The following is a 56,273-nucleotide window of genomic DNA, read 5'->3' as shown; positions in this document are numbered from 1 at the left end:
CGAGGTGGAGCAAGGCACGCGCGGCCGTGGTCGGCGGCCCGGAGCGTAAGCAAACCAGGCTCAAAGCCGCAAGCTGCGCAAAGGAGATACCATGGCGAAGCTGCACACAGGCAATGAACGAGAAGACGTGGAAAGGAAGGCCGCTGGCCCCGGCAGAACCGTGGGCGTGTATGACGCCAAGGACAAGAAGGGTCGCTCCAAGGCCATGATGATCATCCTGGTTCTTGCGCTGATCATCATCGCCCTGATCGTCATCAGCAGGCTCGTTTAGAGCATTTTGCTTTTGAAAATGCTCTGCAAGCCATGCGTCGGCATGGCTTGCCGCCGCGTAGGCGTAGGCGCAATTCACTTGCGCCGTCAACACCGGAGCGGCGTCTTAAATGCGATCTGCTCTAGATCGCCTCGTTCCTCTCATGGGGAGAGCGTGCCGCCAGAGCGGCGCGCTCTCCCAAATTTCAGGCCAACTTTTGGCTCAACGTGTCAGGGCCTACTCGCTATCAAGATCCCCCGAGCCTGCTCCACCGGGACTAGCGCCGACGCCGGGCGCTCCACCATGACCGCCGCTCATCATGGGACAGCCGCCGCTCATTCCGCCGCCCATGCCCATGCCGCCTCCCATTCCACCGCCTCCCATGCCCATGCCCATGCCACCGCCCATGCCCCAAACCGGAACACCGAGCTTCATGAGCTGCTGACGCATTTCGACCTCCGCCATCACCTTACGCTCGGTAAGTCCGGCGATATCCCGCGCCAGGGTCTTGATCCTGTTCTGGTCCGGGCTGTCGGCCACACTCAGGGCTTTCAGCTCCATGTGCTTGGCCTTGATCTGCTGGCTCAGCATCCAGATGTTCTTGCCCTGGCTGGCGTAGATCTTCTGCGCGGCCTGAGTCTGCTCGGGCGTGAGCCCGAAGGGCTTTGCAGTTGCGCCCGTGCGGGTTCCGCCATGGGCCGAGTGGTCCTGGGCCGGCGCGGCCGCGTGCAGCGGGGCGGAAAGGATGAACACGCCGAGGATAGTCGAAAGGGCTAATCGGGTCAGACGCATTGGTTTCTCCTTGCTTGAGGTGTCGTGAATTCTGGCGCGGGGCCTGCCCGTCCAGACTCTCATAAGTCGTACACCATACCGCCCCTGGCGCGGGACGCAAGCTTCGAGCGCAATAGCCGTCCAGATCGCGACCGGTCGCCACCGGTATCAGGATCAGCAGTTATCGGATAAATAGCTTCCCGGCATAGACAAAGGCATTAATTACGCTTAAGTATCCGTAAGGGTGTCTCAGAATCTGTAGTGACGACGTTGGGCCTGCACCCGCGCAAGCTTAGTGGAAACCGGAATCTTCCATTCTTCGGATGGACCGCATCAGGATCGTCACTTTGAATCTCTATAAATGCATCGATGATCGCGTGTAGCTTGCTCTTCCGCAACACCTGTTCACGCCAACCACGGAGTTTCGCAATGAAGAGAGTCATCGTGCTGGTCGCGCTCATGCTGGCGACCTTGACTTCGGCGGCCCAGGCCGAAACGCTCAAGCTCCTGACCTGGAAGGGCTACGCCCCCGAGGAGCTGGTGGCCAAGTTCGAGAAGGAAACCGGCATCAAGGTCGAGGTGACCTACTCCAACAACGAAGAGATGATCGCCAAGCTGCGCGCCACCCGCGGCGCGGGCTTCGACCTGGCTCAGCCCAGTCAGGATCGCATCTCCTCGGTGCAGGAGGAGTTCAAGATCTACCAGCCCCTGGACTACTCCAAGATCGATGCAGGCCAAGTCATTCCCTCCATGCTGACGGCCGTGAAGAAGAACACCCAGGTGGCCGGCAAGTCCTACGCCGCGCCCTTCTGCTGGGGCACCTCGGGCCTGGTGGTCAACAAGGCCAAGGCCCCCGGCGCGGACAGCTACAAGGCCTTGCTCGATCCCAAGTACAAGGGGCGCGTGAGCTACCGCCTCAAGCGTCCCACGCTCATCGCCATGGGCTTCGCCCTGGGCTACGACCCCTTCTCGCTGTATGGCGACCCGGCCGCCTACAAGGCCATGCTGGACAAGATCGAAGCGACCCTCATCGCGGCCAAGCCCAATGTGCAGAACTACTGGGCCAACGGCGACGCTCTGCTGGAGTCCGTGCGCTCGGGCGAGGTTTTCGTTGCCGAAGCCTGGGACAATGGCGGCTGGAAACTGCATGAGGAGAACAAGGACATCGACTTCGTGGCTCCCATCGAGGGTGCGCTGGGCTGGATCGACACCTTCACCATTCCGGCCAAGGCCGAGAACGCCGCGGCCGCCTACAAATGGATCAACTTCATGCTGCGCCCAGAAAACGCCGGTTACTTTACCACGCAGGAGAAGACGCCCACGGCTTCCGCGGGTGCGGGCAAGTTCGTGGCTCCCGAGGTGCAGGCCTACTTCGATCGCTGCTTCCCGCAGGCGGCCATCGACAACATCAAGTGGTATCCGCCCGTGCCGGCCAAGCTCGAGGCCATGGAAGGCAAGGTTCTTGATAAGATCAAGGCCGCCAAGTAGCGCCTCGGCGCGTTCGTGAATTAATCCCTGCACGGGGCGGCGTCCGCGCCGCTCCGTGCCTGCAAGCAGAAATCCGACGGGAAGCCATGAGCAATGACCTCTCCGTGCTCAACCTGAGCAAACGGTTCGGCACGTTCACAGCCGTGGACAACATCAGCTTCGATGTGCCCACGGGATTTTTTTTCTCTATCCTCGGCCCCTCGGGCTGCGGCAAGACCACACTCCTGCGCATGCTGGCCGGCTTCGATGAGCCGAGCGAGGGAACCATCGCCATCCGCGGCCAGGACATGCGCGGGGTGCCGCCAAACCGGCGGCCCGTGAACCTCGTCTTCCAGCATCTGGCCCTATTCCCCATGATGGACGTGGCCGAGAACATCGCCTTCGGCCTCAAGCGCCGGGGCGTGAACGGCTCCGACATCAGGCGCCGCACCGAGGCCATGCTGGAGCGCGTAGGCCTGCCAGGCTTCGGGACCAAAAAGATCAACCAGCTTTCGGGCGGCCAGAAGCAGCGCGTGGCCATCGCCCGCTGCCTGGTGCTGGAACCCTTGGTGCTGCTGCTTGACGAGCCGTTGGGCGCACTGGACCTCAAGCTGCGCGAACAGATGAAGGTGGAGCTCAAGAAGCTGCAAGCCAAGGTGGGCACGACGTTCATCTACATCACCCACGACCAGTCAGAAGCTCTGGTCATGTCCGACCGCGTGGCGGTCATGAACCAGGGACACTTCGAGCAGGTGGGCACGCCCCAGGAACTGTACGGCGATCCTCGCACGCCCTTCGTGGCCCAGTTCGTGGGCGAGAACAACCTGTGGGCGGGCCAGGTGGTCGAAAGCCGGACCGACGGAGTCAGCGTGCGCACGGACGAAGGGCTTGTCTTCCGTGCCCGTTTGCTGGGCGATTGTCCGGCTGACACGCGCGTGCAGCTTTTTCTGCGGCCCGAGGCCATGCTCATCGAGCCGCGCGAAACGAGCGGCCTGAACCTGTTCAAGGTCACGGTCAAAGCCGTTCTCTTCGATGGGGCCAACAGCCGCCTGCTCACGGCCACGCCCAGGAATCACGAATTGCTGGTGTGCCTGCCGCAGAACCGCAGGTTCGATCACATAAGGCCGGGACAGGAGATCACCGTGGGCTGGCATCCCGAGTCCGGCGTGTGCTTCCCGGCCGGAAAGACCGCCGACGAAACGGCGGAAAGGACGCTTTGATGCGCTCCCGCCTGGGCCTGTGGCTGCTGCTGACGCCCGTGCTGCTGTGGCTCGTGCTGCTCATCGTGCTGCCGCATATCGACCTGCTGCTCATGAGCTTCCGGGGCGAGAACGACTTGGGCGAACCGGCCTGGACCTTGGCCAATTACGCCAACTTCTTCAGCGAGCCCGTCTACTGGCTGACCTTCGCGCGCACGGCGCTCTACGCCGTCATTACCACGGCCATCACCGCAATGCTGGCAATGCCCGTGGCCTTCTACATCACAAAGCTGGCCAGGCAGCGGGCCAGGGGCGCGCTGCTGGTCCTGCTGCTCCTGCCCTTCTGGGTCAGCGAGTTGGTGCGCGTGTACGGCTGGATGATACTGTTGCGCGAATCAGGCGTGCTCAACCATTTCATGCTCGCACTCGGCCTTGTGCACAAGCCCGTGGAAATGCTCTACAACGACGCCAGCATGATCATGGGCCTGGTTTACACGTCCATGCTGTTCATGGTCGTGCCGCTCGTGTCGGTCATGGACAGCCTTGACGACAGCCTGATCGAGGCGGCCCACGACCTGGGCGCGCACAAGCGGGCCATCTGGCGAACCATCATCATCCCACATTGCAAGCCGGGCCTGGTCTCGGGCTCCATCATTGTCTTCATGCTCACCTTGGGCAACTACCTGACGCCCAACCTCATGGGCGGCAAGAACTCCCTGTGGTTCACGGAGCAGATTTACAACCAATTCATCGCCAGCTTCAACTGGAACCAGGGCGCGGCCTTCGGCTTCCTGCTCCTGCTGCTCAGCTCGCTCATGATCTGGCTGGGGCTCAAGCTCACGCGCCAAAAGCTTGGGGAGGTGGCCTCGTGATCCGCTCGCTGCCCACTTCCAGAGGCTACGATTGGGCCTTCCAGGCCTTCATCATCCTCTATTTCATCTTCCTGTTCGCGCCGCTGGTGGTCACCTGCGTACTGGCTTTCAACGACTCGAACTTCCCGTCCCTGCCGTGGAACGGCTTCAGCCTGGACTGGTTTCTGTCCGCCGGACCCGCGCGCGTGGGAATTTTCCACGATTCTCAAACCCTGCGCGCCTTGTGGACCAGCTTCAAGACCGCCTTCTTCGTTTCCATCTTCAGCGTGGCCGTGGGCACCTGCGCCAGCCTGCTATTCGAAGAGGAACAGTTTCGCTTCAAGGAGCTGCTGTACTTCCTCATGCTCGCGCCACTGGTCATCCCCGGCGTCATCCTGGGCATATCCCTTCTGTTGACCGCCAACACCGCCGGTGTTTTTCTGGAGGAGTCCATGGAGTGGGATTTCGCCCTGTTCCGCCCCAGCTTTTGGCTGGTGGTCATGGGCCAATTCTCGTTCATCACCACCTTCGTGACCCTGGTGGTCTCCGCTCGGCTGCGCAAGTTCGACCGTTCCCTGGAAGAAGCGGCCCTGAACCTGGGAGCCAACCGCTTCCAGGTCATCCGGCACATCACCTTGCGCTACCTGCGCCCGTCCATCATCGGAGCGGCGGCAGTAGCCTTCCTTATGAGCTTCGAGAATTTCAACACGACAATTTTCCTGGTGGGCTCAGAGCCCACCCTGCCCGTGACCCTCTATCTCCAGGTGCGCGACGGCAGCACGCCCATGATCAATGCCGTCTCGCTCCTGCTTATCGTGGGCACGTCCTGCCTGGCCCTGGCCAATCTGTATTTCGGGAGGAAAGGGAAATAAACTAGGAAAGAAATTGCGGCTTCGAATCAGTACAACACGCGTTGAAACAACATCGAAGCCGTACTGGGCGGGTTGAAAGTTGCAACTTGCAGCCGGCACAATGACAGAACCCGGTACAAGTCACAGCGGTAATAATTCCTTCTCTCGCCCCTTCCTCTTGCGCACGGGCAGCGAAGATTTCAGAATATCGATCCACCGGGGCAAGCGATCCCAATATTCCGGCGAAGTGACGAACAGGCAGGCCCTACAGATGATCTGATTCGAGCAAGCGTCAATATTCGTGGAACTGCAGACAGGGCAAGGCTTGACAGAGTGCACGATGGCTCCTGCGGGTAATAATCCACGATACGATAGGCTTTATGCCAAGACAGGCATCTACTCGTTCAGTTCTATGCCCTAGCACATAACACAAAACACTCTGCTAGGGAAGTACCCGCTTATATTTTTTGCCAACTAGCACAGCCAAACGAGAGGATCTATCCAACATTAAATAGACAGTGGTGCTCATATCCTCCTTTGATCGAGGTTACTCGCGTTCATGACCGCGCTAGTGCAGGACTCGAATAGCTTAACGCATGCGCCGAACTTTAAACCAGAGCTACCCCGGGATTGCGCGTTCCTAGGCGCGTAATCCCGGGAAGCTGTCCCTGGCGGGCTCGCTCACTTGCGGTTGAGAAAGATTGTGGCCCGAGAGTCAGGAGGAAGAGGTTGCAGTAACAAAGCCCCGGCTGCCTAGTTGCATCAGCCCAGGTGAGAATATAAGCGCAAGCCGTAAAGGGCCAGCTTATAGCGCAAGGTTCGCGGGCTGATTTGGAGGATTTCGGCGGTCCGGGCTTTATTGCCGTTGGCCGCGCGGTAGGCGCGGTGAATGGCGCGGATTTCGGCCTCCTTGACCGCGGCGTCGAGGGTTAGACAGGCCGGCGCATTCGGCTCCGGAACGCAGGCGACTTCCATCTCCATATGCAGGGGCAGGTTCCGTGGATGGATTGTACCGCCCTGGGTCAGGAGCACGAGCCGCTCGATAAGGTTCTTGAGTTCGCGGACATTGCCCGGCCAGGAGTAGTGTTCGAGAACCTTGCGCGTGTCCGGGGCCAGCGCGAGATCTTTCTTGTGGTAGCGGTGGCCAAAAAATTCCAGGAAATGCTCGGCCAACAGGCCGACATCCTCGCGCCGCTCGCGCAATGGCGGCAGCTCAATGGGCACTACGTTGAGCCGATAGTAAAGGTCAGCCCGAAAGTGCCCCTCGCGGAGCATATCCGGAAGGAAGCGGTTGGTTGCCGCCACGATGCGCGCGCCGAAAGGTATGTCCCGCTCCCCGCCCAGGCGTTTGAAGCGCTTCTCCTCCAGCACGCGCAGGAAGTCCACCTGATTGGTGGCTGGAATCTCACCGACTTCGTCCAGGAAGAGCGTGCCGTCCTCGGCAAGTTCGAAGCTTCCCTTTTTCGGCCGGTTGGCGCCGGTATAGGCCCCGGCTTCGTGACCGAAAAACTTGTCGGCAAAAAGCTCGCCCTTGAGCACGCCACAGTTCACCGGGACGAAAGGCCGCTCCTTGCGACCGGACAACTCGTGAATGAAGCGAGCGAACAGTTCCTTGCCCGTTCCTGATTCACCATAAATGAGCACGGGCGCGTCGGAACCGGCGACCTGGGCGGCGATGCTCCGCAGAGCGCGCATGGACGGCGAGCGAAACAGAAAGGCGATACGCCCGCCGGACAGATCCATGACATCTTCCATCTCATCGCTTGGCAAAAAATTGCCGCTATCGGAGAGATCCGACTGATCGCCTGAAGAATCTTCAAGTATCTTTCTTATCAGCATATTTTTCCAAATCGAGCTAAAAGAGCCTTGGCAGCAGGTGCGTTTTAGCGTTGCAATTTGAACCGGGCAAAGTCGTAGTTAATCAGCACGCGCCTAGCCTTTTCCGCCTTGCGGCAAAAACTTGCCGCAAGGCGGCATACATTTGCCTATAGCCTCGCCGGATATTTACGTCAACACCCGGTATGTGCGGATTTTCACGATGGCACGCATCTTGTTCCTTACGAGACAAAATGGCGCAAGCGCTTGGTGTTTCCGACCGCTTGCGATCGGCGGAGACGGACTTGGTGAGCGCATGAGCGGCAGGGTTTTGCCGTTCTGACGCTCAAGGCGCGTGAACGAAATTCAACGGCAAGGAGTATTGATCAAGATGCGCGTATCCCCACCCTCAGCCAAGAAGCTCATGATCTTCATGGCAGCAGCGGCCGGCCTGGTCCTCGTCCTGGCTTTCGTGGCTTTCGCCTCGATGCCTGAAGGCCAGCAGGCCATTTCCAATGCGGCCGTGGCCGCCGGCGCCCCCGAAGGCGGGCCATGGTGGCAATGGCCTGCCATTCTCCTGTTTTTCTGTTTCGGCCTGGGTGTTATCGCCGTGCTCGCCGGCGTGGGTGGAGGCGTGCTCTACGTGCCCCTGGTGAGCGGCTTCTTCCCCTTCCATCTCGACTTCGTGCGCGGCGCGGGCCTGCTCGTGGCCCTGGCCGGCGCCCTGGCCGCCGGCCCCGGTCTGCTCAAGCGCAACCTGGCCAGCCTGCGTCTGGCCCTGCCCGTGGCGCTCATCGCTTCCAGCTGCGCCATCGTCGGCGCCATGATTGGTCTGGCCCTGCCCACCAATATCGTGCAAATCGCCCTGGGCACGACAATCCTGTTCATCGCCGTGCTCCTGCTGACCTCCAAGAACGTTATCCGCCCGGTGGTCACCAAGCAGGACGCCGTAGGCGCGGCCCTGGGACTCAACGGCGTGTACTTCGACGCTTCCACCGGCGAGAACATCGATTGGAAGACGCACCGCACCCTGCCGGGCCTGCTGATGTTCATCATCATCGGCATCATGGCCGGCATGTTCGGCCTGGGCGCCGGCTGGGCCAACGTCCCGGTGCTCAACATACTCATGGGCGCTCCGCTCAAGGTCGCCGTGGGCACCTCCAAATTCCTGCTGTCCATCACCGACACCTCCGCGGCCTGGGTCTACCTGAACCAAGGCTGCGTCATCCCGCTCATGGCCATTCCGTCCATTGTCGGCCTCATGCTCGGCTCCTTCACGGGAGTGCGCATCCTGGCCGTGGCCAAGCCGAAGATGATCCGCTACCTGGTCATCGGTGTGCTCTTCTTCGCCGGCGGCAAGGCGCTTTTGAAGGGACTCGGGATCTAGAACAGCAAGGAGCGAAGACATGACCACCATCAAGAAAAACATAGATACCAAGGGAAGAGAGACAGTCATGGCAGACTCAACCAAGGCATCGCCGGAACAGATCACCTACGCCAACCTGCTCTTCTACGGATGCTGGGGCTCCCTGGCGCTCATGGCCGTGACCTACGCCATCTACGTTTTTGGCCTGCTTGACCTCTACCTGCCTATCCCAAAGGTAATCGAGCTATGGTCCCAGTCGGTGGGAACCTACCTGCGCGAAGGCAACGTCCCGAACGGTTGGGGCTGGCTGACCCTGATAACCCATGGGGATTTCATTAACTTCCTGGGCATCGCCATCCTGGCGGGCATGACCCTCGTTTGCTTCATCCCGCTCGCGATCGCCTATGCCAAGAAGAAGGACTTCCTCTACTTTGGAATCGCTATTGCCGAGATCCTGATCCTGGCGTTTGCTGCCTCTGGTATCGTAGGCGGCGGGGCGCACTAGCCTAGTGGGCCGGTGCAGGAGGCATTGTGAAGGGACCGTTGCGCAGGCTGACCGGAATCGACCCATGCAGGCTCGACCTCGCCGAAATGTTCGACGAGCTGCCTATGGGATTGGCGGTCATTGATGGGCAAGAGATCGTTCTCTTCCTTAACAGGAGCCTTGAGCTCCTGACGGGGTACCGCTGTGACGAGGCCGCCGGCCTGCCGGCCCGTCACGTGCTCCACCTGGGGCTACCCCTGCGCGACACGCCCCAGGGCAGCGAGATGGTCACCGACCTCATCGACCGCTACCGCCGCAAGCTGCCGGTGCGTGTTAAGTCCCTGCGGGTTTCCGGCGCGGAGGGAGGCGACACGCGCCGTTTGTTGGTGGTGGAGGACCTGAGCGCCCTCAAAGAGATTGAGGAGCGCACCCGCAACGTGCTGGCTGGAGGCGAGATCCTCTCGCGCAGCGCGAGCATGGAAGGCATCAAACGCCTCGTCCAAGCCGTGGCGGAAACGAGCGTGCCCACGCTCGTCACAGGCGAGACCGGCACCGGCAAGGACCTCGTGGCCCTGGCCATTCACCGGGCCTCGCCGCGTTCCCGCGGCCCCTTCATAACCGCCACCTGCGGCCCCCTGCCCGAGCATGTCCTGGAAAGCGAGCTGTTCGGCCAGGCCGGAAAAACCGAATTGCAGGGCAAATTCCAACTCGCGCACACCGGTACGCTCTACATCGCGGAAGTCGGTGATCTCCCATTAACGCAGCAGGCCAGGCTGGTGCGTTTCCTCGATGAGGGCGTCATTCATCCGGCAGGCTCTACCTCCGGGCAAAAAGTGGATGTCCGGCTCATCATATCGACCAACCGCGACCCCGAGGAGCTGCTGCGGGCCAAGGCCCTGCGCGAGGACCTGTATCATCGGCTGGGCGTTGCCCGCATTCACCTGCCGCCGTTGCGCGAGCGCGGCGAGGATATGGATTTTCTCCTGGCGCATTTCCTCGACCTCTTCGCCTCACGCCTCAAGAAGGTTGTGCGGGGCTTCTCGCCCGAAGCTCGGCGCATCCTGGCCGCATACCCCTTCCCAGGCAACGTCCGAGAGCTTAAGAATATCGTAGAGTTCTCGGTCATGATCGCCAGCGCAGAGAGCATTGGCTCGGATGAGCTTCCAAGCCACGTGCTTTCATCCAACCGCGCCGAACGCCGCGATCACCACAAGCAGCGAGGCGATATCTCGCACCCGCACAAGAGCGGTCGGGGCCATACAGCCGGGAAAGGCGGCAAGTAGCCGGGGCCGGGAGAGAGCATGCGCGAAAAGCGAGTCCTGATTCCCATATTCCGCGAGGAAGTCCACCCACGCTTCGACCGCGCCGGGGAGATTCTCGTCGTCGCGTTCAGCGGGGACGGGCAGCCCTTGGAGCGGAAGATTCTCCTGTTGGCCCAGCCCTCGGCGGACGAGATATGCGATCATGTTCTGCGTGAGCGCATCACTCACGTCATCTGCGGAGCCATCGAGGAGGAATATTACCACTACCTGCGCTGGAAGCGCATCGATGTACTTGATTTCGTAGCCGGCCCCTTCGAGGAAGTGCTCGCGCGATTCACGCGTGGAGAAGCCAAATCCGGCGACGTGCTCTTCGCCCGCAAGGATGTCCATGGATAAGGCTGCCGCCCCGTTGGGCATCAAGACCTCCCCACCTCCGGACCTTCATGGCCCCAGGGACGTCGCGCCCAGGCGCTACAAGGTATTGCGCCGCAAGTTCGTGGTCATCATGGCTCTCGTGGCCATTGTCCCGCTCATCGCCATGGGGGCAATCAATTACCTGGAGTTCCAGGCCGCCCTGAGCCGTGAGGTTCAGAGCCCGCTGCGCGCGCTGCTCTACAAGACCAAGAACACCATCGAGCTGTACCTCGCCGAGCGAGCCTCGAAGGTGAGCTTCATTGCCCAGGCCTACGGCTTCGAGGACCTTGCTGACGAGACCACCTTGCGACGCATATTCAAGGTGCTCTCATCGACGTCCGAAGGCTTCGTCGATCTCGGGCTGATCGGCGATGATGGCGTCCAGGTCTCCTATACCGGGCCCTACGCGCTCCAGGGAGTCGATTACTCCAACGAAGCCTGGTTCCAACTGGTCCAGGTCAAAGGCATCTATATTTCCGACGTGTTCATGGGCTTCAGGCGCTTTCCGCATATTGTCATCGCCGTACGCCGCTTGGGCGACGACGGACGCTTCTGGATCGTCAGGACTACCCTCGACACGAGCCAGTTCGACAAGATCATCGCCGCCATGGGCCTCGAGTCCGATTCGGACGCTTTTCTGCTCAACAAGAAGGGCGTGCTGCAGACCAATTCGCGCTACTACGGAGACGTCCTGAAGCAAGCGCCGTTTACGCTGCCGCCGCAGAGCTACGAGATCAATCTCGTGGATACCACCGACCCGGCGGGCCGGGACGTCTATATGGCCTACACCTACTTCTCGGACGTGAACTTAGTGCTCATGGCCGTCAAGTCGCGCGTAGGAGCACTGCAGACATGGTCCGCGGTCAGAGGCGATTTCATCCTGATCTTCGTGGTCGGCACGATCCTCATCTTCTTGGTGGCCAACCGCCTTACCAAAGGTCTCGTGCAGCACCTCAAGGAAAGCGACGAGCGCCGGGAGTTCGCCTTCCGTGAAGTCGAGCACAACCAGCGCCTCTCGTCCATCGGCCGGCTGGCCGCCGGCTTGGCCCACGAAGTGAACAACCCGCTGGCGATCATCAACGAGCAAGCCGGCCTGCTCAAGGACCTTCTGAACCGGCAGGCCGACGGACCCGAAAAGGAGCGCTACTCCCGCTTGGCGGATTCCATTCTCGCCGCGGTGAAGCGTTGCCGGGACATCACCCATAATATGCTCGGCTTTGCCCGGCGCATGGAACTCGCCATCGAATTCCTCAGCATAAACGAGGTTCTCGCCGAAACTCTCAGTTTCCTGCGCAAGGAGGCCGAGTCGCGCGACGTCGAGATCATTCTCGACCTTGATCCTAACCTGTCGACAATACCCTCGGACCGCGGACAGCTGCAGCAGGTTTTCCTGAATATCCTCAACAATGCATTGGCAGCGGTGAGCGACAAAGGGCGAATTCAAATTTCCAGCAAAGACAGCGGCCAAAACGTTTTGGTATCCATCGAGGATAACGGCTGCGGCATGCCTAAAGAAACCTTGGAGCACATTTTCGAGCCATTCTTCACGACGAAGAAAGGCAGAGGCACTGGCCTGGGCCTGTCGATCACCTATGGCATCGTCAAGCGCCTGGGCGGCGATATCGACGTCAGGAGCACTCCGGGCCAGGGTACAACGTTCACGGTGCTCTTGCCCAAGCAGGGCAAGTTGGAAGAGAGGAGTTAATGGATAGATCACCTTGGAAGGTCTTACTGGTGGATGACGAGCAGCAGTTCGTCTCGACCTTGGCCGAGCGGCTGGAACTGCGAGGAATCGCGGCGCGCGTGGCCTACAATGGCGATCAGGCCTTGGAGGCCGTGGAGATCGACACCCCGAACATCATTGTGCTCGACGTGATCATGCCAGGCATGAAGGGCCTCGAAGTGCTCCGGCACGTCAAGGCCAAGCACCCCGAGGTGCAGGTCATCCTGCTTACGGGCCAGGGCGCCACGCGCGACGGTATCGAAGGCATGCGCCTCGGGGCCTTCGACTACATGATCAAGCCCCTGGACATCGAAGCTCTCGTCGAAAAGATGGAAGAGGCCTATAACGTCGCGCTCCAGGCGCGCAATATGGAGTAGGCTACATGCGTGAAGACGTTTTCATGGGGGCGCTCATCGCCTCGGTCTCCCACGAGTTGCTCAATGTCCTGGCGACGATCCACCAGTCGTCGGGCCTCATGGACGACCTCATGGGCGCGGGAGCCCGCAAGAGCCTTTTCGGCCTCGGCATGAAAACGGAGTTCGTGCACCATGATAAATTCAAGTCCATCATAGCCACTATCGGCCAGCAGGTGGATCGCGGCATGGCCCTCTCCGAAGCCTTGAATACTCTCGGGCATGCCCCGGAGCACGGCCCGCAAGCGCAATGCGACCTGTGGGAGGCCGCCAGTGCGACCCTGTGCCTTGCGGAGCGTTTGTCCCGCAAGCGCCGGGTCCGGTTCATGCTGCGCAAGCCGCAAGCGAGGATCTTGGCTGGCCTGGGTCAGCTCTGGGCCATGATGGCCATATACGAGGCCATGGAAACTCTCCTGGCCACGCTCAAGGAAACCGAAGTCGAGATCACGATCGAAAAGGGCTCCGCGGGGCCCGTGGTGCGCTTCGAAACGGATTCGGCCGGGCTCGACCTGGCAGCCAGGGAGATGGCCCTTTGCGGGCTGGTCGTCCGCCTGGAGCCCACAGGAAACGGCTTGGCGCTGGTGTTCCCCCCCGAGGGAAGCTCCACCTGATTTACGGCATTATCCGAGCAATGGAACGGATCGGCATACCCGACGTGGATATCAAACAAGGAGAGCGAACATGCCCCTGAAGAAGATCAAGCTTCTGCTGGTGGACGACGAGGAGAACTTCGTCAACACCCTGTCCGAGCGCATGAAGATGCGCGACGTGCCCTCCAAGGTGGTCTACAACGGCGAACAGGCCCTGGAAGCCGTGAAGACCGAGACCCCGGATGTCATGGTGCTCGACCTGCGCATGCCCGGCATCGACGGCATGGAAGTCCTGCGCAAGGTGCGCAAGACCCATCCCCAGGTCCAGATCATCATCCTCACCGGCCACGGCACGACTCTGGACGAGGAAGAGGCCAAGCGGCTCGGAGCCTTCCACTATCACAAGAAGCCCATCGATATCGACGAGCTCCTTGGCACGGTGAAGAAGGCCTACCGTGAGCGCATCGAGGACGCCATGGTCGCGGCGACCTTCGCCCAGGCCGGCGATTTCGAAGGCGCTGATGATATCCTCAAGGAAAACAAGCAGAAGTAGCGCTAGGGAGGCCGTCCGTCATGAGCAGGTCTGTGTTGCTCGTCGATGACGAAGCGGCCTTTGTGGACGCGCTGGCCGTCAGACTGGAAGCGCGCGGCATCGAGGCCGATACGGCCTACGACGGGGAGACGGCTCTGGCGCGGCTTTCGGATGATGTGCGGGTGGTCGTCCTGGACGTGAACCTGCCCGGACAAAGCGGGCTGGATGTTCTGGACGCCATTAAGGAGCGCTCCTCCCTGGCGGAGGTGCTGATGCTTACGGGCCAGGCGGATGTGCGCACGGCCGTGGAGGGTATGAAACGGGGGGCGGCCGACTACCTGCTGAAGCCCGTGGATATCGAAACCCTTGCGGAAGCCATCCGCCTGGCCGGTCGGCGGCGAGAGCAAACCATCGAAAGCCGCCGCCTGCGCGAGACGGCCAGGCTCGCCACGCTGGGCGGGCTCGCCCGCGGGGTGGCCCATGAGCTGAACAACCCGGTGAACGTCATGGTCACTTCGGCCGGGTGGATGCTCGACCTTCTTGCCGAGGTATCCGGAACTTGCCCCGAATATGGGGAGTTGAAGGACTCGGCCGAACGCATCATCGTGCATGGACAGCGTTGCAAGGAGCTGACCCTGAAGCTCCTGAAGTATTGCGGGCAGCGCGACGCAAGGATTCGCGAGAACGACCTCGCGGCGACGCTCGGCAAGGTTCTCGACGGCTTTGCCGAAAGGATCGGGGCACTGGGAGTGCAGGCGGCGGTGGAAATACCGGCTGGCATCCCCCCGCTGCTCTGGCCGCCCGCCGACCTGGAGGACGTCCTGTACGTCCTCGTGGAAAACGCCCTGGATGCCATGAACGCCACGGCAACCGGGGAAGGCAGACTCGATATTTCCGCCCGCATTCTGGATAACAGCCTGGAAATCGCCGTGGCCGACACCGGCCACGGCATCCCGGCCGACATCCTGCCCAGGATATTCGACCCGTTCTTCTCGACCAAGGCCCCCGGCGAGGGCATGGGGCTCGGGTTGGCTATCTGCCAAACCATTGTCACGGGACATGGCGGACGTGTCGAGGTCGAAAGCGAAGCGGGCAAGGGAGCGATTTTCCGCGTGCATATCCCCTTCCGCTCCGCCCGCCCCTGATTTGGGCCTAGAGCCTTTTGCTTTTGAAATGGGGGGTCCAGGGGAATCATTTCCCTGCACACCAAATCAGCCTTGCGCCAGCCGCTCCAGGGCCATCTGGGCCGAGCGGGTCAGCGTCCCGCACAGGCGCTTCCATGCCCCGCTGCCGGAAGTGGTGTCCATGGCCACGAACTTCTGATTGATCTCCAGCTCCACGCCCATGTAGCGCAGGCCGAACTCCTGGCGCAGGCTCGTGGTCAGACCGTCGGACACGCCCTTGTACGGGTGATTGCGCCGCACGCTCAGGACCGGGTCGCGCTCGTGCAGAGCCTCCTGCCACAGGCGACAAAATCGGGCCTCGGCCTCGCGCGAGGGATCATAAAGCAACCCTACGTCGACACGGCGCTCCACGCCGGACAGCACGGGCGTGAAGCTATGCACGGCAATGTGCAGCACGCGCCTGCCGGCAGACAGTTCTCCGGCCACGATGCCGCGCACCCGATTCCGATGGGGATAGTAATAGCGGCACAAAATTTCCTCGCGCTCCTGAGGCGGCAAGCCGCGTGTGGCCTCGGAAAACAGGCGCGGATGTCCGGATGAGCGATTCAGGTCCACCAGCAGCCTGGTGATTGTGGCGGCGACCATTTCCGCTTCCAGTGCAAGGGCCAGATCTCCGGCCGCCTCCAGCGCGCCGAGATCCCAGCCCCGATGGCCGGCCAACTCGTCGCCCAGACCCACAAATCGATGCGCATGCTCGGGTGGCACACGGTTGCCGCCGTGCTCGCAGGTCACGACGCAGGCGATGTCTGTCCGAACGCTCCGAGCCGCCACAGCCGCGCGCCAGGAAAAGGCCCGGCTGCGCAAGCGTCTGCGCCATTGCCGAGCCGAGCCAGGGCCGGCGGTCCGTCGCGCTGCCATCGGCAGGCGTATTGTCGCTCCTTTCGTCAAGCCTCCTCCGACGCCGCCCTCCGCGTTGCGGCTTTGACCATCCGCCAATGAACAGTCGCGGAGCCGCGAGCAGGCAACACCCTTTCCATCTCTCGCGCAAGCAGCTTTAGGGCCTAAAGGGTCTGCCACCTTCCAGACAGTCGCACAATTCGGCATAGACTTCCAACAAGCGGCCGCGTCCGAAATCCGGCCCCAAGGCGTCGAGGATGCGCCGGGCCAGGCATCCCTGGCCGAGCATGACCGCCAGCGGCTCTTCCCAGTCCTGGTCGCGCAAGGCCGCCGGCAGGCAGGTTTCCGCCAGCCAGGACCAAACCTCGCCGGCCCGCGCGCCAGGCTCGCCTGGAAAGCCGAGGACCTGCAAATAGTTTGCATCCTCCACGCTTGCCGTATCGGCTTCGCGCGTGACGCGGGCCAGGATTGCGGCCAAGGACTCGGTGGACAGCCTGGCCTGTGCGTCCAGGTCACCCCGCCGGCCGTCGCACAAGGCCTCCAGCGCGGCGCAGATAAGCCCTGCCGCAGCCAGGTCGGCCTGTGGGCACTCCTGGGCGTCGAGCACCCGGATCTCGATGGAGCCCCGGCCGAAGCGGGCGATGGATCCGCGCGCGTTCAGGAACTCCTCGCGCAACACGCCTTCCGGGTCCAAGGGCGCCATGTCCGCGAACATGGGCTGCATGATGATCCGATCGTACTCCTCGCGGCTGGCGACCTGCTCGGGAACCACGAGGCCGGTCACACTGGGCACGCGGGCCGAGTTGCGCGCGTAGTAGTCCATGCGCGTATCCAGGAAGCCCGTGGCCCGGCCGTCCAGCACGGGCGTGCTGGCCGTGAGGGCCGGCATGAGCGGCATCAGCAGACGGATGGCCGCGTGCAGCCGGGCGAACTCCTCGTCGTCGGCAAAAGGCAAATTGATGTGCATGCTCTGCAGGTTGGACCAGCCATGGCCCTTGCAGGAAAAGATGCGGTCATAGGTCTGGTAGATGACGCCGCACTCGTGGGGCCACAGGCGCGTCTCGGTCTGCGGGTCCATCCAGGGGTGCGCGCCCGTGGGCATGAGACGGCAGCCCAGGGGCGCAAGCAGTTCGCCCGCGCGCAGTGTCTCGGCGTGGAACTTGCGGGCCAAGCCATGCAGGCTGGAAGCCGGGCCATTGGTCTTGAATTCGATGACGTGCAGCACCAGTTCGTTGGACCAGGCCATGTCCTCGCGCTCCACATCGGCCGTCCGCACACCGGCCTCGGCCTCCAGCAGCCGATCGGCCACGGGCCGCAGATCCAGGCTTTGCCTGTCCACGATCATGTGCTCGATCTCGATGCCGTAGGCCTCGAACAGTCGCAGCGTGCTCATAGCAGCCAATTCCCCTTTTTGCCGGCCTGGATGCGCGCGAGGAACACGCGCATGATACGGTCGTACAACTCCTCCTTAAGCACGTTGTCCTCGAAGCCTTGTTCGATGCTCGGATTGTCGTTGACCTCGATGACGTAGGCTTGCTTGCCCTTCTGCTTGAGGTCCACGCCGTACAGGCCGTCGCCCATGAGATTGGCCGCGCGCAGGGCGGTTTTAAGCACCTGCTGGGGCACGAACTCCACGGGCACGGTCTCCACTCTGCCTTCCTTGATCTGGCCCGCGCCGTCGCGCTGGATGATCTGCCAGTGGCTTCCGGCCATGAAATACTTGCAGGCGTAGAGCGGCTGGCGGTCCAGCACGCCAATGCGCCAGTCGAATTCCGAAGGCAGGAACTCCTGCGCGATGACCAGGTCGGACTTGTCCAGCAGCCGCTTGAGCATGGCCAGGAACTCCTTCTCGTCGCGGGCCATGCTCACGCCTTGGGAGAAGGAGCTGTCGGGCTGCTTAAGGATGACCGGGAAAGCGAACTCATGCAGGGCCTCATCGATGTTGCGGCTGTGCACGATGAGCGTCTTTGGCGCGGGTACGCTGTTCTGGCGCAGCACCTCGGCCAGGTAGACCTTGTTGGTGCAGCGCAGGATGGACACGGGATCGTCGATGACCACCAGTCCCTCCGAGGCGGCCTTGCGAGCGATGCGGTAGGTGTGGTGGTCCACGCTCGTGGTCTCGCGGATGAACAGGGCGTCGAACTCGAAGATGCGGTCGGCGTCGTCGCGCGTGATGAGCTCGGCCGCGATGCCCAGTCCGGCGGCGGCCTTGATGAAGCGTTGCAGGGCCCGTTCGTTGGAGGGCGGTATCTTTTCCTCGGGATTGTGCAGAATGGCCAAGTCGAAGCGCGAGACATGCTTCTTGGGCAGAACATGGCGCTTGGCCGCGAAAAAGGTGTTGGCTGTTTCCTCGGCGAAAGCCCGCTCGCCTTCGGGTATCTCACGCACGGCCAGGGGCGAGATGTTCTGCAACCGCCAGCCCTTGTCCCAGGAGAAGACCGCCTGCAGGAACGGCGTGGGATAACGCCGGTATAGGTCCATGGCCATGGACGCGTGCAGGCCGCCGGGCGACTTGCCGAAGTAGATGTTGAAGCAGGGCTTGCATTGCTGGTCCAGCCCGCTCAGGGCCTTGTTGATGCTCTCCTCCAGTTCGTCGGAGGTCAGGCGGATGAGCCCCGAGGACTTCATGTCCTGGATGGTCAGGATGGAAGGGAAGGCCTTGTGCCCGCGGGCCTCGGCCAACAGGGAGACATAATAGCCCATGGACTGGTAGCGGTAGGAACGGCAGAGATTAAAGACCTTGAAAGCCCCGCGCCGACTACACTCCTTGCCGGTCAGGTAAGTCCTGGCGGAGACCGTATCCACTCCATCGAAGTGTAGCGGGCACTCCTCGGGATTCTCGATGACCACAAGATTCGACAAATTCCCTCCTCTTTATGGCACCTGCAGGAGCTGCGCGAATCCGGGGCCCGCGTCCGGAAACGACCCGTGGGCAGGGTCTGGGCAGGAAAGCCTTCCCGCTCTCGCGCAGGCGACTCTAGGTCTTGCCGCCCCCTCCGCCGCTGCCTCGCGACCGGACTTTGCCGGAGGTGCGTTTCTTCTTTTTTCCACCGGCTTGGTTCACCCGGTCTGCCTGACTCGCCTGGATGAGCGCCTGCTCCCGGCGAATGCGAGGCGAAGACTGCTCCTGCGGCGTCCTGTCACTCACCGGCGCAATATCCGTCTTGCGCCGTAACGGAGTTCGCGAGCGGCCGTCGGGCTCCCGGAGCTTGCTGTCCTCGCGAGGGAGAATGACCAGCAGGTTGGCGTCATAGGTGACTATGCCGAGCATGATGGCGTTGATGAGGTGGCTTATGCCCACCTCGTAGAATTGGCTCTGGCCCATGGGATTGGGGCTGAGCGGGTCGGCCACGGTCACGCTGCGTCCCTTGATGTCGTAGCCGGACAGGACCACGAAGTGGCCCGAGGGTTCGCCGCGCACATCGTCGTGCACCAGACGGTCGCCGAAATCGAGTTCGCGGGCCGAGCCGTACAGATAGGTGGAGGACAGACCGGCCAGCACCGGTATTCCGCGCTTGAGGTATTTGCGCAGCAGGCCGCCGTGCAGATCCTGGTAGCGTATCTGGCCGCCCAGTCGCAGATAGCGCTGGTAGGCATCGGTGGCCTCGGCCATGCGCGGGCTCTGCTTGTAGGTGAGCTGCATGGCCAGCTTCTCCAGGAGCAGGTCCTTGCCCAGCATGAACCAGGTCGGATCAAAAACGCGCAGATCATAGGTGTATGACACAGCCCGGTAGCCGCGCTCCAGGGCGTGGCAACCGAGCAGGACCGCCAGGGTGCCGCCGTTTTCCAAGCGGGGGACCTCCCGGATGACCCGTTCCAGGCCGATGTCGTCACCATAGTAATCATACACGGCCTGCAGGCTGGTGGGGCCACAGGTGGAGTCGTCGGGCTGGGCTTCGATCTGAAGATTGATCCTGGCTTCCACGCGTCGGCCATCCTGCGGCATCGGGTCTTATCCGCCGCCCCTGGCCACAGCGGCCGGTCCGCGAAAAGACTCAGCGAGCCTACCGCAATTCTTGTAGCCGCAGGCGGCCCTGCTGGCAAACCCCGGCTATGACTTTTCCCGGTACTTGGCGCCGTGGACCTGAAAATAGACGTGCTCGGCGATGTTGGTGATGTGGTCGCCCATGCGCTCCAAGCCGCGCGCCGCGTTCAGCAGCCGCGACAGGGAATCGTTCAGTTTATGGTCCTCGCATATGTGCTGGGTAAGCAGGGCAATAAATTCCTTGTACAAAGTATTCACGGCCTTATCGCGATGCCAGACGCCCAGGGCCAGTTCGACATCTTCCCGCGCGACGGCTTCCATGATCTGAGCCAGCATGCCCCCGACCTCGTCGGCCATTAGCGTTAGATGCGAGCGGAAGATGTCCAGATCCCTGCTGGCGAGACGCTGGGTCATCCTGGCCAGATTGGCGCAGTAATCACCGATTCGCTCCAAGTCAGTGGCGATCTTGCCTGCGACGATGACCGTGCGCAGATCCAGAGCCATGGGGTTGCGCAGAGCCAGCAGCCGGAGCATGTCCTCGTCGATGCGGTCTTCCAGGTCGTCAACCTCGTCATCCATGGCCCGCGCGGCGGCAGCGGCGGCAGCGTCCCGTTCCTTGACGGCCTTGACCGCCAGGCCAAGCTGCTCGCCGACCTTGCGGCCCATGGCCAGGACCGTGTTCGAAAGCTTTTCCAGTTCCCGATCGAACTCCTTGACCGTGTGCCCCTTGCGCTCTCCACTGCTCATCTTATCTGGCATGACAGAATCTCCTATCCGAACCTGCCGGTAATGTAATCCTGGGTCAGGCTTGCCTTGGGTCGGACGAACACGACGTCAGTGCGTCCGTGCTCAACGATCCTGCCCAGGTACATGAAGGCCGCATTGTCCGAAACGCGCGCGGCCTGCTGCATGTTGTGGGTCACGATGATCACCGTATACCTGCCGCGCAGGGCACCTATGAGGTCTTCTACCGCGGCTGTGGCCCTGGGGTCCAGGGCCGAACAGGGCTCGTCCATGAGCAGGATCTCGGGCTTGGTCACGATGGCCCTGGCGATGCACAGACGCTGCTGTTGACCGCCTGACAGACTCAGGGCGTCGGCGCCGAGCCGGTCCTTGACCTCATTCCACAAGCCGGCGTCCCGCAGCGCATGCTCTGCCGCCTCAAGCAGCGCCGGTTTCCCAGGATGCTCCGTGAGCTCCAGGGGGTAGGTCACGTTGGACAGGATGGAACGCGGAAAAGGATTGGGCTTCTGGAAAACCATGCCCATGCGCCTGCGCAGATCGGTCACGTCCACGCCCGGGTCGTACACTTTCCGACCCGCCAGGCGGATCTCCCCGCGCACGCGCACGCCTTTGACGAGATCGTTCATGCGGTTCATGGCCCGAATGAGCGTGGACTTGCCGCAGCCCGAGGGACCGATGAGCGCCGTGACCAGTCCTTGCTGGATATCCAGGCTGTTGTCGAAAAGCGCCTGCTTGTTTCCGTACCAGAGGCTGAAGCGGTCCACCTCCAAAGCCGCGCCCGCAGGGCTGACTTGGTGATGGTAAATGGTTTCCTTCGGCAGGCGTTCGGCCTGGCCATGGTCGTTCATGCCATACCCCTCGCTACCGACTGCCGGAGCCGGCGTGCTGTGAAGCAAGCATAGCAGATTTGAATCCGGAAATGTTTAGAACGCGTGGAGGAAATGTGACGAATTACGCTGGATGGCGGTCTTTGTGACAACTTGGGGCGATCCCGCCTACTGCTCTCCGCTGGTTATCTCCGCGACGATGGTGCGAAACTCCGCGGGAGAAATTAGACCTTCGTGGCTGCGCACCAGCCTGCGTCGGCTGTCATAGAAATCCGTGCGCGGCACCGAGGTGATGCCCAGGGTGTGCATGAGGTCTTCTTGCGCCAAATAACTTGGGAAGGTTAGAGACAGGCGTTCCCTGGCCCGGTCGTGAGCCTTGGAATCGTAGTCGAAGGACACGCCGAACAGGGTCAGCTCATGGGATGGATAGGCCGCACGCATGGCCTTGAGCATGGGCATTTCGGTCAGGCAGGGACCACACCAACTGGCCCAATAGTTCACGACCACGATATTCCCCTTGGCCTGGGCCAGCAGATCTTGCAGGCCATCGTGCGTGAGCCGTTCGCCATCCTTGCCCAAGGCGGACGAGGCGAGGCCGAGAAGGAGTATGATAGCCAGGGTCAGGACCCGGCGGAGCTTCATGGGTTCTCCAAGTCACGGCAGAGCCGCGCGATTGACTATCTGACTTTAATAAGCCCTCGCCTTGAGCTGCGCAATCCCTCCGAGCTTGCTCTGAATTTGGACCAAGTCTCTTCCTTGCAAATTCTCGACAAACTCCGTCTCCCCGGCTACAAAGGCCCGGCCTGACCCCCGCCGAATTCGCCGCACGCCGTATCCGACCGTAAACGACACGGCCTGGCCGCCATGCCTGCGGCAACCACGGCACGACACGATTGGAGGATTCCCCGCATGCCGACCCGTAGAGAACTGGCCAACGCCATCCGCGCCTTGTCCATGGACGCCATACAGAAAGCCAAATCCGGCCATCCCGGCGCGCCGCTGGGCATGGCCGATATTGCCGAAGTTCTGTGGAACGATTTTCTGCGCCACAACCCGGCCAATCCGAGCTGGCACGACCGCGACCGTTTCGTCTTCTCCAACGGCCACGGGTCCATGCTCCTGTACGCCCTGCTGCACCTGTCGGGCTACGATTTGACCATGGAAGACCTCAAGCGCTTCCGCCAACTCGGCTCCCGCACGCCCGGCCACCCGGAGCGGGGCGTGACGCCCGGCGTGGAGTCCACCTCCGGCCCCTTGGGCCAGGGCATCGCCATGGCCGTGGGCATGGCCATGGCAGAGCGCATGCTCGCCGCGACCTTCAACCGCGACGGCTTCCCTGTCGTGGACCACTACACCTACGTATTCATGGGCGACGGCTGCATGATGGAAGGCTTGTCGCACGAGACCTGCTCCCTGGCCGGCACGCTGGGGCTCGGCAAGCTCATCGCGGTCTACGATGACAACGGGATCTCCATCGACGGCCGCCTGGGTGGCTGGTTCGCCGACGACACGCCCGCGCGCTTCGAGGCTTACGGCTGGCATGTGGTGCGCGGCGTGGACGGGCACGACGCCGAGGCCGTGCGCAAGGCCCTGGATCAGGCCCGCGCCGTGACCGACAAGCCCTCGCTGGTGTGCTGCAAGACGATCATCGGCTTCGGCGCGCCCACTGTCTGCGGCACGTCGGGCTGCCACGGCTCGCCGCTGGGCGAGAAGGAAATCGCCGCGTCCCGCGAATTCCTGGGCTGGAAGCACCCACCCTTCGAGGTTCCTCAGGACATCTACGCCGGCTGGGACGCAAAGAAGAAAGGTTCGCAGTTGGAGTCCGCCTGGGCGGCCATGTTCAAGGCCTACGAGGCCAAGTACCCTGAACTGGCCTCCGAGTTCGTGCGGCGCATGGACGGCGACCTGCCCGTGAACTTCGACCTCAAGGCCGAGGAACTCGTTGCGGGCACAGTGGCCAAGGCCGAGAAGCTGGCCACGCGCGTGTCCTCCAAGAAGGCCCTGGACGGCTTCGGTGCGCTGCTGCCCGAGCTGTTCGGCGCATCGGCCGACCTCACGCCCTCCAACGGCACCTTCCATGCCAGCTCCAGGGCAATAAACGCCAAGGGCGGCCAGGATTTCGACTTCACGGGCAACTACCTGCACTGCGGCGTGCGCGAGTTCGCCATGGCCGCGCTGCAGAACGGCATGTCCCTGCACGGCGGCTTCATCCCCTACGGCGGCACGTTCCTGGTCTTCTCGGACTACATGCGCAACGCCATCCGCTTGGCCGCGCTCATGAAAACGCGCACCATCTTCGTACTGACCCACGACTCCATAGGCGTGGGCGAGGACGGCCCCACGCACCAGCCCGTGGAGCACACGGCCTCCCTGCGGCTCATCCCGGACCTGGACGTGTGGAGGCCCTGCGACGCCGTGGAGGCGACGGTGGCCTGGAAACTGGCCCTGGAGCGCCGCGACGGCCCCAGCGCCATGATTCTCTCGCGCCAGGACCTGCCGCACCAGGGTCGCGATGGCCTGACCGTAAGCGCCATTGCTCGCGGCGGCTACATCCTCCAGGACTGCCAGGGCACGCCCGAGGTCATCCTGGTGGCCACGGGCTCCGAGGTAGGACTGGCAGTGGACACGGCCAAGGCCCTGGCAGATCAAGGACGCAAGGCGCGCGTGGTGTCCATGCCCTGCGTGGATCTGTTCGAGCGCCAACCCGCCGAGTATCGCGAGTTGGTGCTGCCGACCAAGGTGCGCGCACGCGTGGCCCTGGAGGCGGGCGTAAGCGCGTCCTGGCATGCCTACGCGCCCGTGGTCGTGGGCATGGATCGCTTCGGCGAGTCCGCTCCCGGAGGCGTGCTCTTCCCGCACTTCGGCTTCACGGTCGAAGCCGTGCTGTCCGCAGTAACCAAGGCCTTGTCCGCCTAGGGCCAACTAGTGTAGGATTTCAGACCCTGGCTGTCGTCATGCCGACGACAGCCAGGGCTTGACCATCACTTCAGCCCGGAACGCCCGACGGCTTCCCGGAGCGTCCCCGCGACGCGGACGAGGGAGCATGACTACTCCACTCAATTTCGCCTTTCTCAGATCCGAACCAGCGCCGCCCAACGGCCGGAGCGTGGCTATCCTCGGCGCCGGGCCGTCCGGCCTGTTCGCCGCAGGCTATCTGGCCTGCCTGGGCTACCAGGTGGACGTCTATGACAAGCTGCCCAGGGCCGGCGGGCTCATGGTCTTCGGCATCCCCAGCTTCCGTCTGCCCGCCGAGCGCATCGAGGCCGGCGTGCGCAGGCTTGAGCGCCAGTTCGGCGTGAATTTCAACCTGCGCACCAAAGTCTGCTGTAGCGCGCCCCTGCACGAGGAGGCCGGCGACCACTTCTCGGCCGACATGCGCAGCCTGGGCGAACTGGTGGACAAGCACGATGCGGTCATGGTCTGCACGGGCTCCTGGCGCTCGCGGCGTATGAATATTCCGGGCGAGAACCTGCCCGGCGTGCTATCGGGGCTGGAATTCCTTTTCCCCATTCGCGCTGCGCGTTTCGGCGCGCCGGGTGTCAAGATCCCGGACGTGGCCGGCAAGACCCTGGCCGTGGTCGGCGCGGGCCACTCGGCCATCGACGTGGTGCAGAGCGCCCTCAAGCTCGGTGCGTCCAAGGTCACCCTGCTCTACCGCCGGACGGTGCGCGAAGCGCCCTGCGGGGCTTTCGAGATCGACAAGGCGCGTTCGCTGGGAGCCGAGTGGCGCCAACTGGCCACGCCCGTGCGCGTGCTCGGCGCACAGCGCGCGGAAGGCCTGGAAATCCTGCAGTGCCGCCTGGGAGACCCTGACGAGCACGGCCGACGCTGTCCCGTGCCCGAAAAGGGCACGACAGAAGTCATTCCTTGCGACATGGTCGTGGCGGCCATCGGCGAGGTGCCCACTCCGCCCTTCCCCAAGGAACTTGGTCTGGAAGACGTGAAAAAGGGCGACGTGCGCTGGCTGCACATGACGCGCATCCCCAACGTGTTCGTGGCCGGAGACGCCCTGACCGGCCCAAGCAAGATCGGCAAGGCCGTGTACAGCGGACTGCGCGCCGCGCGCGCCTTGGCCAACTGGCTTGACCTCAAGGCCGGCGGCCGCGAGGCGGAGTTCAGCGCGGACCTGATGCACAGGAACGGCCAAGCCAACGACCAAGCCGACAATGGCGAGAGGCAGCCATGAGCAAGACCCACGCCGCGCCCTGCGGACTCTCCGCGGCCATGGCCGACGAATGCAGGACGCTGTACATCGACTATTCCGTATGCATCGGCTGCGAAACCTGCGAGGCGGTCTGCCGTTTCGTCTATGAGCGGCCGCGCATCCAGATGACCTGCACTATCGAAGGCATTGCCGCTCCGCTCTACTGCCGTCACTGCGACAACCCCAAGTGCGCCAACGCCTGCCCGCGCGGGGCCCTGACCAAGGACGCTCAAGGCGCGGTCATCCTGCAGCAGATGCTCTGCCGGGGCTGCGAGACGCGCAACTGCGTCGTCGCCTGCCCTTACTCGGCCATGCTGCTGACCGGAACGGGCGTGGCCGTGACCAAGTGCGACATGTGCATCACTCGCCGGGCCGTGGGCCTTGGCCCAGCCTGCGCCGAGACCTGCCCGGCCGGGGCCATCCTGTATGTGGAGCGCGGCCGGTTGGCCGAGATCATCACGCCCGAGGCCGCCGAGGCCGAGGCGCGCGTGCTGGCCCATGTGCGGCCGCCCCTGCGCGGCAAACCTTCCAAGGACGAATAGCGTGGGCGCCCTGAAAACCCCGCGCCCGCGGGCCAAGTCAGAGCGGGAAACCAAGTCCTCGGGAGGCAAGGCTTCCCCCAAAGGCCCCAAAAAATCAAAAACGCGCAAACCCAAGGCCGACGGCTGGCGCACGCTGGGGCTCACCGCCATCGGCATGGTGTTGCTCGGCGCTTTCAGCGCCATGCTCCTGGCGTTCTTCGCATTCCCTCTGAGCGGCCCGGATGAGCCTGCATCCCCTGCAACCAGGACACGCTCGGCTAGGCCCACTGTCAGCGTTGCACCGTCTCCAAGGCCCGAGCCCGCACCCGATCCGGAGCCCACAGCAAGGGCCGAGCCCTCACCGGAGCGGGAGCAGATTGCGGCGCCGGAACCTAGCGAGTCCGCGCAGCCCGTCTGGGTCGGACAATCCTCCAGTGACGCAATGCCTGTGGAATTGTTCGTGCCGCCCGACGGTTTCGGCGGAACGCCCTGGGGCCGGCCCCTTGCAAGTCTGAGCGGCATGGAGCTTCAGCCGAGCGTCGGTCCCTTCGAACAACGCCGCCCGACCGGCGAAACAAGCTTTGAGGGCGAACCTCTGCAGGACGTGCTGCTCACGCTCTATGATGACAAGCTGGCCGGAGTTTCGCTGTGGCTGGGCTCGCAGGAAGCCTACGACAGAGTCGTGACCAGGCTGGTGGGACGCTACGGGCCGCCGCGGCCAGGCGAAGCCCTGACTTGGGATTGGCCCGATGTAGGCATGGCCGCGGTATTCATGCCGACCCAGGCCAGAGGTGTGGTGAGCATCTCCTACAAGCCGCTGGCCCGCCAAGCGGCGGAAGAGCAGGAAGCGCCCCCGGAATAACGGCCGCCTCGTCATTCAGATCGCTCGCGCGAGTCCTTACCCGCCAAAGGATGCGATCCCCTGGCTCCATGTCCCTTAAAGCAGATTGCTTTTAAGACGCCCGCTCCGGCGTTGACGGCGCAAGTGAATTGCGCCTACGCCTACGCGGCGGCAAGCCATGCCGACGCATGGCTTGCAGAGCATTTTCAAAAGCAAAATGCTCTATCTCCACATCAAAAAGCGTGTTGCTGAACACGATGACGCAGTTACCCTGACCACGCACAGATCGCGGGCCAGAGAGGCGTAACCTCTGGCGGGGAAGCATCTTCACTCTCCTCCAGCCTTCGGCGGCTGGTCCGCTTTCTCCCTCTCTGCATCCAGCGTGTCTCCTTCCTTAGCCTTTTCCTTCTCCTCCTTGCGCCGCTTGCCCTCCTCAAGAGTCTGATCCACCTTGGCCTGGCGCTCCCAGGGCGAACGAATGGCGGTGCCGTAGAGTTCGGACCAGGCTTGGGTGAACTCGGCTCCCAGAAAAAGGATAAGCGAGGAATAGTTTATCCACAGGAGCATGAGGATAATCGCACTGGCCGGGCCGTACATGGAGGCCGTGGCGCTGCGGCCCAGGTAGTAGCCGATGGCCGTCTTGCCCAGGAACAGGAGCAGCGCCGTGACCAGCGAACCCACGGCCACGTCGCGCCAGGCGATGCGCGCATCGGGGAGCACCTTGAAGACCAGTCCGATGAGCAGGGCCAAGCCGAGGAAAGACAAGACCTGCTGCAGTATGTCCAGGAGCGCGAGCGTGTCCACGGGCAGCCACTGGATCAGGTAGCCGTAGGCGCCGGTCATGACCGCCTGAACCACGGTGAGCAGGAGCAGGAGCAGGCCCATGAGCAGAATAAGTACGAGCGAATTGAGCCTATCGAGGAGCATGCGCAGTACGCCGTACTTTTTGGCCTGGGCCACGCCCCATACGATGTTCAGGGAGTTCTGCAGATTGGCAAGCAATGTCGTGGCGGTTACGACCAGGGTGCCCAAGCCGATAAGGCTGGCGATTATGCTGCTGGAAGGCTGGTAGGCCTGCTCCATAAGGCGGCGGATGGTCGTCGCTGCCTGGGAGCCCAGGTACTCGGAGACGTACTCGTAGACGAGGTTCACGACATCTTGGCTGCCCGCCACTAGGCTCAGGGCCGAGATGAGGATGACCAGCAACGGGGCCAGGGAGAACAGGGCGTAGTAGGACAACGCAGCGGCGAGGGTAAAGCAGTTGTCGTCCGAGAAGCCGTAGACCGTCTTTAGCAGCAGGGCCTGTAGCTCCCGCGCCAGCTTGCGCATGCCTTCCCCCTTGCTTATTCGCCTCCGGCGTCCTCCGGCGGCGGGAGCGTGCCGTCCTCGTGCACCTCGTCCAGCACCTCGTGATACTCACTCCGATAGATGTACAACATGACCGTGGCGAAGGCGATGATAAGCGGGCCGTACAGAACACCGGCCAAGCCGAAGACCTGCAGGCCGCCGATGATGGCCAGGAAGATGTAGAAGGGCGACATCTGGGCTTGGCCCTGCATGAGGAACGGACGCAGAAAGTTGTCTATGGAGCCCACGATGATCGCGCTCCAAAGAGCGAAGAACACCGCGGACTTGTAGCTGCCGATGAGGACCAGATAGGCCGTGGCCGGAACCCAGACCAGGGCGGTGCCCACGACCGGCACCAGTGAGGCCAACCCGAGCACGGTGCCCCAAAACAGAGGCGGGATGCCCACGATGGCCATGGCGATGCCTCCAGCGAGGCCCTGGCACAGGGCAGTCAGAAAACTGCCCACGAATACCGAACGCGTCACGGCCTTTATGCGCGCCAGGATGCGTTCCTCTTGCCCCGAGCGCAATGGCGAAAGATGCTTGGCCGTGCTGACCATGGCCTTGCCGTCACGCAAGAAATAGAAGGTCAGGAAAAGCATGATGGCGAAACTTACCACAAAGTTCACGGCATTGCCCAAGATGCTCGTGCCGCCCTTGAGCAAGGCCTGGCCCAGGCCCGTGCTCGCGCCCACGAGCTGATTGCGCAACGCCTCGCCCTCAAAATGCACAAAAGGCAGGTGCGCCCGTGCCCAGGCCAGCAGTTGGGCCACGCGCGGGTTCTCCTGCAGGCGCGCCAAGTCCACGTCGCCGAGCCACTGACTGGCCTGCGCTGCCATCTCGATGCCCTGGCTGATGAGAGCGGTCAGGAAGAGCAGCGCCGGGATGACGATGACCAGTGTGATGAGGCTGACGGTGATCAGGGCGGCTAGGTTGCGCTTGCCCGGTAGCCTGCGCAGGATCCAGCCCTGAAGCGGATGGAAAAGCGTGGCCATTACCGCGCCCATGATGATCGGATCGATGAAAGGCCAGATGACGTACAGGGCCAGGCCTAGACTCAGGAAAAGCACGGCCACCAGGAACTGGCGTACGACCTTGTCGCGGGTATCCGTGGGCGGAATGCTTCTGTGCGCGAGCATGCGGCTCCTAAGCCAGGGCGATGCGCCCGGCGTCGATGACCATGGGCAACTTGTTGAGCTTATCCAGGGTGGCGTAGAGGTGGGCCGAGTTCTTGACCTCGACTTTAAAAACCAATTCCGAGACCCCGTCCTCGCTGGACAGGAATGAACCCGAGTCGATATTCACACCTTCCGCGGCCAGCACTTCGCTTATCTGGGCCAGGGCGCCCTTCACGTTCCTGGCCCGGATGCTGATCTTGGCCGGATGAGGCACGTTTTCCTCGCCCTCCCAGTAGATATCCAGCAACCTTTCGGGCTCCAGCGCCTGCACGTTGGGGCAGTCGGCCGTGTGCACGGTCACGCCCCGGCCGCGCGTGATGTAACCAACGATGGGTTCGCCCGGCAGCGGATCGCAGCAACCGGCATAACGCACGAGCATATCGTCCACGCCTCTTATGCGCACCTTGTCCGTGGATTTGGGCCTGGGAGTCTCTTCGGCCTGAACCTCGACCTGTGCCGCCTGGACTTTGTCATCTTCTGGTCTGGCTGGCATGAGCCTGTGCAGCACCTTGCGCGGAGTAATCCGGCCGTAGCCCACGGACACGAGCAGTTCCTCGGCGGAGTTGAAAGAGAACTCCGCGGCCAAAGGCTCGAACTTGCCCTCCTGCATCGCCTTGGAGAAATTGACCCCCAGCTTGCGACCCTCCTTCTCCAGGATCTCCTTGGCCAGTATAATGGAACGCTGACGCTCTTCGGTGCGAATGAAATACTTGATACGCTGAATGGCCTTGCCGCTCTTGACGTACTTGAGCCAGTCACGGCTGGGATGGCGTTGCGCGTCGGTGATGACCTCGACCGTATCGCCGTTCTTGAGCTTGGTGGACAAAGGCACGAGTCGGCCGTTGACCTTGGCACCAGCGCAATGGTCGCCCACCTCCGAGTGGACCATGTAGGCGAAATCCACGGGTGTGGCGCCCTCGGGCAAGGACTTCACGTCGCCCCGAGGCGTGAACACATAGACCTGGTCCTCCGAGAGATCCACGCGCAAGGAGCGCATGAACTCACGCGGGTCGCGGGTCTCCTTCTGCCAATCCAGGATTTCGCGTAGCCAGGAGAAACGCTCCACATCCCTTGGTTTGCCGCCTCCGCCCTCCTTGTATTGCCAGTGAGCGGCTACGCCGTATTCGGCCAAGCGGTGCATTTCCTCTGTACGGATCTGAATCTCTATGCGTTCGCCGTCTGGCCCAATGACCGTCGTGTGCAGCGACTGGTACATATTCGGCTTGGGCATGGAGATGTAGTCCTTGAACCTGCCTGGCACGGGTTTCCAGATGGAGTGCACCTCGCCTAAGACGGCATAACAGTCGCGGATTGTGGACACGATGACCCGGAAGGCCATCAGATCGTAGACTTGGTCCAAGGTCAGACTCTGTTGCAGCATCTTGTTATGGATGGAGTACAGATGCTTCGTGCGGCCCAACACCCGGCCCTTGATCTTGTTGCGACCCAGCATGTCGTTCAGGAGATCGATAACCTTGGCGATGTACTCGTGGCCGATGTCCTGGTAGTGCTCCACGCCCTTTTTGAGTTGGCCGTAGGCATCCGGTCGCGTGTACATGAAACATAGGTCTTCAAGCTCGGTTTTGATGAAATGCAGGCCCAGGCGGTTGGCCAAGGGCGCGTAGATGTCCAGGGTTTCCTGGGCAATGCGCTTCTGCTTCTCGGACTTCTGGAAATCCAGCGTGCGCATGTTGTGCAGTCGATCGGCGAGCTTTATCATGATGACCCGGATATCCTCGGCCATGGCCACGATCATCTTGCGGATGTTCTCCGCCTGGGCCTGGGCCTTTGTCTCGAAGGTCATCTTGCTGATCTTGGTCACGCCGTCGACGATATGCGCGACCTCCTTGCCGAACTTGCTCTCGATCTCATCCACCGTGGCCTTGGTGTCCTCCACGGTATCGTGCAGCAACGCGGATACGATGGCGAACTCGTCCAGGCGCATATCGGCCAGGATGTTTGCCACCTCCAGAGGATGGGACATGTACGGCTCGCCCGAGAGCCTGGTCTGCCCTGCATGGGCCGCAGCCGCAAAGACATAGGCCTTTTGGATAAGGGCTACGTTGGGTTCTGGATGGTAGGACAGAACCTTATCTATTATTTCATGTATACGGATCATATGTCCCGGCCTCCCTTGGGCCGGGCTCCTTTCAGCGCTGTAGGTGCGTGGGGACCCACCATTCGGTGAAGTTGTGCGTAATCCCGGCCGGCGCGACCTCCACGTTGCGGAAACGCGCATGCACGATGGGCAGGGCCATGGGCACGTACAGGAACGTGTACGGCTGGTCCTCGTGCAGGATCTCCTGCACACGGTCGTATATACGTTTGCGCTCCTCCTGGTCCAGAGTCATGCGGCCCTCTTCCAGCAGGCGGTCCAGCTCCTCGTTCTTGTAGTAGGTCAGGTTCAGCCCCGCGGGGGGGAACTGCGAAGAATGCCAAACAGTAAAAATGTCAGGATCTTGCAGGATGTTCCAGCCCAGGAGGGTGGCCTCGAAATTGCCCTTGTTGAGGAACTCGTTGGCGAAGGCGGCCCACTCCACGGTGCGGATGTCCACGGCCACGCCGACCTGCTTCAGCCGCTGTTGGATGATGGTCGCGGTCTTGATGCGCTGCTCGTTGCCCTGATTCGTCAGGATAGTGAACTTAAAGGCCTGCCCATTCTTGTCCAGCAGGCCGTCGCCATTGCTGTCGCGCCAGCCCTCCTCGGCCAGCAAGCGCTTGGCCCTCTCGGGATCGTAGGCATAGGGCGCGAGCTTGTCGTTGTAGACCCAGGTGCCCGGCTTGTACGGACCCATGGCTGGCTGGCCCAAACCGAAAAGCACGCCCTTGACGATCTCCTGCGTGTCGATGGCGCAGCTCAGGGCTTGGCGCACCTTCTTGCTCTGGAACAGCGGGTGCTTCAGGTTGTAGCCGAGGAACGTGTAGCCGAAAGAAAGATACTCGAACTTATTCCAGTTGCGCTCCCAGTCAGGACCTTTGGTCTGGAACAGATATTGCTGCGCAGTAAGGCCCATGGTATCGAGATTGCCCGCCTTCAATTCAAGGAACTGGGTGGAGAGGTCAGGGATGATCTCATAAATGACCTGGTCCAGATAGGGACGGCCCAGGAAGTAGTCGTCGTTGGCTTCCAACACGATACGCCGGCCGGGCACCCATTCCTTGAGTTTGTAGGGACCTGCCCCCATGGGCATGCGGCTATATTTGGTTTCAAGAAGGTTCTCCTTCTCCAGCGCGTGCTTGGGCAGCACATCCAAGGCCCAAGTCACCAGCGAGCGCGCGAAAGGCTTGTCGTAGCGCACCTCAAAGGAGTAGGGTCCCGTCACCGTGAATTCCTTGATGGCCAAATAGTCGTCGCTGTAGGCCGTGGGGGTCTTGGGGTCGCGCATGAGGTCCACGGTGAACTTCACGTCCGCGGCCGTGAAGGGTGTGCCGTCGAACCAGCGGATGTCCTCGCGCAGCTTGAAGCGCAGGAGCTTGCCGTCTTCCAGCACCTCGAAGGACTCGGCGGCCCAAGGCTCCAGTTCGATGTCCTTGTTGTAACGTAACGGCGCGACGTAGATGAGGTCCGCCACCTCATGCGAGGCCGAGTCCGTGGACAGGGCTGCGATGAGGTTGGAGGGCTCGCCCAGAGTCGGCTCAACGATGCGGCCGCCGCGCACCGGAGTCTCGGCCACTCCTGGGACAGGCCTCACACCGCCGGCGGCCGGCTTGCCCTGCTCGTCCGTATCGGAAGGCCCACAGGCAAGGGACAGTATTGAAAAGACCGCCAGCACGGCCAAAATGGTACGCCTTGGATGCATTTCTTACTTCCTTGTCTCGGGTTGGTAGTCCGATTGGCTGGACCAAGTTTTCCGCGAGGAAAAAATTATGAAGCAAAGCAGGCCAAAAGCCAAGTCGCGCTTGATTAGCTTTTGTTTTTTGATTAACCAAACCTATTAAGTTCCACCGCTGTTGGGTATCGTCCCTATAACTCCTTTAGAGTAAACCGAAAACCGAGTAATACGGTTAGTACGGGAGTACTACGCATACATGTCTGCGGCCGAGGAAAACAAGGTCAAAAAAATCCTCTCCGACTTCCTTAAGGACTCCATCCCGGAGTACATCCTTGAGGGATCCCAGGGGATCGTCTCCAAAGGCGGAGTCCAGAAGCTGAGCCTTAACCGGCGCGATGGACTATGGGATGCCGAAGCCCAAATCCAGGGCGAGGACTTCCAGGTTTACTCCACTGAAATAAGCATTAATCTCGATAAGGAAGCGGTCAACTACTACTGCAATTGCGACGAGGGCTTTTCCGGCTCATGCCGCCATGTAGGCGCCGTGGCTCTCAAGGTCCTGGCTTCCCTGAACGAGAAGAAGGCCGAGCAGGCCATCGTCGAGGCGGTGCCGAGACGTTCCGAGTGGCGGCAAACCTTCCGCTCCTACTTCTCTTCCGAGCATGAGCCTGAAGCCGGCAAGCACTATCTGATCTACCGCTTCTATCCCGAACCGGAACGTCTGCAGGTGGCCTTCTTCCGCGCGCGGCAAAACAAGTCCGGTCTGTCCCAGGTGCACAACGAGGTCACCCTGGACCAGATCCTGCAAAATCCGGACTGGACCGAGACCACGCCGCTGCTGCCCAAGGTGGCCAGACTGCTGGGCATCTACCAGGATTACATGGGCCATCGGGTGGAGCTGCCGCCCGGTCTGCTGACCTGGTTCTTCTGGGCCGTCAAGGACGAGTACTACCTTTTCCAGGGGGACACGGACCAGCCGGTGCGCGTCGAGCGCAAGACCATGCGCTTGCAGCTCTCGCCGGCCCTATCCGAAAATGGCTTGGCTTTCGACATCATGCTTTCGCGCGAGGGCAAGCAGCCTTTCTCCATCACGGGCGAGGACGCCTTCTTCTACGGCCAGATGCCTCTGTGGGTTCTCTGGCGCGGCACGTTCTACCCGGTGCAGACGGGCCTGAGCTCATCCCTCATCCAGAACCTCGTGCACGCGCCTCCGGCCATTCCCTCGGAAGAGATATCCGAATTCCTCGACCGCGTGTGGACCAAGCTGCCCTCCAGCGACCTGCACGGCCAGGAGGAATTCCTGGCGCGCATGGCCCCCATCTTCGTCCCCGCCAAGTACAGCCCCAAGCTGTTCCTGGACGAAGAAGGCAGTCTGCTGACCCTGCAGATTTCCAACGTCTACGAGACCGAGCACATGGAGGTCATGTTGCCCGGCCCCAATCCCGACCTGCAGACCGGCAGCTACACGCACGACGGCAAATCCTATCTCCTGCGCCGTGATCAGCAGGCCGAAGCCGACCTGCAGAGCAAGCTCCACGACATGAATTTCCAGGCGCGCAACAACGCCAACTGGTTCCTGGAGCCTGAAGAAGCCATCACCTTCCTGCTGGATTACTATCCGAAGCTCGTTGAGACTTACCGCGTCTACGGCGAGAAGAACTTGACCCGTTACAAAGTCAGGCTCTCTCAGCCCGTTGTCGTGGCCGAGGTGGAGACGAGCGAAGAGGACAAGTGGTTCAACCTGGAGGTCAGCGTCGAATATGACGGCCAGCGCGTGCCCATCGAGGCCATCTGGAAGGCTTGGACCCAGGGCAAGCGCTATGTGCAGCTCAAGGACGGATCATACACGAGCCTGCCTGAATCATGGCTCAACAAGCTGGCCCACAAGCTGCGTGCCCTGGGCTACGATCCTGATAAGCCGCCCAAGAAGCAGTTCAGCCAGTATGAGATGCCGGCACTGGACAAGCTCATCGAGGACTTGCCTGAGGTGCACACCGATGAGTTCTACAAGAAGCTGCGCCAGAAGATACACAGCTTTCAGGAAATCACGCCCATTGCCATACCCCAGGGCCTCAATGCTACACTGCGGCCCTATCAACAGGAAGGCCTGTCCTATCTGAACTTCCTGCGCGAGTACGAATTCGGCGGCATCCTGGCCGACGAGATGGGTCTGGGCAAGACCGTGCAAACGTTGTCCTTCATCCAGCACATGAACGAAAAGGGCCTCACGGGGCCGAATCTCATCATCGTGCCCACCTCGGTGCTGCCCAACTGGGAGCGCGAGTGTCAGAAGTTCGTGCCCAACCTGAAGATCCTGACTGTCTACGGCGCACGGCGAGAAGGCATGCTCAAGCAGATCAAGGACTCGCACATCGTGCTCACCACCTACGCCCTGCTGCGGCGCGACCTGGACGAGCTGCTCAAGTTCGAGTTCAACTCGGTCATTCTCGACGAGGCCCAGAACATCAAAAACCCGAACACCATCACGGCCCGCAGCGTGCGCAAGCTGGACACGAACATGCGCCTGTGTCTGTCCGGCACGCCGATCGAGAACAACCTCTTCGAGTTGTGGAGCCTGTTCGAATTCCTCATGCCCGGTTTCCTGGGCTCGCAGCACTCGTTCCAGCGCGGCATCGTCAAGCCAATCAAGGACGGCGACGAGGAGACGCTCAGCTATCTGCGCGGGCGTGTGCGGCCGTTCATCCTGCGCCGCACCAAGTCCGAGGTGGCCAAGGACCTGCCGCCCAAGATTGAGACCATCCAGTACTGCAATCTCGCCGATGAACAGCTCGAGCTTTATGCGGCCCTGGCCAAGAAGCTCAAGGAGCAGGTCATGCAGACCGTGGACGAGAAGGGCATCGCCAAGAGCCAGATGTCCATCCTCGACGCCCTGCTCAAGTTGCGCCAGATATGCTGCCATCCGCGCCTGCTCAAGCTCGACATGCCCGGCCTGAACACGAACCTGCCCTCCGGCAAGTTCGACGCCTTCCAGGACCTGATCACCGATGTCATCGAGGAAGGCCACAAGGTGCTCGTGTTCTCCCAGTTCGTGCAAATGCTGCATATCATTCGCAACTGGCTGCAGATCAACAAAACGCCCTTTGCCTATCTGGACGGCGCGAGCAAGGACCGCTTCGATCAGGTGGAGCGTTTCAACTCCGACCCGAATATCCCCATCTTCCTCATTTCGCTAAAGGCCGGAGGCACGGGCCTCAACCTGACCAGCGCCGACTATGTGGTTCACTACGACCCGTGGTGGAACCCGGCCGTGGAGAACCAGGCCACTGACCGCGCACACCGCATCGGCCAGACCCAGCAGGTCTTTTCCTACAAGATGATCTGTCAGAACACGGTGGAAGAGAAGATTCTCAAGCTCCAGGAGCAGAAGAAAGGCATTGCCGACGCCATCATCCCCGGCCAGGAGGCCTGGAAATCCCTCACTCGCGACGATCTGGAGATGCTCTTCGAGATCTAGCGCCTGCGTTCAAAAACAAATCGAGGAGGGCTTCGGCCCTCCTCGATTTTCTTTTTTAGAGCAGATTGCTTTTAAGACGCCCGCTCCGGCGCCCGCGGCGCAAGTGAATTGCGCCTACGCCTATGCGCGGCGGCAAGCCATGCCGACGCGTGGCTTATAGAGCATTTTCAAAAGCAAAATGCTCTAATACCGTCCGACCACAAGCTCTTCCAGACTCCGCTTTGGCACATGGTGCACGTTCGCCTCGTCGCGCCAGTAACGGACATCACCTTCGGGGCCCATGGACTCCACCGCCACGGTCTCGGCCGGAACTCCAAGGGCCAGAACCAGCAGAATCTCGAACCCGTCGGGCACCAAGATCATCCCGGCCAAGCGCGGCTTGTCGATATTGCCGATCATGCAGCCTCCAAGGCCGCGCTCCACCGCACCAAGCAATATCGTCTGAGCCGCGATGCCCATGTCCCAGGCCGTGAACTTCCGGTGCTTCTCCTCGCCCAGAATAATGACATACGCCGCGGGCCGCTCTCCCTCGACAGGACCAGGCCAGTCCTTGAGGTAGGCAGCCCAGCCAAGGGTCGGATAGATTTCGGTTGCCTTGACCGAATCCGCCACCAGCACGTACCGGAGCGGCTGCATGTTCGCCGCCGAGGCCGTAAGCCGGGCCAAGCTTGCCAGATGCTCCAAGACTTCCATGCCGATACGCTCTCCCTGCCGAAAGCGCCGATAGCTCCGGCACCGCGCCACAAGCTCCGTCATGTGCATTTGTATTTCTCCATGGTCTAAAGTGGCTGTCTTGTTCACTTATATCATCAAACGTCATGTCACGTAAGGGTTGTGGCCAGCACCTCCATGAGAGTAGGAACTGTTTTGCCACACGAAAGCCGGAAGAAAGGCTGCCGGATCCTCTCACGATGCATTCCAAAACGAGCATCGTCTCTCCCCGCAATAAAAGATCCCCGTCAGATGGCACTCTGACGGGGATCTTGATTGATTCATTCCGCAGTAGGAAAGCCAACCATGTCTTGGGCTCGCCGCTGCGTGCCAAAGGCAATTCACATTGAACCATACCGCTAAGGCGTGCCCTTCCTGATGGGATTCAGGGAGACCTGCGCCTTTCCTATTCTCGTGCGCCGCCTTAAAGCCGCGTATACGGCTGGGCTTTCTTGGCCCACAGGCTGTCAGGCCAAGTGCGCTGCAGGTCCTCGTAGGTCAGGCGCAGTCGGCTCGGGTCGTTGCTGGCTTTCCATGCCGCGGCCCCCAGCAGGAAGCGGGCTTCGGGCGCATAGGCGCTGCGGCCATGCCGATTCAGAAGCTGCTCCAGCAGGGGCACGGCGTAGTCGAACTTGTCCCCGTCGAAGTATACGCCGGCGCAGCCCAAGAGGAGGAAGGGAACGAGTTCCTCGGCAGGCAGGAAGCCGATCTCGCAGCGGTGAGCACGGCCTTCGGGATCAAGCAAGAGCAGACTTGGCGACCAAGTCACGCCATACTCCGACGAGAGCGGAATATGGTCGTGAGGCAGCCAGGCGGGCACGACATGCTCCTTGACTGCGCTCACAACAGAGCCATCGACGAAGGCTTCGTTTTCCTGCGCCTGGCAGGCAACGCAGTCGGGATCATGGAAATAGAGCAACACCGGTTTGCCGCCCGCTTTGGCCAGGCGCAAGGCGTAATCCAGGTCGCGCTCCCAGGTGATGCCCTTGCCAGCCACGACGCCACTCGGCCTTGTCTTCGGCTCTCTGCCGGATTCTATCCCCGGAGCCATATACCGCCCTCCGGATTGACGGGCAAAGGCAGCATGGACAACGGCGGGTCGTCACCGTAGACGGCGTGGTATTGGGCCCGACGGCAACGCTGGGCGTTATCCTTGTCCGAGCACAGCCGCTCTTTGAAGGCCTTCCGGAGAGTGGGCGACACACCCTGGAAGTTCTTGTACAGCATGCACTGATTGGCATATGCGCAGCCATGGCTCATGCCCTTGCTCCTTGTTTCGCTTCACTTAGCCGGAACCTTCCCGGTTTGTTCATAGAGTCCATTAGAACATACCGGGCGATTCGCCATCGGTGTGATTCCTATTGTCCTGTAGGATAATATCCTACAGACATCGGGTAGATAAACGAAAAAGGAACATCCAGGCATGCAGGTGCATGGTCAGGGCAAAACCGCGTGGAAGATGCCTTTGAGAATAGAGCCTATGGCCGCGCCAGGCCCGCCAGCTCCAGAGCCACGGCCTCGGCGGCGCGCATGCCGTCCACGGCCGCGGAAACGATGCCGCCGGCGTAACCTGCGCCCTCACCCGCCGGATACACGCCTCGGAATGTTACGCTCTGCAGGTCCTCGCCGCGTACCAAACGCACGGGCGAAGAACTGCGCGTCTCCACGCCAGTAAGGACGGCGTCGGGCCGGGCGAAGCCGCGCAGCTTGCGATCCAATCCCACGATGGCCTCGCGCATGGTTGAAGCCACATAGGCAGGCAGGCAATCAGCCAGGTCCGTGGGCGTGACGCCCGGCCTGTAGGTGGGCTGCACGTCGCCCAGGCGCTTAGTGGGTCGGCCAGCCAGGAAGTCCTCGACCATTTGGACAGGAGCGCGGTAATCGCCGCCAGCCAGTTCGAAGGCCCGACACTCCCAGCGCCGCTGGAACTCCACGCCGGCCAGGGGATGCGGCGAACCGAGGTCCGCCGGCTCCACGCCCACCAGCAGCGCGGAGTTGGCGTTGCCGCCGGCGCGGGCGTGGCGGCTCATGCCGTTGGTGACCACGCCGCTGGCCTCCGAGGCCGCTGCGATGACCTCGCCGCCAGGGCACATGCAGAAGGTGTAGGCCGATCGGCCATCCCGGCCGTGGTGCACGAGCTTGTATTCGGCTGGCGGCAGACGCGGATGGCCGGCCAGGCGGCCGTACTGCGCAGCATCAACCAAAGTCTGGGGGTGCTCCATGCGGCAGCCGATGGAAAAAGGCTTCTGGGACATGGCCAAGCCCAGGCCGTGCAGCATGGCAAAGGTGTCGCGGGCACTGTGGCCGATGGCCAGAACCACTACCCCGGCGTCGAGTTCCTCGCCCGATGCGAGCCTGACCCCGCGCACCCTGCCACTTTCATGGATCAAGCCGGCGACCTGCGTCTGAAAGCGCACTTCGCCGCCCAGGTCGATAATGGTCTTGCGCAGGTTTTCCACGACTCCAACCAATTTGTCCGTGCCCACGTGAGGCTTGGCCTGCCAGAGGATCTCCTCGGGCGCTCCGGCCAGGGTCAACTCCCGCAGGACGGTGGCGATGCGGCCCTCGCGGTCCTTGATCTGCGTGGTCAGCTTGCCGTCGGAAAAGGTCCCTGCCCCGCCTTCTCCGAACTGCACGTTTGAGCCTGGATCGAAGGCGCCGCCCCGCCAAAAGTCGTACACATCTCGGGCACGCTCGCGAGCGGGCTTGCCGCGCTCCAGCAGCAATGGCCGAAAGCCGGCGCGGGCCAGCATGAGCCCGGCGAACAAGCCGCACGGTCCCGCGCCCACGATGACCGGCCGCGAGAAGTTGCCCTGGGGCGCATGGGCCGGGAACTCGTAGCGCGGGAACTCGGCGCGGGACACGTCGCGCGGCTCAGCCCGCGCCAGTACGTCCTCCTCGCCGCGCACCTCGCAGTCAACGGAATAGATGAACAATACCTGTCCGCGCTTGCGCGAGTCCACGGAGCGCTTGCGCACGCGCAGGGTCAGGAGTTCTTGGCGTCGGATGTTCAGGCGGACGCAGGCTGCCTGGGCCAGGTCCTCGTCGGTGTGGTCGGGTGAAAGCTTGATCTGATCGATGCGGATCATGGGCGCTCCAGCGGCCGCCGGTTGGATATGCTGGTCCGCCGGCCGCTGGAAACGGTGCTTACAGCAAAGCGCTTGGCGCTGCCAGCAGGAAAAAGGCCATTAGCATGCATAAACGGGTCATCAATTGCCTCCGTCGGGTTCCGGGCGTCTCCCCTGACGCCATGATGCTGAGCAGATGCATAAAGGCGTGTTAAGCAACGGACTTTTGCCACAAAGCGGCCAGATAATCAACAGCATGAAAAGTTTACGTATCGTACTATTTAAATCTATTCCCCTCGCGCATGTAGAAAAGACTACATGCGCCTGCCGACGCAGCCCTCTACCGTTTCTTGAGGCTGCGCAACCGCTCGCCCGTCAATTTCGTGACAAGGTGGCGAAACACATCGCCTTGACACGCAAGTTCCTCCGGCATGGCCTGGATTGCATCCTCCAGATAGTGGATATCGGCCGGTGTGGGAAACTTGATGGCGAAGTGTTTGATGACCCGGGTAATCATGGCGATCACATCGGACTCATCGTCCCGGCGGAACTCGCCCTGCGGCGTGGCGGTGACCAAAAGATCGCCGGTTGCGGAATAGGAATGCTTGAGATCGGATCTGTCGAGCGTGAACATGGCGTCCCCTGCGCTGAACGAACATGCAGACAGTCGCACCTTCCCCCGAAGGCGGCCTGCCTGATGCGCCCCGCTCATTGTGCGCCCGAGCGGGGCATGGTTTCACGATCATACGCCTTAGGGGATTTCCATCCCCAATTGGCGGTATTCGTTCAACTTATTGCGCAGGGTGCGCACTGAAATGCCTAGCAGGTTGGCTGCTTGCGTGCGGTTGCCCTGGGTCTGGTCCAGGCTGCGCAGAATGAGATGGCGTTCCATCTCCGCCAAGGGAAGAATGCTGCCAGTGTCCGCATCAGTGAGCGACCCGCCGGCAGCCAGGGAGCCCCCGGAAACAGACGCCATGTCAGCCACAAATCCGGCAGCCGCGGTCTGGCAGACCGCAGCCATGTCCTCGCCCAAGGGCCAGGCATCCTCATCCAGGAGGAAATGGGCCGTTTCGATGGGTCCCGTGCCGGCCAGAAGCACGGCGCGCTCCATGAGGTTCTGCAACTCGCGCACATTGCCCGGCCAATCATACTCCAGAAGCCAGCGCCGGGCATCGGCGGAGAAGCCCAGCTTGGGCAGCCCGTAATCGCGACAATAGCTGTTCACGAAAAAGTCGGCCAGCAGGAGCACGTCATCGCCGCGCTCGCGCAGGGCCGGGAGCTTCAGGGGGATGACATTCAGCCGGTAGTAGAGATCCTGGCGGAACTTGCCATCCTTGACGTACTCATCCAGCCTGCGGTTGGTGGTGGCCAGTACGCGCGTATCGACTTTTACGGTCTCTGTGCCGCCCACGCGATCGATTTCCTGCTCCTGGAGCACGCGCAGGAGTTTGGCTTGCAGCCCCATATCCATTTCCGAAATTTCGTCCAACAGAATGGAGCCACCCGTGGCCAATTCGAACTTGCCGAGTTTGCGGCCTATGGCCCCGGTAAAAGCGCCCTTCTCATGCCCGAAAAGTTCGCTCTCCAGCAGATGCTCGGGAAGGGCCGCACAGTTGATGGCAACGAACGGACCGCTGCTGCGATCGCTGTTATTGTGCAGGAAACGGGCGAACTTCTCCTTACCGGTACCGGATTCGCCCGCGATAAGCACCGTGGCTTTTGAGCGGGCCACCTGCCGGGCCAAGGCCAGCACGCGCAGGATGACCGGGTGGCGACCGATGATATCGATGCTTTTCTTGACACTTGTAGTGGGCCGCGCAGGCTGTGGTTGGACCTCGGTCTGAACCGACCGAGGAGCGCAGGCCGTGACGGCCTCGACCTTGTCCCAGGCCAAGGGCTCAAGCCAATAGTCCTGAGCGCCCAACTCCATAAGCCTGTTGGCCTCCTCGGCCGAACCCGCATCGGTAAAGGCATAGACCGGTGGAAAATCGCCCATTGCGCCTGCGGCCTCGGCAAGCAGGTTCTCGATGCGATAGCCAGGAAACCTGACCCTGGAGAATACCACTTCGGGCTTGGACTTCTTGATGAAGTTCAATGCTCCGCTCAGGGTATCGGCCAGTCCCACCTCGAAGCCCGCTTCCTTGCAGCGCGGAAAAAGCGCCATCACGAATTGGGCCTGAGCCACGAAAAGTATGCTGCGAGACGACATCCCCACTCCTAGGGGTTTGACCCTTTATGCGGGCCCGGCATCACGCTCCGGCTGGAGCAGCACCTGGGCGGCCCTGCCGCGTGCCGTGACGCACCCATGGGCGGTTACGCCCGCCGTGGCTTTTCGCCACGCTTCAAACCTTGCCCGTCTGGGAACGCTTGGTGTAGGCTCTGCGGCCATGGATCACAAGACCTTACGCCAACTCTTAAACGATGTAGCCTCTGGAGCCCTTGCTCCTGAACAGGCGCTGGAACGCATCGCCCCGGCCCAGCTTGCGCTGGGCCGCAGGCTGGCTTGCGGCCTGCACCTGGATCTCGACCGAGCCCCGCGAACAGGCCAATCCGAGGTGGTCTTTGGCCAAGGCAAGAGCCCGGAGCAGCTCATCCTCGCCGTTGGCGGCCTGATCGAGGCCGGTCAGCCCGCGCTGGTCACACGGCTGGACTCCGCTCGCGGCAAGTACCTTGCAAAACATGTTCCGGAAGGCGTTTACTGGCCCACAGCCGGGCTTTTCACCGTCGGCCGGCCCGTGGACCTGTCAGAACCATGGCCATCCGCAGGTCAGGCAATGGTTATCGCGGCCGGAGCTTCGGATCTACCCGTGGCCTTGGAGGCTCTTGGCTGTGCGATGTTCTTCGGACTCGACTGCGGCCTGGCATCGGATGTGGGCGTAGCCGGCCTGCACAGGCTGCTTCAGCGCGGCGAGTCCCTGGCCAAGGCCCGGCTGCACATCGTGGTTGCGGGCATGGAGGGTGCCCTGCCGAGCGTGGTGGCGGGGCTGTACGGCAAGCCGGTCATCGGCGTGCCGACTTCTGTGGGTTACGGCACCGGCCTCGGCGGCATCGCCGCCCTCCTGTCCATGCTCAACGCCTGCGCGCCCGGCATTGCCGTGGTCAATATCGACAACGGCTACGGTGCGGCGGCCATGGCGGCAAAATTGCTAGGATAAGTGGAAAAATCTCTAGCAAGTCACTTAAAGTCGCGCGTAAGTGTAAGGAGCGATCGCCTTTCGCCAAACGCCTGCTTCCCGCGATAAACCTAACAAGTTCCGGCTCGCAGCGCGGCCTTGACTTCCTCTCCTGCTCGAACTTAGGACAAGCCCTGCTTCCAATCCAACCCAGCCAGAGGACGGCTCGTGACTGCAAAGCCTCTTGTCTCGTGCATCATCACCACCTGCAATAGGGCCCGCCTATTGGCCAGAGCCATCGACTCGGCCCTTGCCCAGACATACAGCCCCCTAGAGATCGTCGTGGTCGACGATGCCTCCACGGATGAAACGCCTGCGATTATGCAAGGCTTCATGGAAAGCCATAAGGACATCCAGTACTTACGCCACGAACGTCGCATGGGAGCATGCGCGGCGCGCAACTCAGGAATCCAAGCCGCAAAGGGCGAGTACGTCGCGGGTTTGGATGACGACGACGAATGGCTACCCCAGCGGGTGGAGATGATGCTGGCAGTCTTCGAGGATAGCCTGGCCTTCGTCTATTCAGACTATTACCGCCGCAAGCAGGACAAACTGAGTCTAACCAGCACGCCGTCGGAACTGACCCACGCGCTGATGGTGCGCGGCATCAACCTCGCAGGCACGCAGGTGCTCACCCGACGCTCTTACCTCTTGGAGGCAGGCGGCTTCGATCCATCCCTGCGCGCATCTCAAGACTATGACATGTGGTTGCGCCTGCTGGAGCAAAGACCCTTGGCCAAGGGAGTGGACGAACCACTCATGATTGTGGATGCCTCGGACCGTACCGGGCGGATTTCTGTGGATCGACGCAAGGTCTTTTCAGGCAAATTCCGGGTCTATCGCAAGAACAAGCGCTTCTTTGATCGCACGCTGCGAACTGAACGCCTCTATTCTATCCGTAAGGTATTGCATCCCTATCCGTCCCTTCATCGCGTGCTGCACATGGCGCCGCGCCGAGAACTGGCTAACGAACTCCGCCGCTGGATCAAAGGCAGACTAGTGAAGCTGCTGCGAACGAGCTGAATATCATAAGGAAAATATCTTGCGTATCGTCTATGTGAATTCGACGCATAAGTGGGCCGGGGTCAAAACCTGGACTCTTGATACCGCGGCCTGGCTCGCCAAGCACGGCCACGAGGTGACAATCTTCGGCCGGCCAGGGCCGTTCACCGACAAATCCCGCAGTCTGGACATCGAGACCTTTGCCCTGGAATTCGGCGTGGACTTCAGCCCTGCGCTCATCCTGCGCTTCGCGCGTTTCTTCCGCACCCGGCGCACGGACGTGCTCGTGGTCAATGTAGGCAAGGACCTGCGAACCGCCGGTTTGGCCGCTAGGCTTTCGGGAGTGCCCGTGCTGCACCGGGTAGGCCTGCCCGGCGACATGCGCAACACACTCAAGGTGCGTCTCATGCACCGTTTCATCAAGCCGCACATCCTCGTGCCCAGCCAAGACACAAAAGACGGCCTGCTCGCCTGTCTGCCTCATCTCAAGCCTGAAGAAATTGCGGTCATTCACACAGGTAAACCTGTGGCCAAGGAGCCGCCCGAGCCGGTGCGCCGACCCTTGCGGCTCATCGTCAGCAGCCGCCTCAGCTCCGAAAAAGGTCACGCGGACCTTTTACAGACTCTTGCCACACTGCAAGGTCAGGGTCTAGAGTTCACACTTGACGTACTCGGCACGGGTGCAACCGAAGATGAACTCAAGGCCTTGGCGATCTCGCTCGGCTTACAAAATCGCGTCAGGTGGCTGGGATTTCAGGCCGATGTAACTTCACATTTGCGCCATTGCGACGCCTTCGTGCTGCCTTCCTACGCCGAGGGGTTGCCCAATACACTGCTGGAAGCCATGGCCCAAGGCCTGTGCCCTGTAGCTCGAGACGTAGGCGGAGTGCGCGAGATATGGCCCGCCGCTAACCTGCACGGCCTGCTGGCCGGCATGGAAGCCGACGACCTGCTAGCGCCATTGGAATGCCTGCTCCGCGCGGACGATGCGCAGGTCATGACCTGGAAGCAGGCAGCTTGGGAGCAGTGCAAGGCTGCCTTTAATATCGATACCCAGGGCAGGCGCTTTGAAGATTTGCTGCAGGGGCTTATCGCTAGACAACACAAAACCTAGGAGTCGCCACTCCTAACGAAACGCACCTCGTCCTTCTCTCTTTCTGCCCAGACACAGCCGCCGAGTGTCACGCCCAAGACGAGCATGGACAGACCGAGCCACCAAACACGGAAAAAGCTGTGTGCACTAATGGCCGTGGCCATGTAGCCCATGTAGGCGCAACCGAAAAATGAGAGCAATCCCCAGTATTCCTTGTCCTGTCCTTGCCTGAGGCCCCCTGCGATTCTTTTGAGAAACCACAGACTATAGACCATCAGGAAGAGCATGAGCGTGGCGAAGCCGATAACTCCCGTTTCGGCTAGGAACTGCAGGTATATGTTATGCGGATGGGGGATGGTGATGCTATCTTGGCTAGGTACCAATCCCAGGGACCTAAACGCTGGGTTGTACGTGTCGACCCCAGAGCCAAGAATCGGCCAGTTCTTGAACACCTCGATGGCGAACGGCCATAGGTCGGTAATGCGGCCGTCCTTGAGCACCTGCGAAAAAGTAACTCGTTGTGGCCCAAAGAAGGCCAATCCGAATCCAACAGCAAGGGGCAAAAGGATCTTCTTCCAGTCGAATCCCCTGTGCAAAACCCACAGGAGCAGCAACGCTACGGCAAATCCGACGTAAGAGCTTCTTGTTCTTGTAAAAATCAGAAGGTACATCCCTGGAGCTAAGACTAGGGCTGTAACCAGCCAAGAACGCCAACGTGGCCAGTCCCGGGGCAGAACGTAGAAAAGACCCATCCCAATTACCAGCGATATAGATAGGACGTTGCCCACCCGCGCGAAAGATCCAGTCAGCCGAAAACTATCCGCGTAAAGTTTCCTGATGGGCTCTCCCCGAAATAAATCCACTCCTGTTACATACTGATATACACCATCTAATCCCTCATAGCAGCTCATTACAGCGAAAAGGAATGCTAACATTTTCAACTTCTGCTTGCCACGCGCCAACTCTATTCCTACAAAAAAGAAGGGGAAACTCCTGTATGAGACTGACCATAGTGTGTCCAGTCCTCCCTCTAAGTCAATCGTATGGAAACATTTGAATATGATCAGTCCGATCAAGAGCACATAAGGCCAAATCATCCCACCAAAACGCTTCAGATTCGAACTGGGATAGTCACTGCAGTAATACAATATCAATCCAACCAGAGCCAGCAGAGCTCCGATTTCACGAAAAGAGCGGCCAAGAGGGAGGAACAAGATGAAGATTCCCGCTCCAAGCCAGAGCAGGTTATATGCGTACCTGGCGATATTGGTTCGGTTAATGGCCTTTGAACACAAGGCAATCGTATCTTCTCCAATGCGTACCACGCCCAGACTCACTTATGTTTGACTAATGGGATATAGAAAAATGAATCAATACTAGCTTTATCATGACCAAGTCTTTAGAATTTAGCATTTAAAGAATCGTTTCGCCAGGACGAAATCTAGCGGCCTTTGGAAGCTGTTCCATGTCGGTTTGCACGCACGCCGCTTCCGCAGCTTCTGCTGCCAGCCGTGCTGGACTTAGGGCTGGCATGACTGCTAGAGGAGGCCTGGAGGTAGTCGCCCCGGCCAACGGCACTCGGCAAGAACCTGCAGAACAGGCAACTTCCAATGGGCATTCCCGCAAACATGAGTTCGAGCTAGAGGTGGCATGCAGCCTATCAAAGTTCTTTTCATCTCAAGATCCGACCAAGGACTTGCCAGCAGCAGAGTTCGCATCTTCGATCTTCTCCCTTACTTGAAACAAGATGGTATTGAAGGGCGGGTTCTGGTTAACCCACGTAAAAAGAATGTTTTTAAGCTGCTGAGTTTCCTCTCCAAGTTCCTCTGGAACGCACCTCGGCACGATATTGTGGTACTACAAAAAGTCATACCGAATACGCTTTTCGCTCGACTTGTACGTTTATTAAGCAAAAACTTGGTCTACGACATCGACGATGCCATGTACGAACTGCACCCGTCGATGAAGAATGATTCCTGGGCCAAACAACGTCATGCCAAGGGACTGCCGCGCCTTCAATATCTCCTGCAGAACGCCGATGCTGTGTTTTGCGGAAACGACTATCTTGCCCTCTACGCCTCACGATTCAACCCACAGATCGAGATTATCCCCTCGTGTATTGATATCGAGGAATACAAGCGTCATTCCAGGGTCAACCCAAGCGATACGAACTCGCCTATTGTCTTCGGCTGGATAGGCCATGCTCAGAACTTGGTCGATTTCGAGCCGATCAAAGACATTCTGCGCGAAACTCTTTGTGCCCTCCAAGGCCGAGTATTCTGCGCATTGTCTCTTCCAAGCCGCTTGAACTTGAGGGAATCAAGGCGGAGTTCGTCCCTTGGAGCGTTGAAGGGCAGTACAAGGCAATGGCTGCCTTCGATGTAGGTCTCATGCCGCTCATCAGCGACAACCGGTCTCTTGGTCGCTGCGGGTACAAAGCTATACAGTACATGGGCCTCGGGTTGCCGGTAGTCAGTTCACCCGTGGGAGATGCGGGCAGGGTCGTTGTCAATGGCGTGACGGGCTTCCATGCCCATGATGCTAAGCAGTGGCAGGAAGTCCTTTTTGCACTGGCATGCTGCCCAGAGTTGCGTCGCTCAATGGGACACGCCGGTCGGCAACGCGCCGAGTACGATTACAGCTATCAAGCCTGGGCCCCCAAAATAACTTCCACCCTGCGCCGCTTGCTGGCAGCGCGGACATGACATAAGCCTGTTGCAAACAGACAGTGCGGACCAGAAATACCCGCCAGATGCGAGCAGACGTGAAGCGTTCGTCCTCCAACTCATTGCTATGACCGAGTCCGCCCCGGGTCGACTCTTTTGAACCTCTCGCCGCCTATGCAGATATAGAAGGTAGCCCGAATGCCCTGGCTGCAGAGAAATGGCATCAGACAAAGCAAATTCTACTATTCTTAGGAACCAACATGAACAAGCACACTCACTCCGCCCGACGTGAAAAGCTGCGCCCTCTGCTCGCCCGCGAGGGTCTGGACGCGTTGCTGGTAAGTCTGGCAGCCAACCGCTTTTATCTGAGCGGCTTCGAGCTGCACGATCCCCAGTGCAACGAATCAGCCGGCTATCTGCTGGTCACCCGTAACGGCCCGGACTGGCTGCTGACTGATCCGCGTTATCTGGATGCGGCTCGGCGACTTTGGGACGAGGACAATGTCTTCATCTACGCTCAGGCGCGAAACGAGAAGATCCGCGAATTCCTGGCAGGGCTGCGCCTGGGGACCATCGGCGTGGAGTCCCAGGCCTTGTGCGTGCAGACCTGGCTCGATCTTTCGAACGGGCTTACGCTCAAGCCCACCAAAGGATTGGTGGAAGAGCTGCGCATCATCAAGGAGCCCGGCGAGATAGAGATCATGCGCCGCTCATGCCGCCTGAACCATGAGGTCTTCGGCCTTACTCCCAGGCTGCTCGTGCCCGGCAAGACCGAGGAAGCGCTGGCCTGGGAGCTGGAGCAGGCCTTCCGCAACGGCGGGGCCAGCGAGTTATCCTTCGAGACAATTGTGGGCGTGGGCCCCAACGCGGCCCTGCCTCACGCCATCCCCGGCGCAACGGCCATCCGCGAGAACGAGCTGGTGCTCGTGGATATGGGTTGCCGGCTGGGGGCCTATTGTTCGGACCAGACGCGCACCTTTTGGGTGGGCGACAAGCCGTCCGAGCGCTTCCAGCGTACAATGGAGCTGGTGCGGGGGGCGCAGCAAGCCGCCATCGACATCATCCGCCCCGGCTTGCCCGCCCGCGAAGCCTACCTGGCGGCATGGAACCACCTGGATCGGCACGGCGTGGCAAGTCAGTTCACTCACGGCCTGGGCCACGGCATCGGCCTGGAAACGCACGAACCGCCCAGCCTCGGTCGCCTGGCCGAGACCACGCTTCAGGCCGGCATGTTTGTGACCGTGGAACCAGGTCTTTACGATCCGACCTGGGGCGGCATCCGCTGGGAGTACATGGTCCTGGTCACCGAGAACGGCTGCGAAATACTATGAGGCCTCTGCGGAACACCGGATGCCCGCCCCGGAGGCACGCGCGACCCACATGGTCCGAAAGGCTTTATGTGGAGATCGCGCCGGAGCGCATGGCCCTGTTCCGCTTCTTGTTGGAAGCCAGGGGGCATCTAGCCTATTTTACGGTGCTCGACCGCAGGCGCGCCCTAGTTCGCGTGGTATTCAGCCCGGACATGGCCGCCGAACTCGAACAGGGCCTGTCCGAGATGGCCGAGAGCGTGCCCTTCTCCATCATCAGGACGCCCCACGACGGTCCTGTAACCTCTACCCCTAAACGCCCATGACGTTCCTGCACAAACAGCCCACACAAGACAGCAAAGCGGCCTGCCGCAACTGCGGCCGTCCCCTGAACCTGCGCCGCGCCTGAAGCGGGGTCATGCTACGCTGCAGGTACTGCGGCACGGAAGACCCCCTCTCTCGACACTCCGATAGCATTGACGACGATCTGGAAGACAAGTTGGCTTGGGTGCCTCTGGACCGCCTGTAAGTCGAACCTTGCACCGGGAGAGGCAGACGTCTCTCCCGGCTTTTCTTGGCCGAAATGGCATCACCCGACTCGGGGCTGGCCGCATCGCGGCAGCCGGAGTTCCCGATCTGGAAGCGAGAGAAAACTCGTGTTTAGCGCATGGAGAGAGTCCCGCTTGGCCTGCAGGCTGATAAGTGCAAGGCCCTGTGGCTGCCTGCAGCAATGCGAACTGATGCTCCAGGGTCGCTTATGCCTTGCCCTTTAGCCGGTCGGCTATGGCCAGCACAGTTCGTGCGTAGACGTTGTCGTGATTGTATTTGTAGATAACCTCGTGCCTGCGGTCCAGGACGAGGTCCTCGCGCCAGCCGTGGCGTTTGAGGAAGTTGCACAGGCTATGCACGGCGTCGGCCGTGGTGAACAGGTCGACGATCCCATCGCCGTCGCCGTCCACCCCGTAGGCCAGAGCATTGCTGGGCATAAATTGGGGGTAACCGATGGCTCCATAAACGGAGCTTGGGATATCCAAGGGACTGCGACCGGCCATCCTTGCGTAGCGTAGAAGCGCATCCAGTTCACGGTAGGCCCAAGCAGCCTTGTCCGCATTACGCGCCTCGATCCAGGCCTGCTCTTCCTGATCGAGCCTGCCCCAGCCGATGTGCGGCTTGACCCTCTCAAAGTCCGCCGACATGGCCATGCTGGCCAGGATCAGCAGGGCGTCGTCGCTGCCGGTGGTCATGCCCAGCTTGCTTTCGATGAGCAGGATGGCCACCTGGATCTCCTTGTCCACCCCGTAAAGGCTTTCGGCATTTTCCAAGACCCCGCGATGCAGGTCCAGGTAGCCGCGCGCGCCAGCCAGGGCCAAGGGAGAAAGATACCTGCCATAGACTTCCGGCTGTTCACCGGGTTCGCCGCGCGCTTGCCGGCGCTGGCGCAGAAGGGCTTGGAGCTTCGAGGCCATGGCCGAAGGGTCGTAGCGCGCTCTTGAGTCCCCAAACACGACGCGCAGCTCGCCTGGATCGTGTCCGTCATTGGCCAACCGCTCCAGGAGTGGCGTCCATTCCGTCAGGCCGGTACCGCTTTGTGGTAGAAATCGGCCGCCAAATCCCACGCCAAGCAGGAGCAGCCCCCCAATCAGGAGCCAGAACCAAGGATGTATCCTAATTTGTCGTATTATGAACATGAAGAGGTAAGACTCGTTTTGGCTCCACCCTAGCCCAAGGGTTTCAATGGTGTCCAGCCCGCGTCTTTACGCTTGGGCTCGTTTGCCATTCCATCTCGCTTGAATGCCTGTTCAAAAAAATATACACGAACTTAAACACGTTCCCTGCTACGATCATAACGAGCATGCACCAAGCCCCTGTGGTCCACACCGCCTGCGGCCTTCCGCGCCCTATCCTCCGGAACGCTCTGGCGGCCTTTCTGATGCTGCTTATTCTAAGCGCCTGCAGCTCGCACCGGCCACCGGTGGAACAACGCTCAATCGGTCAGCGCAACAATCTGGAGCAGCCGACGGCTCCGCCTAGCACGCAAGCTCGACCTGCCCAGCCTGCGGCCAAGCCCGTCCCAGCCGTCGAACCGAAGGAAATTGCGCCTGACGGTCGAGCGTATCCGCAAGTGCATCAGTCGGCTGCCACTTTGCGTCAATCCGTAGTGGCCAAGGCGCGTTCCGTGATCGGCACGCCCTATCGCTTTGGCGGCATGTCACCTGTTTCGGGCTTCGACTGTTCCGGACTGGTGGTCTGGGTCTACGAGACACACGGTGTCGACCTGCCGCGCACCACCTGGGAACAGACCCGCGCCGGCCAAGCCGTGCCTGCCGACCAGATGCATCCGGGCGATATCGTCGTGTTCAAGCTGGGCGGGAAGCAGCCTTATCTGCACACTGGAATCTACGCCGGCGGGAACACCTTCATCCATAGCCCCCGAAGCGGCGGCCGCGTGCGCGAGGAATCTCTTTCCGGGGCCTACTGGGCCGGACGCATCCATGCAATACGCCGCGTAATCAAATGATCACCGCCAGGTCGAAACGAAGGATACGGCCGCAGTGCCCCGCTAGCGAAGCGCTGCCATGGACTCGATGGCGAGAGTCAGGAATTCCGTCAATTCCAGCCCGAGCTTCTCACACTCGCGGATAACCTCGCGACGCACATTGCGCGCAAAGGCTTTGTCCTTCATCTTCTTCTTTAGACTGGAGGCCTGCATGCCGGCCATGCCGTCGGGCCGCACCAGGGCCGCCGCGCTGACCAGGCCGGTGACGGTTTCGCCGCAGCGCAGGGCGTAATCGAAGTCGCTCTTCGGCTCCACTCCGTTCATCTCCCAGGCATGGGCGCGGATGGCCTGGACTGCCTCTTCGGGCAATCGGCCCTGGAGCAGGTCCGCGGACGTGACGCCGTGGCGCGCCGGATCTTCCTTGGTGGCGGAATAATCCAGGTCGTGCAACAGCCCGGCCAATCCCCACATGTCCTCCTCGCGACCCAAGCGGCGGGCCAGACCGCGCATGACCGCCTCGCTGGCCAGGGCATGTTCGATGAGGTGCGCCTCGGGCGTGTTTTCATTGAGCAGACGCAAGGCTTCCTGACGTTCGAGCATGGGTGCCTCCGTGAATTCCGCCGCAAGCGATCGCCTGTCGACAGGTTTTTAACGAGAAATTCCGGCTGATGCAGCATGTGGTCAAAGCGCTCTTAGTAGCCCTTCAGAACACTGCTGACAACTCCCCGGACATACTGTTCATTCCAGACACATCGATTGCTTGAGTCGAAGGCAGCCTTGACGTACAGGCAGCCAACCACCTGCGACAACTCGGGAAGCGCATTGCGCCAGATCAGCCCATATGAACTCCGACCGGCATATCGATACGCCCGACCTGCGGACAACGCATCGTGCGAACAATCCGCGCATGTCGGTGCAGACCGCACCATGCGCCAATAAACTTCGACCAGCTACGGAGGCACAGCATGCCCTGGACCCAAGGGCTACACGTGCGGGCTTGGCATTTCGCCGCCCTGGCCCATGCCGGCCAGACCATGCCCGACAACGACCTGCCTTATCTCGTGCACATCGGCAGCGTGGCCCTGGAGGTCACGGCGGCTCTGGTTGCCGAAGGCGGCAACGCAGACTTGGCTCTGCCCTGCGCCATACTGCACGACATCATCGAGGATACGGCCACAAGCCACGCCCAACTGCAAATGGCCTTCAACCGACGCATCGCCGACGGAGTGCTGGCCCTGAGCAAGGACCCGGCTATCCCAGGCAAGCTGGAGCAGATGCGCGACAGCCTGCGACGCATCCGCGAGCAGGCGAAAGAGGTTTGGATGGTCAAGCTGGCCGATCGCATCGCCAACCTGAGCGATCCGCGCCCCACCTGGAACAGAGAGCGTCGCCAAGGCTACGCAGACGAGGCGCGACTCATACTGGAGGAGTTGGGCGAGGCATCGGACCATCTGCGTCTGCGACTGGCCTGGTGCATTGAACGCTTCCTGATTGACTGACGCCCGAGAACGCTTCCGCCAGCCGGAGCAATCGTACAAGACAGCACGGCTGGAGGTCGTCGCCCTGGCCCACGCCAAGGGGAGTGATCTGCCGGGTTCTGGGTCAAAGCGGCAGAGCAACATCCAAAACCCCAACACTGCACACCCGGCAATGCGTATTGCATCGCCGGATACGTGGCTGCCGCCAGGCCAGTCCCTGGCCTGGGCCGGCTATGGCCCAGGCGACTATGTAAAGGTCAGCTCGAACTTGTGCACGAAGGATATGGGATTGTAGGAGAGCTTGGCCTTGCGCAAACCCGGCTCATCCAGGTCCTGCTCGCGGTTGACGTAGCGATAGAACGAGGCCGTGTGGGCCAGGAATAGCCGATTGATAGCCTGGTACGCGCCCTCGAGGTTTGCGTGGGCCTTCTCGAAGTGGATGACCAGCGTGTCCTCGGACAATTGCTCGGCCACGGTGTAGGCCACCAGCTTGCCATCCACCCGGATGGCCCCGCCCAGGAGCTCGGGCAGCCGATCCCAGTTTTCCAGCACATGCACAATGGCCGTGTTCTCGGCCATCAAGGCCCCCGACTCTTCACAGTCGCGCCAGCGGCACCATTCGGCCTGCATGTCGAGGGCCTCCTCAACGCAATCGGGGCCCATCTCGTAGTATTCGCTGGCATGACCCGTCACGAAAGTCTCGAACTGCTCGCGCTTCTTGCGAAAACGCTCCCCCTCCAGATCGACCAGATCCTTAACCAGGTAGACGTAATCCCAATGGCCGCGAGATTCCTTGATATATGGCGAAAAGAGGTTCAGCCAGCGCTCGGCGAGCTTCTCGGGCACGCGGATAAAGCGCCTGCCCGCCACGAAATGAGCCATGGATTTCCAATCCGCCGCGGCCCAGTCGCCAATAGGCGCCCACAGTACCGGTTCGGGCAAGGTCTGGCGGATCCAGACAAGCCCGTCCTGGAAGGCCCACTCCAGGCCGTAGACCTCTTGCCAGCCCCACAGGTTGATGAAGCTGTAGTCCGAGGCAGGCTGCGGGCAACGGGCCAGGAGGCTCCGGTACTCCTCGCGACGGGCGATTCTAATGGGTTCGAAGCTGAGTTCCATTGGTGGCTCCGGTTAGGGTCTTGCGTCGCCGCATGGCGAATTTGGACCAGTCTCTGAAATGGAAGATACCTAAGGCCAGGCTGGACTGGAACACCTGAGATACGAACATGGAAATCCATACACCGGTGGAATCCCCCAGCACATGATGGCCAAGGATATAGGCTGTGGGCACGCGCACGAGCCAGGCCGCGCAGCCGAAGGCCAGCAGGTTGTAGATGGTTGCTCCTGCTCCGGCCAGGGCTCCGGCCAGGATCATGGAGGTCAGGGTGAAAGGAATGGCCAGCAGATTCCAGCGCAGATAGCCCATGGCCTGGGCCTGCACCGCCGGATCAGGGGCCACGAAGGCTGCCAGGGGCTCCATGACCAGCCAGACGCCCACGGCCACGAGCGTGAGCACAGCCACGCCCACACCCAGAATGCGGTAGGTCGCGCGCTTGGCCATGTCGGGCCGGCCCGCACCCAGATATTCGCCCACAAGAATGGAGGCGGTCATATTGAAGGCGAAGCCCGGCAGGAACAGGCCGGCCTCCACACGCATGCCAGCGGACATGCCGGCCAGGGCGGCCACGTTCTCGTGCGGCAGGCTGCCGGTGACGGCGAACAGGGCCAAGTAGGCCGATTGCCACACGACCTGCATTAGGCCGCCCGGCCAGGCCACCCTGAACAGATAGGGCCAGGCTTGGCGAATCCAGCACCAGGGGGCGAAGCTCTCCCGGCGCAGGAGCCCCCTGCGCCAGAGCACGAACAGGTTGAACAGCGTGCCGCAACTCACGGAGAAGAAAGTCGCCCAGGCCACGCCCTGATAGCCGAGATTCGGCAGGCCCCACATGCCCAGCCCCAATCCCAGGTCAGCCACGGTATTCACCAGCGCGGTGATGATGCCGGAGAAAAGCGGCACGAAGACCATGCGCTGGGCGCGGAACACGGCGTGCGTGATGAGGAAAAGGTAATAGACAGGCAGGAGCAGCAGGTAAACGTCCAGAAAGTAACTCGTAATAGGCCGCAGGCCGTCCGGCACCTGCAGCAGGGCAAGCAGGCCGTCGTCGATGAACATGCCTAGCGCGAAAATCGCCAAGCCCATGACCAGGCCGACCTCCAGCACTAGCCCGGTATAGCGCAAAGCCCTCCTGGGCAAGCCTGCGCCCATTGACTGGCTGATGGCCGCCACGCTCCCGTTGGCCACGGCCGTGGCTACCACCAGAAAAAAGAACAGGAGCTGGTTGATCATGCCCATGGAGGCCTGCACATCGCTGCCGAT

Annotated in this window: 54 protein-coding genes (2 of these 54 cut by a window edge); 30 read left to right on the top strand and 24 right to left on the bottom strand. The window is 61.4% G+C overall.

The window, feature by feature from the left end; translation table 11 throughout:
• Positions 1-49, top strand: partial view of a DUF2382 domain-containing protein gene (locus H585_RS0118510; RefSeq protein WP_027368922.1) — the final stretch only. Its footprint begins 773 nt before the window's first position; the window shows 49 of its 822 coding nt (coding positions 774-822); its start codon lies off the left edge, out of view; the stop codon is at positions 47-49.
• A gap of 42 nt (positions 50-91) precedes the next feature.
• Entirely contained in the window at positions 92-271 is a 180-nt protein-coding gene (locus H585_RS0118505; protein ID WP_014260500.1) for a hypothetical protein, read from the top strand.
• Between the two features lie 216 nt (positions 272-487).
• On the opposite strand, the gene H585_RS0118500 is transcribed toward H585_RS0118505, so the two are convergent.
• Positions 488-1,042 (bottom strand): periplasmic heavy metal sensor, encoded by a 555-nt coding sequence (locus tag H585_RS0118500; protein ID WP_027368921.1) that lies wholly within the window; start codon positions 1,040-1,042, stop codon positions 488-490.
• 408 nt (positions 1,043-1,450) lie between these two features.
• On the opposite strand from H585_RS0118500, the gene H585_RS0118495 reads away from it, so the two are divergent.
• The 4 genes from H585_RS0118495 (at position 1,451) to H585_RS0118480 (ending at position 5,410) form a co-directional block, all read left to right on the top strand.
• Positions 1,451-2,509: an extracellular solute-binding protein gene (locus tag H585_RS0118495; RefSeq protein ID WP_027368920.1), complete on the top strand. Its 1,059-nt coding sequence runs from the start codon at positions 1,451-1,453 to the stop codon at positions 2,507-2,509.
• A gap of 86 nt (positions 2,510-2,595) precedes the next feature.
• Entirely contained in the window at positions 2,596-3,708 is a 1,113-nt protein-coding gene (locus tag H585_RS0118490; protein WP_027368919.1) for an ABC transporter ATP-binding protein, read from the top strand.
• Entirely contained in the window at positions 3,708-4,559 is an 852-nt protein-coding gene (locus H585_RS0118485) for an ABC transporter permease (protein ID WP_014260496.1), read from the top strand. Before H585_RS0118490 ends, H585_RS0118485 begins: the two co-directional genes overlap by 1 nt.
• On the top strand, positions 4,556-5,410 hold the full coding sequence (locus H585_RS0118480; protein WP_027368918.1) for an ABC transporter permease: 855 nt from the start codon (positions 4,556-4,558) through the stop codon (positions 5,408-5,410). The genes H585_RS0118485 and H585_RS0118480 overlap by 4 nt, the downstream gene beginning before the upstream one ends.
• A 741-nt stretch (positions 5,411-6,151) precedes the next feature.
• Here H585_RS0118480 and H585_RS0118475 read toward each other — a convergent pair.
• Positions 6,152-7,132, bottom strand: coding sequence for a sigma-54 interaction domain-containing protein (locus H585_RS0118475; RefSeq protein ID WP_237707584.1), 981 nt, complete (start codon positions 7,130-7,132; stop codon positions 6,152-6,154).
• Between the two features lie 463 nt (positions 7,133-7,595).
• Here H585_RS0118475 and H585_RS0118470 point away from each other — a divergent pair, with 463 nt between their 5' ends.
• From H585_RS0118470 to H585_RS0118430, 9 genes are all read left to right on the top strand, one after another.
• Positions 7,596-8,591: a sulfite exporter TauE/SafE family protein gene (locus H585_RS0118470; protein ID WP_014260493.1), complete on the top strand. Its 996-nt coding sequence runs from the start codon at positions 7,596-7,598 to the stop codon at positions 8,589-8,591.
• Positions 8,592-8,610: 19 nt separating this feature from the next.
• Positions 8,611-9,075, top strand: a complete 465-nt coding sequence (locus H585_RS0118465) for a hypothetical protein (protein WP_014260492.1) — start codon at positions 8,611-8,613, stop codon at positions 9,073-9,075.
• Between the two features lie 26 nt (positions 9,076-9,101).
• Entirely contained in the window at positions 9,102-10,337 is a 1,236-nt protein-coding gene (locus H585_RS0118460) for a sigma 54-interacting transcriptional regulator (protein WP_027368915.1), read from the top strand.
• Between the two features lie 18 nt (positions 10,338-10,355).
• Positions 10,356-10,712: a hypothetical protein gene (locus tag H585_RS0118455; protein WP_027368914.1), complete on the top strand. Its 357-nt coding sequence runs from the start codon at positions 10,356-10,358 to the stop codon at positions 10,710-10,712.
• Positions 10,705-12,435: a sensor histidine kinase gene (locus H585_RS0118450; RefSeq protein ID WP_034628473.1), complete on the top strand. Its 1,731-nt coding sequence runs from the start codon at positions 10,705-10,707 to the stop codon at positions 12,433-12,435. The genes H585_RS0118455 and H585_RS0118450 overlap by 8 nt, the downstream gene beginning before the upstream one ends.
• Positions 12,435-12,830: a response regulator gene (locus H585_RS0118445; protein ID WP_027368912.1), complete on the top strand. Its 396-nt coding sequence runs from the start codon at positions 12,435-12,437 to the stop codon at positions 12,828-12,830. Before H585_RS0118450 ends, H585_RS0118445 begins: the two co-directional genes overlap by 1 nt.
• Before the next feature lie 5 nt (positions 12,831-12,835).
• Complete coding sequence (locus H585_RS0118440) at positions 12,836-13,477, top strand: hypothetical protein (RefSeq protein ID WP_027368911.1); 642 nt, start codon at positions 12,836-12,838, stop codon at positions 13,475-13,477.
• Positions 13,478-13,547: 70 nt separating this feature from the next.
• The gene (locus tag H585_RS0118435; protein WP_102046966.1) at positions 13,548-14,009 is read left to right on the top strand and encodes a response regulator; all 462 of its coding nucleotides are present in this window, start codon (positions 13,548-13,550) and stop codon (positions 14,007-14,009) included.
• A gap of 20 nt (positions 14,010-14,029) precedes the next feature.
• On the top strand, positions 14,030-15,133 hold the full coding sequence (locus H585_RS0118430) for a sensor histidine kinase (protein WP_027368909.1): 1,104 nt from the start codon (positions 14,030-14,032) through the stop codon (positions 15,131-15,133).
• 66 nt (positions 15,134-15,199) lie between these two features.
• Here H585_RS0118430 and H585_RS0118425 read toward each other — a convergent pair whose 3' ends face one another.
• From H585_RS0118425 to H585_RS0118395, 7 genes are all read right to left on the bottom strand, one after another.
• Positions 15,200-15,976 (bottom strand): N-formylglutamate amidohydrolase, encoded by a 777-nt coding sequence (locus H585_RS0118425; RefSeq protein ID WP_244432634.1) that lies wholly within the window; start codon positions 15,974-15,976, stop codon positions 15,200-15,202.
• A 190-nt stretch (positions 15,977-16,166) separates the two neighbouring features.
• Positions 16,167-17,402, bottom strand: coding sequence for a carboxylate-amine ligase (locus tag H585_RS0118420; protein WP_027368907.1), 1,236 nt, complete (start codon positions 17,400-17,402; stop codon positions 16,167-16,169).
• Complete coding sequence (locus H585_RS0118415) at positions 17,399-18,871, bottom strand: RimK family protein (RefSeq protein ID WP_027368906.1); 1,473 nt, start codon at positions 18,869-18,871, stop codon at positions 17,399-17,401. The genes H585_RS0118420 and H585_RS0118415 overlap by 4 nt, the downstream gene beginning before the upstream one ends.
• 115 nt (positions 18,872-18,986) lie before the next feature.
• The gene (locus H585_RS21750; RefSeq protein WP_244432632.1) at positions 18,987-19,955 is read right to left on the bottom strand and encodes a C39 family peptidase; all 969 of its coding nucleotides are present in this window, start codon (positions 19,953-19,955) and stop codon (positions 18,987-18,989) included.
• Positions 19,956-20,060: 105 nt separating this feature from the next.
• The gene (gene phoU, locus H585_RS0118405) at positions 20,061-20,753 is read right to left on the bottom strand and encodes a phosphate signaling complex protein PhoU (RefSeq protein ID WP_034628470.1); all 693 of its coding nucleotides are present in this window, start codon (positions 20,751-20,753) and stop codon (positions 20,061-20,063) included.
• Positions 20,754-20,764: 11 nt separating this feature from the next.
• The gene (gene pstB, locus H585_RS0118400; protein WP_027368904.1) at positions 20,765-21,586 is read right to left on the bottom strand and encodes a phosphate ABC transporter ATP-binding protein PstB; all 822 of its coding nucleotides are present in this window, start codon (positions 21,584-21,586) and stop codon (positions 20,765-20,767) included.
• 147 nt (positions 21,587-21,733) lie between these two features.
• The gene (locus H585_RS0118395) at positions 21,734-22,207 is read right to left on the bottom strand and encodes a TlpA family protein disulfide reductase (protein ID WP_027368903.1); all 474 of its coding nucleotides are present in this window, start codon (positions 22,205-22,207) and stop codon (positions 21,734-21,736) included.
• Positions 22,208-22,474: 267 nt separating this feature from the next.
• On the opposite strand from H585_RS0118395, the gene tkt reads away from it, so the two are divergent.
• From tkt to H585_RS0118370, 4 genes are all read left to right on the top strand, one after another.
• Complete coding sequence (gene tkt, locus H585_RS0118385) at positions 22,475-24,481, top strand: transketolase (protein ID WP_027368902.1); 2,007 nt, start codon at positions 22,475-22,477, stop codon at positions 24,479-24,481.
• 127 nt (positions 24,482-24,608) lie between these two features.
• A complete protein-coding gene (locus tag H585_RS0118380; protein ID WP_014260476.1) occupies positions 24,609-25,751 on the top strand; it encodes an FAD-dependent oxidoreductase in 1,143 nt (380 codons plus the stop codon).
• Entirely contained in the window at positions 25,748-26,311 is a 564-nt protein-coding gene (locus tag H585_RS0118375; RefSeq protein ID WP_034628468.1) for a 4Fe-4S dicluster domain-containing protein, read from the top strand. The genes H585_RS0118380 and H585_RS0118375 overlap by 4 nt, the downstream gene beginning before the upstream one ends.
• A 1-nt stretch (position 26,312) precedes the next feature.
• Positions 26,313-27,152, top strand: coding sequence for a hypothetical protein (locus H585_RS0118370; protein WP_027368900.1), 840 nt, complete (start codon positions 26,313-26,315; stop codon positions 27,150-27,152).
• A gap of 306 nt (positions 27,153-27,458) precedes the next feature.
• Here H585_RS0118370 and H585_RS0118365 read toward each other — a convergent pair whose 3' ends face one another.
• Genes H585_RS0118365 through H585_RS0118350 form a run of 4 tightly spaced genes read right to left on the bottom strand, consistent with a single transcriptional unit; the run spans position 27,459 to position 33,456 of the window.
• Entirely contained in the window at positions 27,459-28,460 is a 1,002-nt protein-coding gene (locus tag H585_RS0118365) for a YihY/virulence factor BrkB family protein (RefSeq protein WP_027368899.1), read from the bottom strand.
• A 14-nt stretch (positions 28,461-28,474) separates the two neighbouring features.
• Positions 28,475-29,617, bottom strand: coding sequence for an AI-2E family transporter (locus H585_RS0118360; protein ID WP_027368898.1), 1,143 nt, complete (start codon positions 29,615-29,617; stop codon positions 28,475-28,477).
• 7 nt (positions 29,618-29,624) lie between these two features.
• Complete coding sequence (locus H585_RS0118355; protein WP_014260470.1) at positions 29,625-31,775, bottom strand: RelA/SpoT family protein; 2,151 nt, start codon at positions 31,773-31,775, stop codon at positions 29,625-29,627.
• 31 nt (positions 31,776-31,806) lie between these two features.
• Positions 31,807-33,456, bottom strand: a complete 1,650-nt coding sequence (locus tag H585_RS0118350; protein ID WP_027368897.1) for a peptide-binding protein — start codon at positions 33,454-33,456, stop codon at positions 31,807-31,809.
• Positions 33,457-33,685: 229 nt separating this feature from the next.
• Between H585_RS0118350 and H585_RS0118345 the strand changes: the two genes are divergently transcribed.
• Complete coding sequence (locus tag H585_RS0118345) at positions 33,686-36,904, top strand: DEAD/DEAH box helicase (protein WP_027368896.1); 3,219 nt, start codon at positions 33,686-33,688, stop codon at positions 36,902-36,904.
• Between the two features lie 183 nt (positions 36,905-37,087).
• Here the strand turns inward: H585_RS0118345 and H585_RS0118340 are convergent, their stop codons facing one another.
• The 6 genes from H585_RS0118340 to H585_RS0118315 all read right to left on the bottom strand — a co-directional run bounded on the left by H585_RS0118340 (position 37,088) and on the right by H585_RS0118315 (position 42,892).
• Positions 37,088-37,666 carry a nitroreductase family protein gene (locus H585_RS0118340; RefSeq protein ID WP_027368895.1) on the bottom strand — a complete coding sequence of 193 codons (579 nt, stop codon included), beginning with the start codon at positions 37,664-37,666 and terminating at the stop codon, positions 37,088-37,090.
• A 373-nt stretch (positions 37,667-38,039) separates the two neighbouring features.
• Complete coding sequence (locus H585_RS0118335) at positions 38,040-38,666, bottom strand: thioredoxin family protein (RefSeq protein WP_027368894.1); 627 nt, start codon at positions 38,664-38,666, stop codon at positions 38,040-38,042.
• The gene (locus H585_RS0118330) at positions 38,651-38,875 is read right to left on the bottom strand and encodes a hypothetical protein (protein ID WP_027368893.1); all 225 of its coding nucleotides are present in this window, start codon (positions 38,873-38,875) and stop codon (positions 38,651-38,653) included. Before H585_RS0118330 ends, H585_RS0118335 begins: the two co-directional genes overlap by 16 nt.
• Positions 38,876-39,093: 218 nt before the next feature.
• A complete protein-coding gene (locus H585_RS0118325; RefSeq protein WP_027368892.1) occupies positions 39,094-40,704 on the bottom strand; it encodes an NAD(P)/FAD-dependent oxidoreductase in 1,611 nt (536 codons plus the stop codon).
• Positions 40,705-41,023: 319 nt separating this feature from the next.
• Entirely contained in the window at positions 41,024-41,317 is a 294-nt protein-coding gene (locus H585_RS0118320) for a hypothetical protein (RefSeq protein WP_027368891.1), read from the bottom strand.
• Positions 41,318-41,434: 117 nt separating this feature from the next.
• Positions 41,435-42,892, bottom strand: coding sequence for a sigma-54 dependent transcriptional regulator (locus H585_RS0118315; protein ID WP_027368890.1), 1,458 nt, complete (start codon positions 42,890-42,892; stop codon positions 41,435-41,437).
• Positions 42,893-43,070: 178 nt separating this feature from the next.
• Here H585_RS0118315 and larB point away from each other — a divergent pair, with 178 nt between their 5' ends.
• The 3 genes from larB (at position 43,071) to H585_RS0118300 (ending at position 45,972) form a co-directional block, all read left to right on the top strand.
• Positions 43,071-43,838, top strand: a complete 768-nt coding sequence (gene larB, locus H585_RS0118310; protein WP_027368889.1) for a nickel pincer cofactor biosynthesis protein LarB — start codon at positions 43,071-43,073, stop codon at positions 43,836-43,838.
• Positions 43,839-44,024: 186 nt separating this feature from the next.
• Positions 44,025-44,879, top strand: a complete 855-nt coding sequence (locus tag H585_RS0118305) for a glycosyltransferase family 2 protein (protein ID WP_027368888.1) — start codon at positions 44,025-44,027, stop codon at positions 44,877-44,879.
• Positions 44,880-44,898: 19 nt separating this feature from the next.
• Entirely contained in the window at positions 44,899-45,972 is a 1,074-nt protein-coding gene (locus tag H585_RS0118300; RefSeq protein ID WP_027368887.1) for a glycosyltransferase, read from the top strand.
• Here the strand turns inward: H585_RS0118300 and H585_RS23770 are convergent.
• Positions 45,969-46,622, bottom strand: coding sequence for an O-antigen ligase family protein (locus H585_RS23770; protein WP_244432660.1), 654 nt, complete (start codon positions 46,620-46,622; stop codon positions 45,969-45,971). The genes H585_RS0118300 and H585_RS23770 overlap by 4 nt on opposite strands.
• Positions 46,623-47,601: 979 nt before the next feature.
• Between H585_RS23770 and H585_RS22265 the strand changes: the two genes are divergently transcribed.
• The 5 genes from H585_RS22265 to H585_RS23870 all read left to right on the top strand — a co-directional run bounded on the left by H585_RS22265 (position 47,602) and on the right by H585_RS23870 (position 50,453).
• The gene (locus H585_RS22265) at positions 47,602-48,336 is read left to right on the top strand and encodes a glycosyltransferase family protein (protein ID WP_027368885.1); all 735 of its coding nucleotides are present in this window, start codon (positions 47,602-47,604) and stop codon (positions 48,334-48,336) included.
• Entirely contained in the window at positions 48,318-48,656 is a 339-nt protein-coding gene (locus tag H585_RS23980; RefSeq protein ID WP_027368884.1) for a glycosyltransferase, read from the top strand. The genes H585_RS22265 and H585_RS23980 overlap by 19 nt, the downstream gene beginning before the upstream one ends.
• A gap of 221 nt (positions 48,657-48,877) precedes the next feature.
• Positions 48,878-49,948: a M24 family metallopeptidase gene (locus H585_RS0118280; RefSeq protein ID WP_027368883.1), complete on the top strand. Its 1,071-nt coding sequence runs from the start codon at positions 48,878-48,880 to the stop codon at positions 49,946-49,948.
• A 68-nt stretch (positions 49,949-50,016) separates the two neighbouring features.
• The gene (locus H585_RS0118275) at positions 50,017-50,250 is read left to right on the top strand and encodes a DUF4911 domain-containing protein (protein WP_244432629.1); all 234 of its coding nucleotides are present in this window, start codon (positions 50,017-50,019) and stop codon (positions 50,248-50,250) included.
• A complete protein-coding gene (locus H585_RS23870; RefSeq protein WP_338042138.1) occupies positions 50,247-50,453 on the top strand; it encodes a dual CXXC motif small (seleno)protein in 207 nt (68 codons plus the stop codon). The genes H585_RS0118275 and H585_RS23870 overlap by 4 nt, the downstream gene beginning before the upstream one ends.
• A 226-nt stretch (positions 50,454-50,679) precedes the next feature.
• Here the strand turns inward: H585_RS23870 and H585_RS0118270 are convergent, their stop codons facing one another.
• Positions 50,680-51,612, bottom strand: coding sequence for a lytic murein transglycosylase (locus tag H585_RS0118270; protein WP_027368881.1), 933 nt, complete (start codon positions 51,610-51,612; stop codon positions 50,680-50,682).
• 455 nt (positions 51,613-52,067) lie between these two features.
• Here H585_RS0118270 and H585_RS23765 point away from each other — a divergent pair, with 455 nt between their 5' ends.
• Positions 52,068-52,442 (top strand): C40 family peptidase, encoded by a 375-nt coding sequence (locus H585_RS23765; RefSeq protein WP_237707580.1) that lies wholly within the window; start codon positions 52,068-52,070, stop codon positions 52,440-52,442.
• A 42-nt stretch (positions 52,443-52,484) separates the two neighbouring features.
• Here the strand turns inward: H585_RS23765 and H585_RS0118260 are convergent, their stop codons facing one another.
• Positions 52,485-53,021 (bottom strand): HDIG domain-containing metalloprotein, encoded by a 537-nt coding sequence (locus H585_RS0118260; protein WP_027368880.1) that lies wholly within the window; start codon positions 53,019-53,021, stop codon positions 52,485-52,487.
• Between the two features lie 365 nt (positions 53,022-53,386).
• On the opposite strand from H585_RS0118260, the gene H585_RS0118255 reads away from it, so the two are divergent.
• Positions 53,387-53,920 carry an HD domain-containing protein gene (locus H585_RS0118255; protein WP_027368879.1) on the top strand — a complete coding sequence of 178 codons (534 nt, stop codon included), beginning with the start codon at positions 53,387-53,389 and terminating at the stop codon, positions 53,918-53,920.
• Positions 53,921-54,145: 225 nt separating this feature from the next.
• Here the strand turns inward: H585_RS0118255 and H585_RS0118250 are convergent, their stop codons facing one another.
• Positions 54,146-55,015 carry a DUF2156 domain-containing protein gene (locus tag H585_RS0118250; protein WP_027368878.1) on the bottom strand — a complete coding sequence of 290 codons (870 nt, stop codon included), beginning with the start codon at positions 55,013-55,015 and terminating at the stop codon, positions 54,146-54,148.
• A protein-coding gene (locus H585_RS0118245) for an MATE family efflux transporter (RefSeq protein ID WP_027368877.1) crosses the window boundary here: on the bottom strand, positions 54,990-56,273 show its 3' portion. Its footprint extends 138 nt past the window's final position; 1,284 of the gene's 1,422 nt are visible here — the last part of the coding sequence; its start codon lies beyond the right edge, outside the window; its stop codon occupies positions 54,990-54,992. The genes H585_RS0118250 and H585_RS0118245 overlap by 26 nt, the downstream gene beginning before the upstream one ends.

Origin of the sequence: Desulfocurvibacter africanus subsp. africanus DSM 2603, from assembly GCF_000422545.1 — a bacterium.
GTDB lineage: Bacteria > Desulfobacterota > Desulfovibrionia > Desulfovibrionales > Desulfovibrionaceae > Desulfocurvibacter > Desulfocurvibacter africanus.
This window is presented reverse-complemented; position numbering and strand designations above follow the sequence as displayed.

What these genes read in the sequence shown, in the direction of transcription:
- H585_RS0118505 (WP_014260500.1), top strand. Translation starts at nt 92, where the DNA reads ATGGCGAAGCTGCACACAGGCAATGAACGAGAAGACGTGGAAAGGAAG.
- H585_RS0118500 (WP_027368921.1), bottom strand. Translation starts at nt 1,042, where the DNA reads ATGCGTCTGACCCGATTAGCCCTTTCGACTATCCTCGGCGTGTTCATC.
- H585_RS0118495 (WP_027368920.1), top strand. Translation starts at nt 1,451, where the DNA reads ATGAAGAGAGTCATCGTGCTGGTCGCGCTCATGCTGGCGACCTTGACT.
- H585_RS0118490 (WP_027368919.1), top strand. Translation starts at nt 2,596, where the DNA reads ATGAGCAATGACCTCTCCGTGCTCAACCTGAGCAAACGGTTCGGCACG.
- H585_RS0118485 (WP_014260496.1), top strand. Translation starts at nt 3,708, where the DNA reads ATGCGCTCCCGCCTGGGCCTGTGGCTGCTGCTGACGCCCGTGCTGCTG.
- H585_RS0118475 (WP_237707584.1), bottom strand. Translation starts at nt 7,132, where the DNA reads ATGGATCTGTCCGGCGGGCGTATCGCCTTTCTGTTTCGCTCGCCGTCC.
- H585_RS0118470 (WP_014260493.1), top strand. Translation starts at nt 7,596, where the DNA reads ATGCGCGTATCCCCACCCTCAGCCAAGAAGCTCATGATCTTCATGGCA.
- H585_RS0118465 (WP_014260492.1), top strand. Translation starts at nt 8,611, where the DNA reads ATGACCACCATCAAGAAAAACATAGATACCAAGGGAAGAGAGACAGTC.
- H585_RS0118455 (WP_027368914.1), top strand. Translation starts at nt 10,356, where the DNA reads ATGCGCGAAAAGCGAGTCCTGATTCCCATATTCCGCGAGGAAGTCCAC.
- H585_RS0118450 (WP_034628473.1), top strand. Translation starts at nt 10,705, where the DNA reads ATGGATAAGGCTGCCGCCCCGTTGGGCATCAAGACCTCCCCACCTCCG.
- H585_RS0118445 (WP_027368912.1), top strand. Translation starts at nt 12,435, where the DNA reads ATGGATAGATCACCTTGGAAGGTCTTACTGGTGGATGACGAGCAGCAG.
- H585_RS0118440 (WP_027368911.1), top strand. Translation starts at nt 12,836, where the DNA reads ATGCGTGAAGACGTTTTCATGGGGGCGCTCATCGCCTCGGTCTCCCAC.
- H585_RS0118435 (WP_102046966.1), top strand. Translation starts at nt 13,548, where the DNA reads ATGCCCCTGAAGAAGATCAAGCTTCTGCTGGTGGACGACGAGGAGAAC.
- H585_RS0118430 (WP_027368909.1), top strand. Translation starts at nt 14,030, where the DNA reads ATGAGCAGGTCTGTGTTGCTCGTCGATGACGAAGCGGCCTTTGTGGAC.
- H585_RS0118420 (WP_027368907.1), bottom strand. Translation starts at nt 17,402, where the DNA reads ATGAGCACGCTGCGACTGTTCGAGGCCTACGGCATCGAGATCGAGCAC.
- H585_RS21750 (WP_244432632.1), bottom strand. Translation starts at nt 19,955, where the DNA reads ATGCCGCAGGATGGCCGACGCGTGGAAGCCAGGATCAATCTTCAGATC.
- phoU (WP_034628470.1), bottom strand. Translation starts at nt 20,753, where the DNA reads ATGCCAGATAAGATGAGCAGTGGAGAGCGCAAGGGGCACACGGTCAAG.
- pstB (WP_027368904.1), bottom strand. Translation starts at nt 21,586, where the DNA reads ATGAACGACCATGGCCAGGCCGAACGCCTGCCGAAGGAAACCATTTAC.
- H585_RS0118395 (WP_027368903.1), bottom strand. Translation starts at nt 22,207, where the DNA reads ATGAAGCTCCGCCGGGTCCTGACCCTGGCTATCATACTCCTTCTCGGC.
- tkt (WP_027368902.1), top strand. Translation starts at nt 22,475, where the DNA reads ATGCCGACCCGTAGAGAACTGGCCAACGCCATCCGCGCCTTGTCCATG.
- H585_RS0118380 (WP_014260476.1), top strand. Translation starts at nt 24,609, where the DNA reads ATGACTACTCCACTCAATTTCGCCTTTCTCAGATCCGAACCAGCGCCG.
- H585_RS0118375 (WP_034628468.1), top strand. Translation starts at nt 25,748, where the DNA reads ATGAGCAAGACCCACGCCGCGCCCTGCGGACTCTCCGCGGCCATGGCC.
- H585_RS0118365 (WP_027368899.1), bottom strand. Translation starts at nt 28,460, where the DNA reads ATGCGCAAGCTGGCGCGGGAGCTACAGGCCCTGCTGCTAAAGACGGTC.
- H585_RS0118360 (WP_027368898.1), bottom strand. Translation starts at nt 29,617, where the DNA reads ATGCTCGCGCACAGAAGCATTCCGCCCACGGATACCCGCGACAAGGTC.
- H585_RS0118355 (WP_014260470.1), bottom strand. Translation starts at nt 31,775, where the DNA reads ATGATCCGTATACATGAAATAATAGATAAGGTTCTGTCCTACCATCCA.
- H585_RS0118350 (WP_027368897.1), bottom strand. Translation starts at nt 33,456, where the DNA reads ATGCATCCAAGGCGTACCATTTTGGCCGTGCTGGCGGTCTTTTCAATA.
- H585_RS0118345 (WP_027368896.1), top strand. Translation starts at nt 33,686, where the DNA reads ATGTCTGCGGCCGAGGAAAACAAGGTCAAAAAAATCCTCTCCGACTTC.
- H585_RS0118340 (WP_027368895.1), bottom strand. Translation starts at nt 37,666, where the DNA reads ATGCACATGACGGAGCTTGTGGCGCGGTGCCGGAGCTATCGGCGCTTT.
- H585_RS0118335 (WP_027368894.1), bottom strand. Translation starts at nt 38,666, where the DNA reads ATGGCTCCGGGGATAGAATCCGGCAGAGAGCCGAAGACAAGGCCGAGT.
- H585_RS0118330 (WP_027368893.1), bottom strand. Translation starts at nt 38,875, where the DNA reads ATGAGCCATGGCTGCGCATATGCCAATCAGTGCATGCTGTACAAGAAC.
- H585_RS0118325 (WP_027368892.1), bottom strand. Translation starts at nt 40,704, where the DNA reads ATGATCCGCATCGATCAGATCAAGCTTTCACCCGACCACACCGACGAG.
- H585_RS0118320 (WP_027368891.1), bottom strand. Translation starts at nt 41,317, where the DNA reads ATGTTCACGCTCGACAGATCCGATCTCAAGCATTCCTATTCCGCAACC.
- H585_RS0118315 (WP_027368890.1), bottom strand. Translation starts at nt 42,892, where the DNA reads ATGTCGTCTCGCAGCATACTTTTCGTGGCTCAGGCCCAATTCGTGATG.
- larB (WP_027368889.1), top strand. Translation starts at nt 43,071, where the DNA reads ATGGATCACAAGACCTTACGCCAACTCTTAAACGATGTAGCCTCTGGA.
- H585_RS23770 (WP_244432660.1), bottom strand. Translation starts at nt 46,622, where the DNA reads ATGTACCTTCTGATTTTTACAAGAACAAGAAGCTCTTACGTCGGATTT.
- H585_RS22265 (WP_027368885.1), top strand. Translation starts at nt 47,602, where the DNA reads ATGCAGCCTATCAAAGTTCTTTTCATCTCAAGATCCGACCAAGGACTT.
- H585_RS23980 (WP_027368884.1), top strand. Translation starts at nt 48,318, where the DNA reads ATGGCTGCCTTCGATGTAGGTCTCATGCCGCTCATCAGCGACAACCGG.
- H585_RS0118280 (WP_027368883.1), top strand. Translation starts at nt 48,878, where the DNA reads ATGAACAAGCACACTCACTCCGCCCGACGTGAAAAGCTGCGCCCTCTG.
- H585_RS0118270 (WP_027368881.1), bottom strand. Translation starts at nt 51,612, where the DNA reads ATGTTCATAATACGACAAATTAGGATACATCCTTGGTTCTGGCTCCTG.
- H585_RS0118260 (WP_027368880.1), bottom strand. Translation starts at nt 53,021, where the DNA reads ATGCTCGAACGTCAGGAAGCCTTGCGTCTGCTCAATGAAAACACGCCC.
- H585_RS0118255 (WP_027368879.1), top strand. Translation starts at nt 53,387, where the DNA reads ATGCCCTGGACCCAAGGGCTACACGTGCGGGCTTGGCATTTCGCCGCC.
- H585_RS0118250 (WP_027368878.1), bottom strand. Translation starts at nt 55,015, where the DNA reads ATGGAACTCAGCTTCGAACCCATTAGAATCGCCCGTCGCGAGGAGTAC.